This is a genomic window from Pantoea sp. Taur (assembly GCF_009830025.1).
In the GTDB taxonomy this organism is placed as follows: domain Bacteria; phylum Pseudomonadota; class Gammaproteobacteria; order Enterobacterales; family Enterobacteriaceae; genus Pantoea; species Pantoea communis.
This window is the reverse complement of the sequence record NZ_SZZZ01000013.1, coordinates 1-56,760: the sequence shown is the minus strand read 5'-3', so window position 1 is coordinate 56,760 and position 56,760 is coordinate 1. Positions and strand designations below refer to the sequence as shown.

General features: G+C 55.3%; 56 protein-coding genes (1 of these 56 only partly in view). 33 read left to right on the top strand and 23 right to left on the bottom strand.

Annotation, left to right across the window (positions count from 1 at the left end):
• The 4 genes from FD744_RS17220 to FD744_RS17205 form a co-directional block, all read left to right on the top strand.
• A protein-coding gene (locus FD744_RS17220; protein WP_160868819.1) for a PTS galactitol transporter subunit IIC crosses the window boundary here: on the top strand, positions 1–1,268 show its 3' portion. The gene continues 91 nt to the left of window position 1, outside the view; the window shows 1,268 of its 1,359 coding nt (coding positions 92–1,359); the start codon falls outside the window, past its left edge; its stop codon occupies positions 1,266–1,268.
• Positions 1,261–2,790 (top strand): L-fuculokinase, encoded by a 1,530-nt coding sequence (locus FD744_RS17215; RefSeq protein WP_160868818.1) that lies wholly within the window; start codon positions 1,261–1,263, stop codon positions 2,788–2,790. Before FD744_RS17220 ends, FD744_RS17215 begins: the two co-directional genes overlap by 8 nt.
• Complete coding sequence (locus FD744_RS17210) at positions 2,759–3,028, top strand: HPr family phosphocarrier protein (protein ID WP_034823312.1); 270 nt, start codon at positions 2,759–2,761, stop codon at positions 3,026–3,028. Before FD744_RS17215 ends, FD744_RS17210 begins: the two co-directional genes overlap by 32 nt.
• Before the next feature lie 209 nt (positions 3,029–3,237).
• Entirely contained in the window at positions 3,238–4,185 is a 948-nt protein-coding gene (locus FD744_RS17205) for a sensor domain-containing diguanylate cyclase (RefSeq protein ID WP_034823311.1), read from the top strand.
• A 102-nt stretch (positions 4,186–4,287) separates the two neighbouring features.
• Here FD744_RS17205 and FD744_RS17200 read toward each other — a convergent pair whose 3' ends face one another.
• Together FD744_RS17200 and FD744_RS17195 are read right to left on the bottom strand one after the other, a co-directional pair.
• Positions 4,288–6,156 (bottom strand): amidohydrolase, encoded by a 1,869-nt coding sequence (locus tag FD744_RS17200; RefSeq protein WP_373424428.1) that lies wholly within the window; start codon positions 6,154–6,156, stop codon positions 4,288–4,290.
• Between the two features lie 19 nt (positions 6,157–6,175).
• Positions 6,176–6,736: an antibiotic biosynthesis monooxygenase gene (locus FD744_RS17195; protein ID WP_034823309.1), complete on the bottom strand. Its 561-nt coding sequence runs from the start codon at positions 6,734–6,736 to the stop codon at positions 6,176–6,178.
• A gap of 129 nt (positions 6,737–6,865) precedes the next feature.
• Here FD744_RS17195 and FD744_RS17190 point away from each other — a divergent pair, with 129 nt between their 5' ends.
• A complete protein-coding gene (locus tag FD744_RS17190; protein ID WP_160868816.1) occupies positions 6,866–7,774 on the top strand; it encodes a LysR family transcriptional regulator in 909 nt (302 codons plus the stop codon).
• Positions 7,775–7,780: 6 nt separating this feature from the next.
• On the opposite strand, the gene FD744_RS17185 is transcribed toward FD744_RS17190, so the two are convergent.
• Positions 7,781–9,370, bottom strand: a complete 1,590-nt coding sequence (locus tag FD744_RS17185) for an MFS transporter (RefSeq protein WP_160868870.1) — start codon at positions 9,368–9,370, stop codon at positions 7,781–7,783.
• A gap of 217 nt (positions 9,371–9,587) precedes the next feature.
• On the opposite strand from FD744_RS17185, the gene FD744_RS17180 reads away from it, so the two are divergent.
• Positions 9,588–10,412 (top strand): alpha/beta fold hydrolase, encoded by an 825-nt coding sequence (locus FD744_RS17180; RefSeq protein ID WP_160868815.1) that lies wholly within the window; start codon positions 9,588–9,590, stop codon positions 10,410–10,412.
• A 126-nt stretch (positions 10,413–10,538) separates the two neighbouring features.
• Here FD744_RS17180 and treF read toward each other — a convergent pair whose 3' ends face one another.
• On the bottom strand, positions 10,539–12,194 hold the full coding sequence (gene treF / locus FD744_RS17175) for an alpha,alpha-trehalase TreF (protein WP_160868869.1): 1,656 nt from the start codon (positions 12,192–12,194) through the stop codon (positions 10,539–10,541).
• A gap of 317 nt (positions 12,195–12,511) precedes the next feature.
• Positions 12,512–13,366 carry an SDR family oxidoreductase gene (locus tag FD744_RS17170; protein ID WP_160868814.1) on the bottom strand — a complete coding sequence of 285 codons (855 nt, stop codon included), beginning with the start codon at positions 13,364–13,366 and terminating at the stop codon, positions 12,512–12,514.
• Between the two features lie 101 nt (positions 13,367–13,467).
• Between FD744_RS17170 and FD744_RS17165 the strand changes: the two genes are divergently transcribed.
• The 5 genes from FD744_RS17165 to FD744_RS17145 all read left to right on the top strand — a co-directional run bounded on the left by FD744_RS17165 (position 13,468) and on the right by FD744_RS17145 (position 19,058).
• The gene (locus FD744_RS17165) at positions 13,468–13,839 is read left to right on the top strand and encodes a helix-turn-helix domain-containing protein (RefSeq protein WP_034823303.1); all 372 of its coding nucleotides are present in this window, start codon (positions 13,468–13,470) and stop codon (positions 13,837–13,839) included.
• Positions 13,840–14,096: 257 nt separating this feature from the next.
• Entirely contained in the window at positions 14,097–15,449 is a 1,353-nt protein-coding gene (locus FD744_RS17160; RefSeq protein ID WP_153012255.1) for an MFS transporter, read from the top strand.
• Entirely contained in the window at positions 15,449–16,144 is a 696-nt protein-coding gene (locus FD744_RS17155) for a GntR family transcriptional regulator (protein ID WP_058959309.1), read from the top strand. The genes FD744_RS17160 and FD744_RS17155 overlap by 1 nt, the downstream gene beginning before the upstream one ends.
• Positions 16,145–16,155: 11 nt before the next feature.
• Complete coding sequence (locus FD744_RS17150) at positions 16,156–17,931, top strand: alkaline phosphatase family protein (protein ID WP_160868813.1); 1,776 nt, start codon at positions 16,156–16,158, stop codon at positions 17,929–17,931.
• Positions 17,928–19,058: a mandelate racemase/muconate lactonizing enzyme family protein gene (locus FD744_RS17145; protein ID WP_160868812.1), complete on the top strand. Its 1,131-nt coding sequence runs from the start codon at positions 17,928–17,930 to the stop codon at positions 19,056–19,058. The genes FD744_RS17150 and FD744_RS17145 overlap by 4 nt, the downstream gene beginning before the upstream one ends.
• Positions 19,059–19,120: 62 nt before the next feature.
• On the opposite strand, the gene yghX is transcribed toward FD744_RS17145, so the two are convergent.
• Entirely contained in the window at positions 19,121–20,011 is an 891-nt protein-coding gene (gene yghX, locus FD744_RS17140) for a YghX family hydrolase (protein WP_160868811.1), read from the bottom strand.
• Between the two features lie 570 nt (positions 20,012–20,581).
• Between yghX and FD744_RS17135 the strand changes: the two genes are divergently transcribed.
• The 12 genes from FD744_RS17135 (at position 20,582) to FD744_RS17080 (ending at position 30,881) form a co-directional block, all read left to right on the top strand.
• Entirely contained in the window at positions 20,582–21,997 is a 1,416-nt protein-coding gene (locus FD744_RS17135) for a cytochrome ubiquinol oxidase subunit I (RefSeq protein ID WP_160868810.1), read from the top strand.
• A gap of 2 nt (positions 21,998–21,999) precedes the next feature.
• Positions 22,000–23,004, top strand: a complete 1,005-nt coding sequence (gene cydB, locus FD744_RS17130) for a cytochrome d ubiquinol oxidase subunit II (protein WP_058959314.1) — start codon at positions 22,000–22,002, stop codon at positions 23,002–23,004.
• Position 23,005: 1 nt separating this feature from the next.
• Positions 23,006–23,170, top strand: a complete 165-nt coding sequence (locus FD744_RS17125; protein ID WP_064511324.1) for a DUF2474 domain-containing protein — start codon at positions 23,006–23,008, stop codon at positions 23,168–23,170.
• Positions 23,171–23,427: 257 nt separating this feature from the next.
• Positions 23,428–24,294, top strand: coding sequence for a helix-turn-helix domain-containing protein (locus FD744_RS17120; protein WP_045814716.1), 867 nt, complete (start codon positions 23,428–23,430; stop codon positions 24,292–24,294).
• A 184-nt stretch (positions 24,295–24,478) separates the two neighbouring features.
• Positions 24,479–24,688, top strand: a complete 210-nt coding sequence (locus FD744_RS17115) for a hypothetical protein (protein ID WP_034823294.1) — start codon at positions 24,479–24,481, stop codon at positions 24,686–24,688.
• Between the two features lie 323 nt (positions 24,689–25,011).
• The gene (locus FD744_RS17110) at positions 25,012–25,455 is read left to right on the top strand and encodes a heme-binding protein (protein WP_160868809.1); all 444 of its coding nucleotides are present in this window, start codon (positions 25,012–25,014) and stop codon (positions 25,453–25,455) included.
• A 52-nt stretch (positions 25,456–25,507) separates the two neighbouring features.
• Positions 25,508–26,290 (top strand): siderophore-interacting protein, encoded by a 783-nt coding sequence (locus FD744_RS17105; RefSeq protein ID WP_160868808.1) that lies wholly within the window; start codon positions 25,508–25,510, stop codon positions 26,288–26,290.
• Positions 26,291–26,380: 90 nt separating this feature from the next.
• The gene (locus FD744_RS17100) at positions 26,381–26,920 is read left to right on the top strand and encodes a PadR family transcriptional regulator (RefSeq protein WP_160868807.1); all 540 of its coding nucleotides are present in this window, start codon (positions 26,381–26,383) and stop codon (positions 26,918–26,920) included.
• Between the two features lie 208 nt (positions 26,921–27,128).
• Positions 27,129–28,610, top strand: a complete 1,482-nt coding sequence (locus FD744_RS17095) for a UbiD family decarboxylase (RefSeq protein WP_202403557.1) — start codon at positions 27,129–27,131, stop codon at positions 28,608–28,610.
• A gap of 11 nt (positions 28,611–28,621) precedes the next feature.
• Positions 28,622–29,200, top strand: a complete 579-nt coding sequence (locus FD744_RS17090) for a UbiX family flavin prenyltransferase (protein ID WP_072226488.1) — start codon at positions 28,622–28,624, stop codon at positions 29,198–29,200.
• Positions 29,201–29,210: 10 nt separating this feature from the next.
• Positions 29,211–29,933, top strand: coding sequence for a DUF554 domain-containing protein (locus FD744_RS17085; RefSeq protein ID WP_160868805.1), 723 nt, complete (start codon positions 29,211–29,213; stop codon positions 29,931–29,933).
• Positions 29,934–30,002: 69 nt separating this feature from the next.
• The gene (locus FD744_RS17080; RefSeq protein ID WP_160868804.1) at positions 30,003–30,881 is read left to right on the top strand and encodes a LysR family transcriptional regulator; all 879 of its coding nucleotides are present in this window, start codon (positions 30,003–30,005) and stop codon (positions 30,879–30,881) included.
• A 76-nt stretch (positions 30,882–30,957) separates the two neighbouring features.
• Here FD744_RS17080 and FD744_RS17075 read toward each other — a convergent pair whose 3' ends face one another.
• Entirely contained in the window at positions 30,958–31,248 is a 291-nt protein-coding gene (locus FD744_RS17075) for a SelT/SelW/SelH family protein (RefSeq protein WP_100703483.1), read from the bottom strand.
• 230 nt (positions 31,249–31,478) lie between these two features.
• On the opposite strand from FD744_RS17075, the gene FD744_RS17070 reads away from it, so the two are divergent.
• The 5 genes from FD744_RS17070 to FD744_RS17050 are packed head-to-tail and all read left to right on the top strand — an operon-like array spanning position 31,479 to position 37,508.
• On the top strand, positions 31,479–33,848 hold the full coding sequence (locus FD744_RS17070) for a TonB-dependent hemoglobin/transferrin/lactoferrin family receptor (protein ID WP_160868803.1): 2,370 nt from the start codon (positions 31,479–31,481) through the stop codon (positions 33,846–33,848).
• Between the two features lie 50 nt (positions 33,849–33,898).
• Positions 33,899–34,921 carry a hemin-degrading factor gene (locus tag FD744_RS17065; protein ID WP_160868802.1) on the top strand — a complete coding sequence of 341 codons (1,023 nt, stop codon included), beginning with the start codon at positions 33,899–33,901 and terminating at the stop codon, positions 34,919–34,921.
• Positions 34,918–35,742, top strand: a complete 825-nt coding sequence (locus tag FD744_RS17060) for a hemin ABC transporter substrate-binding protein (protein WP_160868801.1) — start codon at positions 34,918–34,920, stop codon at positions 35,740–35,742. The genes FD744_RS17065 and FD744_RS17060 overlap by 4 nt, the downstream gene beginning before the upstream one ends.
• The gene (locus FD744_RS17055; protein ID WP_160868800.1) at positions 35,735–36,736 is read left to right on the top strand and encodes an iron ABC transporter permease; all 1,002 of its coding nucleotides are present in this window, start codon (positions 35,735–35,737) and stop codon (positions 36,734–36,736) included. The genes FD744_RS17060 and FD744_RS17055 overlap by 8 nt, the downstream gene beginning before the upstream one ends.
• Entirely contained in the window at positions 36,729–37,508 is a 780-nt protein-coding gene (locus FD744_RS17050; RefSeq protein WP_058959326.1) for a heme ABC transporter ATP-binding protein, read from the top strand. Before FD744_RS17055 ends, FD744_RS17050 begins: the two co-directional genes overlap by 8 nt.
• Positions 37,509–37,539: 31 nt before the next feature.
• Here the strand turns inward: FD744_RS17050 and FD744_RS17045 are convergent, their stop codons facing one another.
• Positions 37,540–38,523: an MDR family oxidoreductase gene (locus FD744_RS17045; protein ID WP_160868799.1), complete on the bottom strand. Its 984-nt coding sequence runs from the start codon at positions 38,521–38,523 to the stop codon at positions 37,540–37,542.
• 548 nt (positions 38,524–39,071) lie between these two features.
• On the opposite strand from FD744_RS17045, the gene FD744_RS17040 reads away from it, so the two are divergent.
• The gene (locus FD744_RS17040; protein WP_160868798.1) at positions 39,072–41,222 is read left to right on the top strand and encodes an ornithine decarboxylase; all 2,151 of its coding nucleotides are present in this window, start codon (positions 39,072–39,074) and stop codon (positions 41,220–41,222) included.
• A gap of 48 nt (positions 41,223–41,270) precedes the next feature.
• Here the strand turns inward: FD744_RS17040 and FD744_RS17035 are convergent, their stop codons facing one another.
• The 4 genes from FD744_RS17035 to mutY form a co-directional block, all read right to left on the bottom strand.
• Positions 41,271–42,695 (bottom strand): amino acid permease, encoded by a 1,425-nt coding sequence (locus tag FD744_RS17035; RefSeq protein ID WP_160868797.1) that lies wholly within the window; start codon positions 42,693–42,695, stop codon positions 41,271–41,273.
• A gap of 503 nt (positions 42,696–43,198) precedes the next feature.
• Positions 43,199–44,278: a membrane-bound lytic murein transglycosylase MltC gene (gene mltC / locus FD744_RS17030; protein WP_058959330.1), complete on the bottom strand. Its 1,080-nt coding sequence runs from the start codon at positions 44,276–44,278 to the stop codon at positions 43,199–43,201.
• 53 nt (positions 44,279–44,331) lie between these two features.
• Complete coding sequence (locus FD744_RS17025) at positions 44,332–44,604, bottom strand: oxidative damage protection protein (RefSeq protein WP_034823278.1); 273 nt, start codon at positions 44,602–44,604, stop codon at positions 44,332–44,334.
• Positions 44,604–45,689 (bottom strand): A/G-specific adenine glycosylase, encoded by a 1,086-nt coding sequence (mutY, locus tag FD744_RS17020; protein WP_160868796.1) that lies wholly within the window; start codon positions 45,687–45,689, stop codon positions 44,604–44,606. The genes FD744_RS17025 and mutY overlap by 1 nt, the downstream gene beginning before the upstream one ends.
• Before the next feature lie 153 nt (positions 45,690–45,842).
• Between mutY and trmB the strand changes: the two genes are divergently transcribed.
• The 3 genes from trmB to FD744_RS17005 all read left to right on the top strand — a co-directional run bounded on the left by trmB (position 45,843) and on the right by FD744_RS17005 (position 47,866).
• Complete coding sequence (gene trmB / locus FD744_RS17015; protein WP_038644896.1) at positions 45,843–46,562, top strand: tRNA (guanosine(46)-N7)-methyltransferase TrmB; 720 nt, start codon at positions 45,843–45,845, stop codon at positions 46,560–46,562.
• Positions 46,562–46,888, top strand: coding sequence for a YggL family protein (locus FD744_RS17010; protein ID WP_034823275.1), 327 nt, complete (start codon positions 46,562–46,564; stop codon positions 46,886–46,888). Before trmB ends, FD744_RS17010 begins: the two co-directional genes overlap by 1 nt.
• A 258-nt stretch (positions 46,889–47,146) precedes the next feature.
• Entirely contained in the window at positions 47,147–47,866 is a 720-nt protein-coding gene (locus FD744_RS17005) for a DUF2884 domain-containing protein (RefSeq protein ID WP_160868795.1), read from the top strand.
• Positions 47,867–47,918: 52 nt separating this feature from the next.
• Here the strand turns inward: FD744_RS17005 and hemW are convergent, their stop codons facing one another.
• From hemW to FD744_RS16985, 4 genes are read right to left on the bottom strand one after another with little or no spacing between them, the layout of a single operon-like run.
• Positions 47,919–49,049 (bottom strand): radical SAM family heme chaperone HemW, encoded by a 1,131-nt coding sequence (hemW, locus tag FD744_RS17000; RefSeq protein WP_160868794.1) that lies wholly within the window; start codon positions 49,047–49,049, stop codon positions 47,919–47,921.
• Positions 49,042–49,635: an XTP/dITP diphosphatase gene (locus FD744_RS16995; RefSeq protein WP_160833045.1), complete on the bottom strand. Its 594-nt coding sequence runs from the start codon at positions 49,633–49,635 to the stop codon at positions 49,042–49,044. Before FD744_RS16995 ends, hemW begins: the two co-directional genes overlap by 8 nt.
• A 20-nt stretch (positions 49,636–49,655) precedes the next feature.
• Positions 49,656–50,210, bottom strand: coding sequence for a YggT family protein (locus tag FD744_RS16990; protein ID WP_034823271.1), 555 nt, complete (start codon positions 50,208–50,210; stop codon positions 49,656–49,658).
• Positions 50,211–50,222: 12 nt separating this feature from the next.
• Entirely contained in the window at positions 50,223–50,930 is a 708-nt protein-coding gene (locus FD744_RS16985) for a YggS family pyridoxal phosphate-dependent enzyme (protein WP_160868793.1), read from the bottom strand.
• Between the two features lie 16 nt (positions 50,931–50,946).
• Between FD744_RS16985 and FD744_RS16980 the strand changes: the two genes are divergently transcribed.
• The gene (locus FD744_RS16980; RefSeq protein WP_160868792.1) at positions 50,947–51,939 is read left to right on the top strand and encodes a type IV pilus twitching motility protein PilT; all 993 of its coding nucleotides are present in this window, start codon (positions 50,947–50,949) and stop codon (positions 51,937–51,939) included.
• A gap of 419 nt (positions 51,940–52,358) precedes the next feature.
• On the opposite strand, the gene ruvX is transcribed toward FD744_RS16980, so the two are convergent.
• The 7 genes from ruvX to FD744_RS25625 form a co-directional block, all read right to left on the bottom strand.
• Complete coding sequence (gene ruvX / locus FD744_RS16975; RefSeq protein ID WP_034823268.1) at positions 52,359–52,775, bottom strand: Holliday junction resolvase RuvX; 417 nt, start codon at positions 52,773–52,775, stop codon at positions 52,359–52,361.
• Positions 52,775–53,338 (bottom strand): YqgE/AlgH family protein, encoded by a 564-nt coding sequence (locus FD744_RS16970; RefSeq protein ID WP_034823267.1) that lies wholly within the window; start codon positions 53,336–53,338, stop codon positions 52,775–52,777. The genes ruvX and FD744_RS16970 overlap by 1 nt, the downstream gene beginning before the upstream one ends.
• An 82-nt stretch (positions 53,339–53,420) precedes the next feature.
• Positions 53,421–54,365, bottom strand: a complete 945-nt coding sequence (gene gshB / locus FD744_RS16965; RefSeq protein WP_045814700.1) for a glutathione synthase — start codon at positions 54,363–54,365, stop codon at positions 53,421–53,423.
• 92 nt (positions 54,366–54,457) lie between these two features.
• The gene (gene rsmE / locus FD744_RS16960; RefSeq protein WP_160868791.1) at positions 54,458–55,189 is read right to left on the bottom strand and encodes a 16S rRNA (uracil(1498)-N(3))-methyltransferase; all 732 of its coding nucleotides are present in this window, start codon (positions 55,187–55,189) and stop codon (positions 54,458–54,460) included.
• A 74-nt stretch (positions 55,190–55,263) separates the two neighbouring features.
• Entirely contained in the window at positions 55,264–55,971 is a 708-nt protein-coding gene (gene endA, locus FD744_RS16955; protein WP_034823262.1) for a deoxyribonuclease I, read from the bottom strand.
• 76 nt (positions 55,972–56,047) lie between these two features.
• Positions 56,048–56,560 carry a SprT family zinc-dependent metalloprotease gene (locus tag FD744_RS16950; RefSeq protein ID WP_160868790.1) on the bottom strand — a complete coding sequence of 171 codons (513 nt, stop codon included), beginning with the start codon at positions 56,558–56,560 and terminating at the stop codon, positions 56,048–56,050.
• Positions 56,561–56,646: 86 nt separating this feature from the next.
• Positions 56,647–56,760 (bottom strand): hypothetical protein (locus tag FD744_RS25625; RefSeq protein WP_237449408.1); only part of this gene is annotated, 114 nt, incomplete at its 5' end.

Genomic DNA, 56,760 nt, shown 5'->3' with positions numbered 1-56,760 from the left:
TTGCACTGTGCTTTAAGGTCAAACCGGCCAAAGCCTTGCGCTCATCGTTAACCGTAGGCATTGGCTTCGTCGGGATCTACGCCATCTTCGATATTCTCACCAGTAATGTTGGCCCGGCTGCGCAGGCAATGGTAGAACGCACCAATATTAATCTGCCAGTGGTGGATCTCGGCTGGCCGCCGCTCTCTGCTATTACCTGGGGATCGCCGATTGCACCGTTCGTCATTCCGCTGACGATTCTGATCAACGTGGCGATGCTGGCAATGAACCGCACTCGCACCGTCGATGTGGACATGTGGAACTACTGGCACTTCGCGCTGGCCGGTACGCTGGTTTACTACAGCACAGGCAGTTTCTTCTTCGGATTACTGGCCGCTGCCATTGCCGCCATTGTGGTACTGAAGCTTGCAGACTGGTCCGCGCCGATGGTGCAGAAATACTTTGGCCTGGAAGGGATTTCACTGCCGACGCTGTCCGCCGTGGTGTTCTTCCCGGTGGGCTTGCTGGTGGACAAAATCATCGACAAGATTCCGGGTCTCAACCGTATCCACATCGATCCACAAACCGTGCAGAAAAAGCTGGGCATCTTTGGTGAGCCGATGATGGTCGGCACCATTCTGGGCCTGCTGCTGGGGGTTATCGCCGGGTATGACTTCAAGCATATCCTGCTGCTCGGTATCAGCATTGGCGGCGTGATGTTTATTCTGCCGCGCATGGTGCGCATCCTGATGGAAGGCCTGTTGCCGCTGTCGGAAGCGATCAAGAAGTACCTCAACACCAAATACCCAGGCCGTGACGATCTCTATATCGGGCTGGATATCGCGGTGGCAGTGGGCAACCCGGCGATCATCTCTTCCGCGCTGCTGCTGACGCCGATTTCCGTGTTCATCGCCTTTATCCTGCCAGGCAACCAGGTGCTGCCGCTGGGCGATTTGGCGAACCTCGCGGTGATGGCGTCGATGATTGCGCTGGCCAGTCGTGGCAACATCTTCCGCACCGTGCTGGCGGCGATTCCCGTGATCGTGGCCGACCTGTGGATTGCCACCAAAATTGCGCCCTTTATTACCGGAATGGCGAAAGACGTGAACTTCAAGTTTGCCGAAGGCTCTAGCGGCCAGGTCTCCAGCTTCCTTGACGGCGGCAACCCGTTCCGCTTCTGGCTGCTGGAAATCTTCAACGGCAACGTGATAGCGATTGGCCTGGTGCCGGTGGTGGGTCTGGTGCTGTGGGGCATCTTCCGCCTGACACGAGGTGCCGTGTATGCCTGAGAACGCTGCGGCCATCGTCATTGATATCGGTACGACTAACTGTAAAGTCGCCTGTTTTTCTCGTCGGGATGCGTCCCGACTGGATGAGCGTAAGTTCGTCACACCCAAAATCACTTCGCCCACTGGCAACGTCGATTTCGATATCGAAGCGCTGTGGCAGCAGGTGGTGGCGACGATGCGCAGCCTGATCGCGGCAACGGATTGCACGGTGACGCATATCAGTATTGCCAGCTTTGGTGAGTCCGGCGTGTTTCTCGACGAGGCTGGCAATATCCTGACGCCGATGCTGGCCTGGTATGATCGTCGGGGCGAAGAGTATCTCGCCACCTTAACCGAAGCGGACAGCCAGCGGTTGTATCAAATCACGGGTTTGCCGCTGCACAGTAATTATTCAGCCTTCAAGATGCGCTGGCTACTGGATAACTATGCGCTGCGCGGGCGTCACGGTTTGCGCTGGCTGCATGCGCCGGAGGTGCTGTTGTGGCGCTTAACCGGCGCACAGCGCACTGACACCACGCTCGCCAGCCGCACGCTGTGTCTCGATCTCCAGCAGGGAAGCTGGTCGGCGCAGGCCGCCGATATTTTGCAACTGCCGCTGGATGCTTTTGCGCCCCTGCTGGCGCCGGGGGAAGTGGCGGGATGGGTGACACCCGCGTGCCGTGAGGCACTGGGGTTAACCCAGCCGGTGTGCGTCACGCTGGCTGGGCACGATCATATGGTGGGCGCGCGGGCATTACAGCTGCAAACCGGCGAGGTACTGAACTCTACCGGCACCACCGAAGGCATTTTGCTGCTGCAACCACAGCCTTTGCTCAATGAGCAAGCCCGGCGCGACAAACTCGCCAACGGGCGTTATTCGCGGGATAACCATTTCACGCTATTCGCCTCACTGCCGGTGGGGGGCTTTGCGCTGGAGTGGGTGAGCAGCACTTTTCGGCTATCACGCGAGGAGATCGATGCCGCGCTGGTACAAGCCACGCAGCGTTATCTGGCTGATGAGTGGCAGCCGGAAGGATTACCGCTGTTTATCCCGCATTTACGTGGATCCGGCTCGCCTTACAAAAACCGCCATACGCGCGGGTTGATGTACGGTCTGAGCGATACGTTGCCGCACGATGAATTGCTGCTCACTGTGCTACTTGGGTTAACCATGGAGTTTGCCAACTGCTTTACCTGTTTTGCGGTGCCGGCTGGCCCCGCACTGAAAGTGATTGGCCCGGCCACGCGCAATCCGCTGTGGCTTCAGCTCAAGGCTGACAGTCTGGCGCGAACGGTAGAAGCGATTGCCTTTGATGAAGCGGTATCCGTGGGCGCACTGCTGATTGCCTGTGCGGATGTGCCTCCACCTGAGGTGCGTGTGGCGCAGTGCTATCAACCCGACCCACAACGCGGCCACGCGTTGCAGCGTTATCAGCAGCGCTGGCAGGCGTTCTATCAATTTAAATTGCAGCAGGAAGGCGTTATTTCCCCCATTAACCAGGAGAACCGTCATGTTGAGTCAAATCGTTACCGTGAAAAATAGTACTGGCATCCATGCGCGCCCGGCGGCACAGCTGGCCAAGGCGTTAAAAGGCCATGACTGCCGCGTCACGCTGCGCTACGAAGGCAAAGACGTCAATGCCAGCAGTATGATGAACATCATGCGAGCTGGCATCAAAGCGGGTGGCAGTGTGGAAGTGGTATGTGAAGGAGGCGATGAGGCGGGTGTGCTGCATCAGGTTGTCACGATGTTTGATCAGCGCTTTGGCGAATCGGAGTAGATCTACAGGGCGCTGGCCCAGGCGGCTGGCGCGTTTTCCACTGCCTTGCAGGAATAAAGAAAGTTTTGTTAGCTGAAATAACCTCAATGTTTCGCCGTTCCCTCTGAGCTTGATGCAATTTTCCGCTACTGATCGGCTTTTCATTTGTTTTATTTATCAGAAACTTCCTGGCAGGCAGAATAACCCTTATTTCCTCTCCGTCAGCCATCATGTCCGAAGAAGCGCTGCGTCAGCAGATTCAGAACCTGAAAAAGCATAATGCGCGCTTAAAGCGCATAGCGCATGACGCGCGAAACAAGCTGAGTGCGGCGCTGGACGGAACCGGTTTATGTTTGTGGCAGCTGGATATTCCCAGCGGCAAGCTGGTGATTTTCAATCGACGCTGGGGTTCAATGCTGGGATTCCAGCCGAAAGAGACCAAAGCGCAGTTTGAAGTCTGGCGCGAACGCCTGCACCCCGATGACGCCGATGAAGTGCTCAAGGCGTTTTACGATCACATCGAAGGGCGTGCGCCTTACTATGAGGCGCTGCATCGCATGCTGGGTAAGAACGACAAAATTACCTGGGTGCTGGATCGCGGGCGCGTCACCGAGTGGGACGAAGAAGGCAATCCGCTTAAAGTCACCGGCACGCACATCGATATGACCAAAGAGAAGCAGTATGAAGCGCAACTCTCTTCATTGGCGCATCACGATCCGCTGACCGGCCTGACCAACCGCCACGCGCTGCAAACGCATTTCAGCAAAATGAAAGCGCAGGGGCCGCTGTGTGTGGCATTTATCGATCTCGATAACTTTAAGCATGTTAACGACACGCTCGGCCATCGCAGTGGCGATGAAGTGCTGATTCAACTCAGCCAGCGCATTCTTGACCAGGTGCCACCGAACGTGGTGGTGGGCCGTTTAGGTGGTGATGAGTTTGTGCTGCTGATGCCGTTCCTGATCGATTTCCCCAAAGTGCGCATCATGATGCAGGCGGTGCTGGATGCCGCACTGACGCCGTTTGATGTGGATAACGGCCATGCGCAGATTGGTGCTTCCATTGGCGTGGCGACGGTGCAGCCGCACTTTAGTTTTGATGAGGCGCTGACGCGTGCCGATGAAGCGATGTACCAGATTAAGAAGAACGGCAAGCAAGGGTTTGGCCTGGCGGGGTAATCTTTTTTGGTTGCGGAAACAGACCCGCGCCACCGCCAAAGTCTGTGTCCCCATTTGCAGCAAAGCCCTCTCACCAGGAGAGGGCCATAAACCGCCTTTAACTCAAAACGCGAAGCACGAACAGCCCAGCGCACCCCAGAAGGCATGGTTATCCGACACCGGCACCGAAGACTGGCGTGCCACATCGTGTGAGTGGCTGTGTACCCCACAAGGGCCGCTGCACTGGTGCACTTTCGGCATCATCGCCGCACGACCACTGGCTTGCGGTGGCGCGCTACGGTAGTGGCCCGGCACGGTGACCACCGGAGACCACTCTGGCAACACTGGCACCGGTGGCGGTGACAGCGGCGTGAAGCCGCCTGCGGCATACACCACTTCGCCATCGACCAGCGTTAATACCGATTCAATCCCTTTAATCTCCTCTTCCGGCACGCTGAAGAAATCTTTCGACAGCAGCACCAGATCCGCTAACTGACCGACTTTGATTTCCCCTTTGGCATTCTGCTCGCTGGAGAACCAGGCGCTGCCTTTGGTCCACAGCATCAGCGCGGTTTCGCGGTCAATACGGGCATTGTCATCGTACAACTGCATGCCGCCGACGGTGCGGCCAGAAACCAGCCAGTAGAGCGCGGTCCATGGGTTATAGCTGGCGACGCGCGTGGCATCGGTGCCCAAACCGACAGGCACCTCCGCATCCAGCATGCGCGCCACCGGCGGCGTCTGTTTGGCGGCTTCTTTACCGTAGCGATCGACGAAGTACTCCCCCTGGAACGCCATACGATGCTGCACGGCCAGCCCGCCACCCAGCGCTTTAACGCGCTCAATGTTGGCTTCGGTGATGGTCTCGGCGTGGTCAAAGAACCAGTGCAGGCCGTTAAACGGAATATCGCGGTTTACTTTTTCAAACACGTCCAGCATGCGGCTGATCGATTCGTTGTAGGTGGCATGCAGACGGAATGGCCAGCGATGCTCAACCAGATGGCGCACCACGCGCTCCAGCTCATCTTCCATGCCGGGGGCCAGGTCGGGGCGCGGTTCGAGGAAGTCTTCGAAATCGGCCGCCGAGAACACCAGCATCTCGCCCGCTCCATTATGACGCAGGAAATTGGTGCCCTGGCCCGGCTTCAGCATGTCGGTCCACTTCTCGAAATCTTCCAGTTCATGGCCGGGGCGCTGGGTAAACAGGTTGTAGGCAATGCGCACCGTCAGCTGCTTTTTGGCGTGCAGTTCCGAAATCACATCGTAATCATCGGGATAGTTCTGGAAGCCGCCACCCGCATCAATGGCGCTGGTCAGGCCGAGGCGGTTCAGCTCACGCATAAACTGACGTGTGGAGTTAACCTGCTGTTCCAGCGGCAGCTTCGGTCCTTTCGCCAGCGTCGCGTACAGCAGCATGGCGTTAGGGCGCGCAATCAGCATGCCGGTCGGGTTACCGTTGCTGTCACGCTGGATTTCACCGCCCGGTGGGTTCGGCGTGTCTTTGGTGTAACCGACCACGCGCAGCGCAGCGCGGTTCAGCAGGGCACGGTCATACAGGTGCAGGATGAACACTGGCGTATCCGGCGCGGCGGCATTGATCTCATCCAGCGTCGGCATGCGGCGTTCAGCAAACTGGAATTCACTCCAGCCGCCGACGACGCGCACCCACTGCGGTGAAGGGGTGCGCAGCGCCTGTTCACGCAGCATACGCAGCGCATCGGCCAGTGACGGTACGCCTTCCCAGCGCAGTTCAAGGTTGTAGTTAAGGCCACCGCGAATCAGGTGCAGGTGTGAGTCGTTAAGGCCAGGAATACCGGTGTGGCCTTTGGCATCAATAATCTGCGTGTCGTTACCAGCAAAGCGCATCACTTCCGCTTCGCTGCCTACCGCGAGAAACTTGCCGTCTTTGATCGCCACCGCAGTGGCTAACGGGTTGGCGCGATCCACGGTATGGAATTTGCCGTTGGTAAAAATCAGTGAGGCCGTTGTCATCATCTCTTCTCCAGTTAGATTACGCGTTGCGGCCAATAAGCCACTGTTTTAAAACACGGGTAACGATCGGCATCCACAAGAACACCACCAGTGCCACCACGCTGGCATCATTCAGCAAGTGGCCCCACAGCGTGCCGTGCGCGGCGGGCAACACCTGATTCCAGAACCACGGCACCAGGTTGGTAGAGGGGAATATCACCCCCAGCGTCAGTAAGTATTGTTTCCATTTCGCCGGTTTGACCTGGCCTTTTTGCGTCGGGGTAAACCAGAACGCGGCGCCGGGGCGCACCTCAATATGTTCTGGTTGTGCCAGCATCGTTGGCAAGTTCTGGATTAACGTTTTGCGCTGATCCGATTTCAGCCAGGCGTACAGCTCATCCAGTCCGGTAAAACGAATCAGCACGGTGTAAGCATTGTCGCCGTGCACCGGGCGCAGCACGTTGACGCCAAGATGGCCAGGAAAGCTCGCGGCTTGCGGCATGATGGTGTCGAGCCACTGCTCATAATGGGCCTGCTGTTCTGGCAGGATGCTGTGGGTAATCACCAGCGTCACATGGTTGGCTTGTTGTGAGTAATTCATCGTAAGTTCCTGAGTTTCCGCTGGTGAAAGTGCTTGCGTCGTTGAGTAAAAAAATACGAAATGAGAGCGTTTATTGATAACGGATAGATTTTGGGTTGTTGTTCAACAATTTTTGGGGAGGCATGGGGTATGCGTTTAAACCTTGAGGCGCTGCTGATTTTGGATGCGTTGGATCGCCACGGCACCTTTGCCGCTGCGGCTGCGCGCTTGTTTAAAACCGCGTCGGCGTTGAGCTATACCGTGCAGAAGATGGAGAGCGATCTCAAGATCACGCTGTTGGATCGCTCTGGACATCGCGCCACCTTCACCCCGACCGGGCGTTTGATGCTGGAAAAAGGTCGCACCCTGCTGCGCGCGGTGAATGAGTTAGAACAGCAGGCGCGCTATGTTGAGAGTGGCTGGGAAAGCCAGTTGGTGATCAGCGTCGATGCCTCACTGCCGTTTCGCATTCTCACGCCGCTGATTGATCAGTTTTATCAGGAGCACCCGCATACTCAGCTGCAATTCCGTCAGGACGTGCTGGCTGGCTGCTGGGAAGCGCTCAACTATGGCGAAGCGGACATTGTCTTTGGCGCGGTGCAGGAACCCGCCACGCGCAAAGAGATTGTCTGCCAGCCGCTTGGCTGGCTGGATTATGTGTTTGCTGTCGCGCCGGATCATCCCCTCGCTGCAGCACCTGAACCACTGCTGCGCGAGCAAATTCGCCAGTACCGCGCGGTGACGGTCCACGACTCGTCTCGCCATGGTGCGGGCATTGATTTACGCGTGCTGGATGAGCAGAAGACGCTGAGCGTGCATGACTTCCCGGCGAAACTGCAGGCGCAACTGGATGGTCTCGGCTGTGGTTATTTGCCGCTGTACCTGGCAAGACCGCATCTGGAGAGTGGCGCGCTGGTGGCGCGCCAGCTGGATAGCGAATGCCGCCGCGATATGGCGTATCTGGCGTGGAATGAAACCGCGACCGGCAATGCGGCAACCTGGTGGCGTGAGCATCTGCTCACGCTTCCTGGATTGCAGGAGATTTATTCTCCCGCATAAAGGCTGTTATATCGCAATGTGGTGACTGACCTGCGGGGCTTCTTCACCCTGATGATATTGCAAAACTGCCTGCTGAAGTTCGGCATCGGCGTGCGACACACGCTGGTGCTGACGCATATGCTCCTGCCAGGACTCCACCATAAACCACTCCAGCAATGCTGTCGGATCGTCGGTTTGCTCCATGAGTCCCCATGAATAGGCGCCATCACGGCGGCGAGACTGTGCCAGCTTGTGAATCGCCTTTTTGAACGCGGCGCGATCTTCCTGCGGCACGCGGTAGCGAATCTGAATCAACACCGGACCATGACGCACATCGACATCATCGTGCACCACCGGCATGGCCCAATGCTCCGCGGGTTGCAGATCCGCTTCACCCGCAGGCAGTGTCAGACGTTTCAGCAGCACGCCAGTGATCACCAGACCGGCCCCGGCAATCAGCAAAGTGGTGGCCAGCCCCAGTTGCTGCGCGATTAGACCCCACGCCAGACTGCCACCGGCCAATGTGCCGTTAAACACCATCAGATACACCGCCAGACCGCGACCGCGCACCCAATCCGGCAGCACCGCCTGCGCTACGCCGTTCAGCGTGGTCAGCGCAATGATCCAGCCGACGCCCAGCACCAGCATCAACAGCAGCGCCAGCCACTGCGGCGGGCTCATCGCTAATGCCAGCATGACCAGCGCACTCAGCACCGCAGAGAGCAGCAGCAAACCATCGTTACTGAGTTTGCTACGCAGACGCGGCAACAGCAGCGCACCGGCAATCGCACCGCCGCCCACTGCGCCCAGCAGCAAACCATAAAAACCGGCGGTACCGTGCAGCATGGTGCGCGCTACCAGCGGCAGCAGCGCCCAGATGGCACTGGCAAAGGCGAAATACATGGCGGCACGGAACAGCACGCGGTGCAGTTCACGGCTAGCTTTGACATAGCGCAGGCCCGCGCGGAAGGCCCCAAAGAAGTGCTCATTCAGTTCGGTTTTAGCTTTCGCCGGACGTTTCCAGTACAGCAGGGCAGCAATAACGAAAAAATAACTCGCCACATCGGCACCGTAGGCCGCCATGGCGCCTAAACTTGCCAGCAGTAAACCGCCAGTGGCAGGCCCGATGGCGCGGGCAATATTGATGCCGAGCGAGTTAAGCGCTACGGCGTTTTTTAGCTCATGACGCGGCACCAGTTCAGGGACAATCGCCTGCCAGGCCGGGCCAAACAGCGCGGCACCAATGCCACCGACAAAGGTCAGGCCGATCAGCCACTCCACGGTGAGCCAGTGATTGTGCGACAGCACCAGCAGAGTGCCGCTGACGCTGGCCATCAGAATCTGCACCACGATCAGCAGACGGCGGCGATCGACGATATCAGAGAGCACGCCCGCGGGCAGTGCCAACAGGAACACCGGCAGGGTGGCGGCGGTTTGCATCAACGCCACGGCGGTCGGATTATCGGATAAGCCGGTGACTAACCAGGCGCTGGCGACGTCGCGAATAAAGCTGCCGGTATTACCGAGTACCGAGGCGGTCCAGATCAGGGCGAACAGCCCGTAGGCGAAGGGAGAAAAAGCACCGCCGCGTGGCGTCGTTGGGTTTTGCTGGCTCATCATCGTGTTCCTGTAAATGTGCGATGTATGCACCTTACGAATCCCGCCAGATGCTTGATAGCGGAAAAAATCGGCCAACTTGTTCAGGCTTTTTTGACAGCTTTGCAGGGCAAAAATCTTTGAACAAGTTGTCAAAATCTCTGCTTTAGGTTTTTGCAGCAACCGAATGTAGTTTGATTGGCAGACACAACATCACTCACTTAACGGAGCAAAAAACATGAGCACATTCAAAGCAAAAGACGGCGTTAACCTGTATTACAAAGATTGGGGCAAAGGACAGCCCGTGCTGTTCAGCCACGGCTGGCCGCTGGATGCGGATATGTGGGATAGCCAACTGAATTTCCTCGCCGAACGCGGCTATCGCGCGATTGCGTTTGACCGTCGCGGTTTTGGTCGCTCTGAGCAGCCGTGGGAAGGCTACGATTACGATACCTTCGCCGATGATATCCATGCGCTGATTGAGCATCTGCAACTGGACGACATCACGCTGGTGGGCTTCTCAATGGGCGGCGGTGATGTCTCACGTTATATCGGTCGCTACGGTACGGCGAAAGTGAAAGGGCTGGTGCTGCTGGGCGCGGTGACGCCCATCTTCGGCAAAACCGATGACCATCCGGAAGGCGTTGAAAAAGCGGTATTTGATGGCATTAAAGCGGGTCTGCGTAAAGACCGGGCGCAGTTTATCAAAGACTTCGCCACACCGTTTTATGGCGCCAATGCCGGCCAGTCTATTTCAGATGGCGTGATGACGCAGACGCTGAATATCGCGCTGCTGGCCTCACTGAAAGGCACGATCGATTGTGTGACGGCTTTTGCCGAGACCGATTTCCGCGCCGATATCGCCAAAGTGGATGTGCCGACGCTGGTGATCCACGGCAGCAACGACCAGATTGTACCGTTTGAAGCCACCGGTAAGCTGGTACACGAGATGATCGAAGGATCGGAGCTGAAAGTGTATGAGAACGGCCCGCACGGTTTTGCGGTGACGCATCAGGATCAGTTGAACGACGACTTACTGGCGTTCTTGCAGGGAAATAAATAAGCGCAGGTTGCGTATTGGCGCAATTTATCGCGCGAATCCAGGGCTGCATCGCCGCTTACAGATGCGCAATAAGCCGCTGCGATAATGACCACCAAAAAGAAAGGGCGCTGATGCGCCCTTTCTGTTTTAATCCGCCAGCAGATGCCCGTACATCGACATTAGCCTGCGGGTCACACCGTTGGTCCAGCCAAATCCATCCTGCAGTGGATATTCACCGCCGCCACCCGGACGGGCACGATCGCCGCTGATGTCATACTTCTCCACCAGCTTGTGATGCAGCGAATAGAAGTTCTTCACCGTGGTCAGCCAGTTAACGGCAATCTCTGTCGCCAGCGTCTCTTCGCCGTAATGATTCAGACCCACTACCGCCATCCATTGTAATGGTGCCCAGCCGTTGGGTTTATCCCACTGTTCACCGCTCTCTACCATCGATGTCACCAGACCGCCCTGCGTCAGCAGCAACTGGCGCAGCGCCACCGCCTGCAGATGCGCTTGCTCCGGCGTGGCCAGGCCGAGGAACAGCGGCACCACAGCCGCTGCCGTGAAGGCACCAAAGCGTTCGTCGCGCCAGTTGTAATCACGGTACACGCCTGCGGTGTCATCCCACAGGTAACGATGAATTGCCTGCTTACGCGTATCGGCTTTTTTCTGCCACGCCAGCGCCGTTAGCTCTTCACCTTTGGCGTGTGACAGGGTGGAGATCATCAGCTCCAGCTTGTAGAGAAACGCATTCAGGTCCACAGGGATAAACTGCGTAGTGCGAATGCTGGCCAGACGTTGCGGATCGCGCAACCAGCGTGAGGAGTAATCCCAACCCGATGCGGCACCGGCACGCAAATCACGATAGACCTCATTAGCCGGTCGGCTCGATTTGCTGGCAGTTTCCACGTCTTCCATCCACGACTCATCGCGCGGGGTGTCGCGGTCATCCCAGTAGCGGTTGAGCAGCGAGCCATCTGGCATGCGCACCACGTGGCGATAAGCCTGATGTGGCATCAGCTCGCCCGCGCCATCCATCCAGAACTGATACTCTTTCATCAGCTGGTCGAGATAACGCTTGGCACCGCGAATCCCATCCTCTTCAAATAGCTCAACCATCAGGGCAAACACCGGTGGCTGTGAACGGCTGAGATAATAAGTCCGGTTGCCGTTTGGCACGTGGCCGTAGTTATCGATTAGCCATGCGAAGTTATCTGCCATGTCGCGCAGCAAATCGTCACGCCCGGCATCTGCGAGGCCAAGCATGCTGAAATAGGAGTCCCAATAATAGGTCTCACCAAAACGTCCGCCTGGCACCACATAAGGTTTCGGCAGCGGCAGCAGCGATGAATGCGGTAAATGCTGCTGCGGCATTTTAGTTAACACCGGCCACAGCTCGTCAATATGTTCCGTCAGCGATTTATCCGGATTGGAAACATAAAAACTTTCATTCACCTGCGGCAAATAAAAATGGTCGTGCACGAATTTTTCGAGGTCGAATTCGGCCGAGCGACGGGTGCGACGATAGCGGATTAATATATCCAGCGGATCATATTTTGGCGCGCAGTCCGGGAAGGTTTTTCCATCCGGAAATATGCGCGACATCTGCACGTGCTCGAACAGTTCAAGGTAGCGATCGGCAGGGGTAAGCGCATCTGGCGCGGGCAGACCCTGGATCAGCTCCGGTTCCGGCTCGGAATCCTCCATGCCTTCGCGGATAAATTCGTGAGGATCGTATTGATACCCCAGATCAGCATGGGCTTCGTGTTCCCCGAAAGCTTGATGTTGCTGGTTAGTATTAATAGCGGCCTCCTGAAATTGCCTGGTTGCTCAAAGGACAAATTATAGAGCTTTGAATAGCTGAGACAACAATGCGAAATATCTATGAACGTAATAAATCTTGTCGATTGATCCGGCTTTTTAGTGAATTTACAGCGATTACAACAAGCTATATTTCAGGAATTGAAAGCAGTGTTTTAAATGTTGGTTCAAATCAGTGCACAGAATTATCTGTAAATAAGAAAATCGCCATTATTTGGCTTAAATACTGCGTTTGGCTTTGATCATTTGGTGGCATACGAGACGGGAATCAGGCCAGCTCGGGCTGGCCTGAACAGGCATTATTTTGCCAGTGTGGCTTTAATCACCTCGGCATAAGGCGTGGTCGGGCGACCAATCAGTTTGCTCAGCGCTCGGCTGTCATCAAACAGCCCGCCTTGTGCGGCACCGGCATCGGAGTCCGCCAGCAGTTCTGCCAGCGCATCCGGCAAACCGGCGCCTTTCAATGCTGCCTCAAACTCAGCAGGCGGCAGGTTGATGTAATCCACTTGCTCGCCAGACTGTTTAGCGATCTCGGCGCTGAACTCGGCCAGCGTGTAGCTCTCATCGCCAGCGAGTTCATACACTTTACCAGCCTGATCGTCACGGCTGATCACTTCAGCGGCGGCGGCGGCATAATCCACGCGAGCGGCCGATGAGATGCGGCCTTCACCGACCGCGCCAATAAAGGCGTGATGCGCCAGCGCTGGGGCAATGCTGGCGGCATAGTTCTCGGTGTACCAGCCATTACGCAGCAGGGCATAGGGCACGCCTGAGGCCTTAAGCATCGCTTCCGTGGCGCGATGCTCGACGCCCAGACCCAACGTGGTGGTGTCCGCATGCAACAGGCTGGTGTAAGCGATAAACTTCACGCCCGCCGTTTTTGCCGCATCAATCACCGCCTGGTGCTGCGCTTCACGCTGACCCACTTCGCTGGAAGAGATCAGCAGCAGTTTGTCGACGCCGCTGAATGCGCTTTTCAGCGTGTCTGGCTTGCTGTAATCCGCCGCGCGCAACGTCACGCCCAGCGCTTTCAAATCGTCTGCTTTCTCAGGTGAACGCACTGCCGCAATCACTTCGCTGGCAGGGACTTTCTTCAGTAACTCGTTAATCACCAAACGGCCCAGTTGGCCTGTGGCACCGGTAATCGCAATCATGATGTTCTCCTTCAGTTTGAGCTGGAATGAAATCAGCCTAAGGGATAAACTAACTTTTAGTAAGTACTTACAGATTTGTTAGTTTGGAAGAGGCAGCATAAATGTCTGAAAAATTGAGTAATAAATTTATCCGCGGCGAGCTGCTTAACGTCAATTGCCCTTCACGCGACGTGCTCAAGCGCATCACCAGCCGCTGGAGCGTATTGGTATTATTAGCGCTGCGCGAAGAAACGCTGCGTTTTAGCGAACTGCGCCGCAAGATCGGTGGCGTCAGTGAACGCATGCTGGCGCAAACGCTGCGCTATATGGAAGAAGATGGGTTTATCGAACGCATCGCCTATGAAGTGGTGCCACCGCATGTGGAATATCGCCTGACGCCGCTCGGACGTGAAGTTGAAGGGCACGTGATTGGCCTGGCCGACTGGCTGGAAAGCAATGTGCACCGCATTGTGAAGGATGCGCAATCAGCCTGAATCGCGAGGTCGGCGCAGAGTGCCGACCCACTCGTTTTTTACCCTGATCACTTTCACATTTTTTCCTGATCTCCCCCTGAATCTCTCGATCCTTCTCACACTTTATGACCAAAAAACAGCGGTTACCCGTAACCCCGCTGGCGCGCTCTCCAGCCTGTATCTACGTTGTATACAATCCGCATCCAACTTGAATTTGATGCGTTACGGGGCCAAAACACCACGGCCAAAAGGTTAATGCTGTCGTCATGAGGTACGTCATGCCACAGGGACAATCTAAATCGATAACGCTGGATAAGGCGATCAGTGCACGCAGAACGAACGTGCGCTGGCTGGTGGTCGCCGTGCTGTTTTTTGTCACGCTGATTAACTATGCCGACCGCGCCTCGATCTCGCTGGCGGGGCCGGGGATGGCAAAAGATCTCGGACTCAACGCCGTAGACATGGGCGTGATCTTTTCGGCATTCGGCTGGGCCTATGTGCTGTTCCAGTTGCCGGGTGGTTGGCTGCTGGATCGCTACGGCTCGAAACTGATCTACAGCCTGAGTATCTTTTTCTGGTCGCTGTTCACCCTGATGACGGGTCTCGCGGGTTTTGTCACTGGCGCGGCGGCGGTCGTGGTGGTGTTTTGTCTGCGATTTTTAGTCGGTGCGGCGGAGTCACCGTCATTTCCGGCGAACAGTCGCCTGGTGGCGGCCTGGTTCCCGGCTTCTGAGCGCGGCACGGCGGCGGCGATCTTTGCCTCCGCGCAATACGGTGCCACCGTATTTTTTGCCCCGCTGATGGGCTGGCTGGCACATACCTACGGCTGGCACTCGGTGTTTACCGTGCTGGGTTTGATCGGCATCGCCTTCCTGCCGCTATTCCGCAAACTGGTGCACGATCCCTTGTCCCATCCGATGACGAACCAGGCTGAGCTGGATCATATGCAGCAGGGTGGGGCGCTGGTGAATATGGATGGCGATAAGCACAAGCCGCGCCTCAGCTGGCTGAAACAACTACTCAGCAGCCGCATGATGCTGGGCATTTACCTTGCGCAATATTGCTTAAACGCGATTGGCTTCTTTTTCATCACCTGGTTTCCGGTTTACCTGGTGCAGGAAAAGCACATGACCATCATGAAAGCGGGGTTTGTCGCTGCCATTCCGGCAGTATGCGGATTCCTTGGTGGCATTATGGGCGGCTTCCTGTCAGATGTGCTGATTCGTCGCGGGATGTCGCTGTCACTGGCGCGCAAACTGCCGATTGTCTGCGGCATGCTGCTGTGTTGTGTAATGGTGCTGTGTAATTACACCGACTCAGAAACTGCCGTTATCGCGATTATGGCGGCCTCTTTCCTCGGCAAAGGCATAGGCGGCATGGGTTGGACGGTCAACGCTGACACCGCGCCAAAAGAGATCGCAGGTTTATCCGGCAGCGTGCTTAACACCTTCAGCAATGCGTCGAGCATCACCACGCCGATCATCATCGGCTTCATCCTGCAACTCACCGGATCTTTCAACGGCGTGTTGTGGTTCGTGATCGCACATGCGGTGGCAGTGATCCTTTTCTATCTGTTCATGGTCGGCAAGATCAAACGTTTTGAACTGCGGGATGTTGGGGAGGAAGCGTAATGGAGAGTCCTGGTTACAAGCCTTCGCTCAGCGAAATAGCGTATCGGCGTATCAAAGAGATGATTTTGTCACTGACGCTGGCACCGGGTAGCTCATTGACAGAGATGGGATTGATTGACCAGTTGGGCATGAGTCGCACGCCGATACGTGAAGCGCTGTATCGCCTGCAGCAGGAACGCTTTGTGGAGTTGACGCCACGCAAAGGCTGGTTCGTCAGCGAAATCAAATTGCAGGATATTCAACAGCTGTTTGTCATTCGTGAGGCTCTGGAAGGGATTGCCACGCGGCAGGCGACGCAGCGAACGCCTGATCATGAGCTGGCGGTAATGGCGGATAAGCTGGCCGCGCTGGAGCAAGGTCTGCGTGACGATGAACTGAATGCTACCGATGCCGGTGATGAGATCCATACGCTGATCTTTGCGCACGCCGACAATCCTTATATCAGCAGCATCATGACGCTTTATCTGGATCGTCTTCAGCTTTTTCACGTTATCGCGATGAATCTGCCAGGCCGTAAATGGCAATCCTGGCTCGAGCATTGTCAGATTTTAGCGGCCATGCAGTCGCGCGATGCCGATGCGGCCGAACAGGCGATGCGACTACACATCCGCAGTAGCCTGCAAAGTATTCTGGAAGGGCTGATGCAGCAGCCCGGCTTCCCCTCTCCCGGCGTGCGACTCACGCCCTCTCTTTGACAGGAGTTACGATGCGCAAGGCGATTATTTTTGGCGTTGACGGCCTGACCATGCCGCTGCTGCAACGCTATGTGGCACAGGGCGCGCTGCCCCATATTGCCCGTATGCTACAGCAGGGCTCTGCAGCGGAGTTACTGCCCTTTATCTCGGCATGGGGCGATGTGAATTGGGTGACCTTTCTGACCGGGCAGAGTCCCGGCACCAGCTGGATTGGCCAGGGATTGCCGCCCGACAATCAGCAAAGCCACAACTTGCTGGCAACCCTGCAAGAGGCTGGACAGCGTGCGGCACTGGTGCATTTTCCGGAAAGCGTTAAAGCCGATGGCGACCACTTCAGCTTTGCGCCCTATTGGGGACGTGCTCAGCCGTGGCCGGGCGAGATATTCCGGCCAATGGGACACACCACGCGCCTCAGCGAGCGTTTAGGCCAGGGCGGTGCAAAGCAACAAACGCTGGGCTGGCCACCGAAAAGTGCGCTGGCGTATCACAATAAAGGCGCGTGGCAGGCGCTTGAGGTGAGCGAAGAGGGTTATGTCCTGTGGTTACGCGGCGGGCAGGGTGATGAGCTGGCGTTAACGCTGCAGGTTGAGCAGGGACAGCCCTCCCTGCTGCTCGGTGAACAGCGAGTTGTCCTGCCGATCGGACAGTGGTCTGCCTGGCTGTCGCTTGCCGCTTATGACATTCCTGGCAGCGTGCGTTTTTACTGCGGTGAATGCGACACTCAGGGCAATATCGAAATTTTGCAAAGCCAGGTAACGCGTGCCAATGCCCTGAGCAGTGATGCGCGTTATTTACAGCAACAAACGCCTTTCTTCAGCAAATGGGTGGCAAAAGCGGCGCCACATACCCCTTATCTGGCGGCAACCTGGCAGGAGGGCGATGAGCAGTCACAGTGGCTGGTGGATAGCGCGCTGGAATTAACGCAACGCCAGGGGTTTGCATTGTGGGCCACGGTGCACCGAATGGTGGACGAATCGCACCACAACTGCCTTGGGCAGACCGATCCAGACTCTCCGTTCTTTGATGCACAGCAGGCAGAGCAATACGACGCGGTGATGCGTCGCAGTTACCAAATCCTTGATCACAGCATTGGCCGCTTACTGGATGAAACGGACGAGGAAACGCTGGTGATGCTCGCCTCCGATCACGGCGCTGTGCCCAACAGTTATATGTGCGACATCTATCGTTATCTGCAAAAGCAGACACTGGCCGTGCTGGACGCGCAAGGCTTGCCAGATATGGCCCGTTCGCCGCTCTATCTCAAAGCAGAGCGCGGTGGTTTGGAAATCTTCGTGAATCATGACGTCGTTGCACCAGCGCAGGTTGACGATCTCTGTGCGCGAACCCTGCAGGCATTGAGCGGCTGGCAGGTGCAGGAGGGCGATGGCGTGCGTAACGCGGTGAGTATCGCGCTGCGACGTGACGATGCAGTGGCTCTGGGATTCTGGGGCGACTGCGCAGGCGACATTGTCTTTGCCTACAACACCGGTTTCGTCTGGGGCGTTAGCCAGACGGGTGAAGATATTTGTGCTGTAGAGGAGCCAGGCGCAAATCATGGCCCGCAGAAACCCACCGCAGAAACCGCGCTTGGCTCCAACTATGGCGTGATGCTGGCATGGGGCAAAGGCATTCGACAAGGTTACTACCATCCGCGCCAGCAGCGAGGGCCTTACCGCATGACCGATCCGGCGGCAACGCTGGCGCACTGGCTTGGCCTTGACACACGCGATCTCGATGGACGCATCATGAGTGAAATTTTTGACACCCCGCAGGAGCCACAATCATGAAAATCACCGCGGTTAATACGCATCTGCTGAGTGCCAAACTTAGCCAACCGTTCGCCTATTCACGTGCCCGTTATGATACCCGCACCGCGATGCTGGTGGAGATCGTTACCGATCAGGGGCTGGTTGGCTGGGGAGAGTGCTACGGTCCGGCGCGCATCACCAAAGCGGTGGTGGAGGAACTCGGGCAGATGTTGATTGGCGAAGATGCATTGCGCAGCGAGTTTCTCTGGCAGGAACTTTACGCCAGGCTGCGCGACCACGGCCAAAAAGGCGTGGTGATTCAGGGATTGAGCGGCATTGATATCGCGCTGTGGGATCTGCGCGGCAAATATTTTGGCGTCCCGACTTATCAACTGCTGGGTGGCGCCACGCGAACCGAAGTGCAGGCTTACGCCACCGGATTGTATCGGCGTGACAGTGGGGATCCGCTGCACTATTTGTGCGAAGAAGCGGCGGGTTACATAGAGCAGGGATTCCAGGCAATGAAACTCAAAGTGGGATTTGGCGTGCGCGAGGATGCGGCCGTGACGCGGGCCATTCGCGACACCATTGGCGAAGACGCGGCGCTAATGATCGATGCTAATCATGCCTATGATGCGATAGCCGCCATTCGGCTTGGCCGGGAAGTGGAAGAGCTGGATATTGGCTGGTTTGAAGAGCCAGTGCCGCCGGAAGATTTAGCCGGCTACCGTGCAGTGAAAGCCGCGATTGATATCCCGGTAGCCGGTGGCGAGTGCGAATTCACCCGCTATGGTTTCCGCGAAGTGCTGACACAGCAGGCGATGGATATTATCCAACCCGATATTTGTGCGGCCGGTGGTTTATCAGAGTGCAAGAAGATTGCTGATATGGCGCAGGCGTTTGGTGTGCGCGTCAATCCGCATGTCTGGGGCAGCGGCATTGGTATTGCAGCTTCGTTACAATGGATGGCGACAGTGCCCACGCATACGCCCACGTCGTTACAGCCGGTTCAGCCGCTGCTTGAATTCGATCAAACCGAGCATCCGATTCGACAGGCCATCATTGCTGAGCCCATTGTGCAGCAAAAAGGGTGGGTGCAAATCCCGAACGGGCTGGGATTAGGCATTGAAATCAATCGCGATGCATTGCGACATTTCGCACTGTAGCCGTGAGAAGAGGGCGGCCCCAGGGCCGTCCTCGTTGCGCGTCCCGCCGTCGGGTGCTGGCATTATCCGTGCAGGTATTTCTCAAACCACCCCAATGTCCGGCTCCACGCTAACTCTGCTGCCGCTTTGTTATAACGCGGGGTCGAGTCGTTGTGGAAGCCATGATTTACGCCGGGATAGATATAGGCTTCATAGGTTTTATGGTTAGCTTTCAGCGCCTCTTCATACGCTGGCCAGCCTTCGTTGATGCCTTTGTCTAACGCGGCATAGTGCAGCAGCAGCGGGGCGTTAATGCGTGGCACGTCTTCCGCTTTGGGCTGGCGACCATAAAACGGCACTGCACAAGCCAGTTCGGGGAAGGCCACTGCAGCAGCATTCGCCACACCGCCGCCATAACAGAAGCCAGTGATCCCCACTTTGCCAGTGCCTTCCTCGTGGTGCATCAGGAAATCGACGGCAGCAAAAAAGTCGTTCATCAACTTAGTGGGATCGACTTTGGCCTGCATTGCACGACCCTCTTCATCATTACCCGGATAACCGCCCATTGAGCTCAGGCCATCCGGTGCCAGCGCGATATATCCGGCTTTGGCCACGCGACGTGCGACATCTTCAATGTACGGATTCAGTCCGCGATTCTCATGCACCACCACCACCGCGCCCACTTTGCCGGTTGCCTTGGCTGGACGCACCAAATAGCCGCGCACCTCGCCATGGCCTTGCGGAGAGGGATAGTGGATGTATTCGGGTTTGATCTCGGGGTCGGTGAATTCAACTTGCTGCGCCAGTGCATAGTTGGGGCTCATGGCGGTAAGCAGGGTGGCACCGGTCATACCGGCGATGGTGAATTTGGCGGCCAGGGTGATGAACTCACGTTTACTGATCCTGCCGTGCGCGTAATAGTCATATAACTCAAGCAGTTCCTGGGGAAAATCCTGTGCGGTAAGACGGGTCATAACCTCTCCTTCGCTGATTAACCGATGGCTTTGCTGCTCTAAAAAAGCACAGCGGGTTAATGCTTGCAAACGCTATGCCGCAAAGCGTTAAGAGTGAAGAGAGCGCGATGCGCTGAGTGCAGGTCTGAAAAATATATCGTTTGGTATTAAAAACAGGCCATTTTAATTAACAATCGGGATAACACCATATTGTCTGGAATTATTGACACGCCATTTAGCGAGAAAGTTAATTAACCTTTCTGTTGTCTGCATATAATAATAATAATCAAATGAAGTGCTTACCTGTTAACGCTGAAGTTCTGCCTTATGGATCAATAACAATATCGTCACAATAAGTGAGGATTGTTAACCTTTGGGCTGTCATATCAATCAATTAGTCTCTGATCGAGACAATGATCGCCATCAAAAAACACTGTTATAGTTTTACAGACTTCCTCTGTTTATTTTCGTTCTGGCGTCTTCCCTTTACATTAGAGCGACCTTTCATTCGATAAGACGAAATAACTCCCCGCACGCTGTTGTTCATTATAAGTAAAAATTCCAGTGCACTTTGTGGCAATGAGGTAAGCAATGTTTGGATTAGATGCCTTTCACCTGGCAAGGATACAGTTCGCCTTTACTGTCTCCTTCCATATTATTTTTCCAGCCATCACCATCGGCCTCGCCAGTTTCCTGGCTGTGCTCGAAGGGATGTGGCTGAAAACCCGCAACGAGACCTATCGCGATCTCTATCATTTTTGGTCCAAAGCCTTCGCCGTAAACTTCGGTATGGGCGTGGTCTCCGGACTGGTAATGGCCTACCAGTTCGGTACTAACTGGAGTGGTTTCTCGCAGTTTGCCGGCAGTATCACCGGGCCATTACTGACCTATGAAGTGTTAACCGCCTTCTTCCTGGAAGCGGGTTTCCTCGGTGTGATGCTGTTTGGCTGGAACCGCGTCGGCCCCGGTCTGCACTTCTTCGCAACCTGCATGGTGGCATTAGGCACCATTTTCTCGACTTTCTGGATTCTGGCCAGTAACAGCTGGATGCACACCCCACAGGGTTACATCATCGAAAACGGCGTCGTGGTGCCGCAGGACTGGCTCAAGATCATTTTTAACCCCTCATTCCCGTTCCGATTGCTACATATGTCCACCGCGGCTTTCCTCGCCAGTGCCTTCTTTGTCGGCGCTTCTGCGGCCTGGCATCTGCTGCGCGGCAATGACAACCCAGCCGTGCGCAAGATGTTTTCGATGGCGCTGTGGATGGCACTGATCGTCTCACCGATTCAGGCGTTTCTCGGCGATGCGCATGGCCTGAACACGCTGGAATATCAGCCAGCCAAAATCGCGGCGATAGAAGGGCACTGGGAAAACAAGCCGGGTGAGGCCACGCCACTGATTCTGTTCGGTGTGCCGGATATGGAACAGGAGCGCACCAAATATGCGCTGGAGATTCCCTATCTCGGTAGCCTGATTCTGACGCACAGCCTTCAGAAGCAGATCCCGGCACTGAAAACCTTCCCGAAAGAGGATCGCCCAAACTCCACCGTGATTTTCTGGTCGTTCCGCGTGATGGTAGCGCTCGGTTTGTTGATGATCGGTATGGGAGTGATCAGCCTGTGGCTGCGGATGAAGAAGCGCCTGTATCAGTCGCGGCCGTTTTTGTGGTTCTGCTTGCTGATGGGGCCATCGGGACTGATCGCCATTCTGGCGGGATGGATCACCACCGAAATGGGTCGCCAGCCGTGGGTAGTATATGGCGTGCAGCGCACCATTGATGCGGTCTCCGCCCATGGCAATCTGCATATGAGCATCAGTCTGATGGCGTTCATCGTGGTCTACTGCTCGGTGTTTGGTGTCGGCTATCACTACATGATGCGCCTGATTAAACAAGGTCCAGTGACCGGTGAAGGTAGAGAAGTGGCGCACGGTGGCCCGGGCGAGCAACACACTCCGGCTCGTCCGCTGTCAGCGGCCAATACCCATAAACGTGGGGAGCAATAATTATGATCGACTTTTCTATCATCTGGTTCGCCATCATCGTGTTTGGCACCCTGATGTATATCGTGATGGATGGCTTCGATTTGGGTATTGGACTGTTGCTGCCATTCAACAAAGATCCGATCGAGCGCGACATGATGGTCAACACTGTGGCGCCAGTGTGGGATGGTAATGAAACCTGGCTAGTGCTAGGGGGCGCAGCGCTGTATGGCGCATTCCCGCTGGCCTATTCGGTGCTGCTGGATGCGCTATCGATCCCGTTAACCGCGATGCTCATCGGTTTGATTTTTCGCGGCGTGGCGTTTGAGTTCCGCTTTAAAGCTACTGAAGAGCATCGTCCGTTTTGGGATAAATCGTTCATCGCCGGATCGCTGCTGGCGACCTTTAGTCAGGGCGTGGCCGTGGGCGCCATTCTTAATGGGTTCCCGGTATCTGGCCGTGAATATGTCGGTTCAGCAATGAGTTGGCTGGCGCCGTTCCCGCTGTTCTGCGGTATCGGCTTAGTGATTGCTTATGCACTGCTGGGCTGCACCTGGCTGATTATGAAAACCGAGCACGACCTGCACCGCAAAATGTCAGCGCTGGCCACGCCACTTACCCTGACGCTGCTGCTGGTGGTCGGCATTATCAGTGTCTGGACGCCGCTCACCCACGCGGATATCGCGCAACGCTGGTTCTCACGTCCCAACCTGTTCTGGTTCCTGCCGGTTCCGCTACTGGTGGTGCTGTGCTCGTGGGGGATTGTGCGCGCCATCAAGCGTGAGGCGCATTACTCACCGTTTCTTTTGACGCTGGCGCTGATTTTCCTCGGTTTCTCCGGTCTGGGTATCAGTATCTGGCCAAACATCGTACCGCCGTCGATCACTATCTGGCAGGCCGCATCTCCGGCCAGTAGCCAGGCGTTTATGTTGGTGGGCGCTTTACTGATTATTCCGGTGATTCTGGGTTACACCTTCTGGAGTTACTACGTGTTCCGCGGAAAAATCAAAGCCGATGAGGGGTACCATTGATATGCCAATCCAGGTCAGCAAGATGAAAGACAGGGTAACGCCGTCGCCATGGTGGAAGCGGGTGATGTGGCTGGTCATTATTTATGGCGCAAGCGTGCTGGCACTGGGGGTGGTGGCATCACTGTTTCGTATGATGATGAACGCGGCAGGCATGCATACGCACTGAGTCTTCACAGAGACCGGTTTCGCAACAGTGTGCACCCCGTTACAAAAATTGCGTGAAGGTCGCTGGTAATAGCGACCTTATTCACATTATCGCAGTACAAAAATTGACCCTAAAACGTTAGTAACCTAAGCAATTAATGCTTTTTCCCGCCTCGCTGCCTTTACTCTTCCTTACGTAAGTAATACGTTTTTGTTATATTTATGTGACTAATCGCGCAAATTCATTACCTTCACACTTATCACTCGATTGAAAAAATCATGCTCAGCCTGAATCTTAAAAAACAGTACATCAACGATCTGGTGGACTGGATAGAGGCGAATCTGACCGATGAGCTCAATATCGATCTGATTACCCTGAAATCTGGTTACTCCAAGTGGCACATGCAGCGCATGTTCAAAGAGATGACCGGCCAAACGCTGGCCTCGTATACGCGCAAGCGTCGCCTGACCATGTCAGCGATGGCGCTGCGTTTGACCAGCATGCCGCTGATCGATATTGCCGTGCGCTTTGGCTTCGATAACCAGCAGAATTTCACGAGGGTATTCAAAAGCCACTTCTCCATGACGCCCGGCGCCTATCGTCGCATCCCGGACATGCTGATGAAGGATTTCCACAGTCGTATTTCCACGCAGCGTTCGTGGGTCAACGCGCGTCTGGCCGAGAAGCCGGAGTTGCAGCTATGTGGTGAAGTGATTGAGTGGGAATGCCGCTTTGGCGAGTACATCGATCATCATAATCAGGTGGTCGCGCAGCATACCCGCGATTTTGTCCGCTTTGCCGGTAAACATGTCAGCCGTGGCTGGCTGGGCTTCCAGTTCAGTCCGGGTGTGAATTCTGCCGATCAACAGCACATTAGTCTGTTCCAGGCACTGGAAAGTCAGTATGCCGATGTGCTGCCGCGCAACGTGCAGAACTGGACCGGTGAGAGTGGTTTGTATGCCGAGATTGACTGGCACGGCGCACCGGAAGAGATCAACGCGTTTACCGCCGAAATTTACTACAACCACTTGCCTGCACTGGGCGTGGCACGTCGGGCAGGTAAAGATTTACTGAAGCTGGATCTGAAATACAGCACGCCCGATTTGCTACAGGGCACTTTCTACATTCCGGTCTCCACCTGCTAATGCATAAATCGTGCGGTTATCTGTGACTAACCGCACGATTTTATAAAATATTCGCCGTAACTGGCGTAAAATCCTTCATTGAAACCTGATTGGCCGCGTAAAACACCAGCCGCCACACATCAGGCTGGATAATCACCTGCATTCCTGGTCCGCTCTGGACCGTCAAAGTGAAAAAGAAAAAATTATGCGACTTTTACCGTTGTTCCTCATGACAGCGCTTGTGGCGTTTTCCTCGCTGGCAAGTGCACAGATGGCTGAGCCTTTCTCTCCGCCGGGCGGCCTGCATCCTCATCAGACTCACTGCCAGCAGCATGAAATTGTGGGTGATAACCCGCTGCCGCAGCACAGCCAGGATGACAATAGCTTCGTCAACTGCAGTAATCATCAGGCCTGATTTCACCTCCGTTTTACCGCGCTTTACTCCGTTAATATCGATGACACGCCGCACGTTTGTTGCGGCGCGATCGTTGCTTGCTGTTGTTCGCTAGTCGAACTTAATTCCCTGTGCGGGAGAACTCGCTGCGGTGCTCTCCTGAAACCCCTTAAGCGTTAATACCTGCCAAGTCACACCGAAAATTCTGCAACTTTTCCCAATAGCATTTTTCGGCATTGCAACGAAGATATATCATAGCTATTCTGCCTGGCGTCAGATGAGAATGATTTTCGATAACGTTTGATTCATGCGCGGACTTCTGACGTCCGGTACGGGGCAAAATTATGGATAAACAATCAGCATCGGCCAGCAGTGCGCTGGCAAACCCTTGTCACACCATCTCTTTGGCAGCTGCTCGCGTGGTGATTAACGCCGCATTTGAGGCCGCAGCAGAATTCGGCTGGCATATCAGTGTGGCCGTGGTGGATCGTGCGGGCGAGTTAGTGAGCCTGGATCGCAGCGACAAGGCGATTGGCATCAGCCCGACGGTGGCGCTGGGCAAAGCGCGCACGGCAGCACTGCTGCGTGCACCGTCAAAAGAATTTGAGACCTTCATCAACGCTGGCAGCCCGAGTTTTCTGGCCACGCCCGGCGTCACCCCGCTGGAAGGCGGTATTCCTTTATGGCTTAACGGCGAAGTGATTGGCGCGGTTGGCGTGAGCGGGGCGCACGGCGCTAACGACTCACAGGTCGCGGAAATGGCCGCCGAAGCACTGGCAATCCTTTAAATACACCGATTGGCAGGGACGTCAGCATGATGCATCTGCCTGGAGAGAACACTTGCAAAAAAACACTAACGATCGCGCACCGAAGCGCGTACGCAACGAATTACGTTTCCGTCATATCACCGTGGCGAGCAAAACCTTAATCGCCGGTGAATTCTGGCGCATCGAGTTTACCGGCAGCGATCTGGCGGGCTTCAATTCGCCATCGTTCGACGATCACATCAAAGTGTTCTTCCCGGACAACGCTGGCAGTGCTTTGGCCTTGCCGCAAATGACCGAAGAAGGGATCGTCTGGCCTGGTGGCGTACGTCCGGCTGCGCGTGACTACACGCCGCTGGCGTTTAACGGTACGGATTCCCTGACGCTCGATTTCTATATTCACGATGGCGGCGTGGCCAGCAGCTGGGCGAATGAGGCAAAGCCAGGCGATCAAATCGCTATGGGCGGCCCGCGTGGATCCTGTGTGGTGCCCGTGGATTATGGCTGCCAGATTTACGTGTGCGATGAGACCGGTCTGCCAGCCTTCAAGCGTCGCTACGCTGAGATGCAGGCGCAGCAGATCCATCTGCTGGCCTACGCCGATGAAACCACCGGACGCGATTATCTCGGCGATCTGCCAAATGTGCAGGTGACCTGGCTCGGCAGTGGCAGCATGCAGGTAGATAACCTCGGCCCGCTGATTGCGCAGCTGGATCAGATCTCACTGCCCACAGAAGAGTATTTCATCTGGCTGACCGGTGAAGGTGAAGCGGTAAAACTGCTGAGCGACTACTTCACGCAACGCCGTGGTGCGCACACTGATTTCGTACGTGCGGTGGCCTACTGGCATCAGAAATAACTGACTTCGCCGCGCCCGCTGCCGCCTGTGTTGAATTTTGCCAGGCGGCAGACTACTATCAACCTCCCTTAATTGACCTCAGGGAAGGCAATGAAACAGCAGCGGGATTTTCCATGGCAGTCCGATAATGCACAACGTGCAATCTGTGCAGGTGCGCGTAAAAAGCGCCGGGAAAGGATGCTGGATGCCAGTGATATCCGCCTGTTGATGATGCATTTCCTCGCCAACGGTTCTGCGCATGGCTATGAGCTGATCAAGTCAGTGGAAGAGCTGTCCAAAGGGGAATACTCCCCCAGCCCTGGCATCATCTATCCTAACCTCACTTTGCTCGAAGAGATGGATGCAATCCGCGTAGTGGATGCGCATGCGTCGCGTAAAGCCTACGCACTCAATGAAGGTGGTCGCGCATTATTAGCCGAGAACGGCGAGAATATTGCCAATATTATTGAGCGACTGACTTCGCTGGCGATTCTGGTGAATAATCGCAGTATTCCGGAAGTCGAGCAGGCGATTCATCATATTCGACACACGCTGAATCATCGCTTATCCCAGGAAGATATTTCGCCTGAGTCGCTCGAAATTGTGATTAATGCACTGAACGAAGCGACAGAAAAAATCTCGAAAAGTTAACAGGTTAAGGGCGCGTCTTATCGCGCCTTTTTTATTGCCTGTGGTATTAACCTTTCTGCTACGAAATTCATAAAATAAAAACATCCCAACATCCTTTATTACAGGCATACCAAAAAGGTTTAGCCTGTGAATATAAACGGTAGTTTTTAACTTTTTTATTTGGCGCTACTTTTTCTTCATCGCAGTTAACGCGTTTATGGAGAGAAGTATGTCTGAAAATAAAACCCCAGCCGTGCACGATCTGCGCTCGGCCATCGCGCTACTCACCAGCCTGAAAGGCGAGTTTGTCAGCACCAATACTGAAGTCGATCCACACGCCGAACTGTCTGGTGTTTATCGCTATGTCGGCGCAGGTGGCACCTGTGAACGTCCAACCCGCAAAGGTCCGGCGATGATGTTCAATAAGGTCAAAGGCTTCCCTGATGTGCGCGTGGTCACCGGTTTGATGTCGACTCGTGAGCGCGTTGGCCATCTTCTCAACTGCCCGCCTGAAAAGCTAGGCTTCCTGCTGAAAGATTCCGTCCACCACGCGATTGCTCCGGTGGTGACCAGCACCAAACCGCTGTGCCAGGAAGTGGTGCACTATGCGGAAGATCCGGCTTTCGATCTACGCACGCTGTTGCCTGCACCTACCAACACTGAAGAAGATGCTGGTCCCTATTTCACCATGGGCATGTGCTACGCCTCGGATCCGGAAACCCACGAGTCGGATATCACTATCCATCGCCTGTGCATTCAGAGCCGTGATGAGCTTTCGATGTGGCTGACGCCGGGTCGTCACATCGACGCCTTCCGTGAAAAAGCCGAAAAGGCCGGACAGCCGCTGCCTATCTCGATCAGTATTGGTGTCGATCCGGCGATTGAGATCGCCGCCTGCTTTGAACCACCGACCACGCCGCTGGGCTACAACGAACTCAGCATTGCCGGTGCGCTGCGCGGCTATCCGGTGCAGTTAACGCCGTGCGTGAGCATCAATGAAAAAGCCATCGCCCATGCTGAAATCGTGATTGAAGGCGAACTGCTGCCTAACGTGCGCGTGCGTGAAGATCAGAACACTAATACGGGTAAAGCGATGCCAGAGTTTCCGGGATACACCGGCGAAGCCAAGGATGCGCTGCCGGTGATCAAGGTGAAAGCCGTCACCCATCGTAAACACCCGATTCTGCAAACCACTTTAGGCCCGAGTGGCGAGCACGTCAGCATGGCGGGTATTCCCACTGAAGCCAGCATTCTGGATATGCTGGATCGTGCGATGCCGGGTCGCGTGTTGAACGTCAATGCGCACACCTCTGGCGGCGGAAAATTACTGGCCGTCATCCAGTTCAAAAAAGCCTCCGCAGTGGATGAAGGACGCCAGCGCCAGGCGGCACTGATCGCCTTCGCCGCCTTCTCTGAACTTAAACACGTGATCCTGGTGGATGACGATGTGGATGTGTTCGACACCGACGACATTCTGTGGGCGATGCAAACCCGCTATCAGGGCGATGTCGATCACCTCACCATTCCTGGTGTGCGCTGCCATCCGCTCGATCCTTCACAGGTGCCGGAATACAGCGCAAGCATTAGCCAACAGGGCGTGACCTGCAAAACCATCTTTGATTGCACCGTGCCGTGGCACATGAAGGCGCACTTTGAACGCTCGAAGTTCAAAGAGGTGGATGTGAAACGTTTTCTTCCTGATTTTGAGTAAGTGAGGTAGCAGTGAGCAGAAGGCGCATTATCGTCGGCATTAGCGGCGCGTCGGGTTTTCAGTACGGCATGAAGGCGCTGCAGTTGCTGCGCGATCAGGATGTGGAAGTGCATCTGGTGGTGACCAAAGGCGCAGAAGTGACGCGTTCGATGGAAACCCAATGGCAACGACAGGATGTGGTGGATCTGGCCGATGAGGTGCACAGCATCAGCAATCTCGGCGCGTCGATTTCCAGCGGATCGTTTAAAACCCTCGGCATGCTGGTGGCGCCCTGCTCAATGAACTCACTGGCATCGATTGCCCATGGGCTGACCAGCAATCTGCTGACGCGAGCAGCGGATGTGATCCTGAAAGAGCGTCGCCGGTTGGTGCTGATGGTACGAGAAACGCCGCTCAATCTGGCGCACATCCGCAATATGCAATCAGTCACGGAAATGGGAGGGATTATTTATCCTCCGGTTCCGGCTTTTTATCAGCAGCCGCAGTCCGTGGATGAGATGGTCCATCACAGCGTGGCGCGTGCCCTCGATCTGTTCGATCTCGATGTGGGCAACCTCAAACGCTGGGGTGAAAAACATAACGATAAGTAAGGAGTAAATTATGGTAGTGGGACCCTTTGTCAACGGCAGCGCGGTGCTGATTGGCGGGCTGGTGGGCGCCTTTCTTGGCACCAGAGTGCCAGAGAGGCTGCGCATCGCGTTGCCCATGACGTTCGGCCTGTCGTCGATGGGCCTCGGCATTGTTTTGATCGGCAAGATCCACAGTTTGCCGGCGGTAATTCTGGCGCTGATCCTCGGTGCGGCGCTGGGTGAATTCGCCTATCTGGAGCAGAAGATAGGTCGACTGGGAAATCTGGCGAAAGGGCTGGTGAGCCGTTTTCAAAGCAAGCCAGCAGAAGGTGGATTGAGTGGTGAAGCGTTCACTGAAAAGTATGTGGCGATCATGGTGCTGTTCTGCGCCAGCGGCACCGGCATTATTGGTGCCATGACCGAAGGCATGACCCACGATGCCAATATTCTGCTGGTGAAATCCATCATGGATATCTTTACGGCGGCGATATTTGCCACGCTGCTCGGTTATGCGGTGGTGGTGATTGCCATTCCACAGTTGATCGTGCAACTGGTGCTGGCCTCGGCGGCGGTACTGATTATGCCGCACACCACGGCACCGATGATGAGTGATTTCACTGCAGCCGGTGGGTTTGTGATGCTGGCGGCGGGCTTTCGTATCGCCGGGATCAAATCCTTCCCGGTGGCGAATATGTTACCGGCGCTGGTGCTGGTGATGCCGATCAGCCACCTATGGAGTATCTATATCCACTAAGCTTGCGCTCAGCGCGGTTGGATCGATTTCGGCCATGGTAAAATAGCGCGAACAGGGCGCGGAGGGATTATGGATCTGAAACGATTGCATTATTTTTGCACGATAGCGGAACAGGGCTCGATCAGTAAAGCCGCGAAGCTATTGAACATCGCACAACCGCCGTTGGGAAAACGTCTGCAAGAGTTAGAACAGGAGATTGGCTCACCGCTCTTTACGCGCACGCCACGTGCCATGGTGTTAACCGAAGCGGGCAGTTTTCTCTATCGTCGTGCCTGCGATATTCTCAGCCAGGTGAACAGTTTAAAGCGGCAGACGGTCACCATTGCTACCCACAAACAGCGCCGCGTCACCATCGGTATTTCCTACCTGTATCTGCGTTATTTCACCCCGATCCTGATGGATTATTACCAGAACCGGCCCGACTGGGATATCAACGTGGTGGTATCCGATTCCAGCCATCTTGAAGCGATGCTGGTCGATCAGCGTGTCGATATTGCACTGATGCAGGTGCCACACGATCGCCAGGCGTGGTTTGTGCGCGAACTGGAACCGATTGATACTATCGCCGTGGTTTCCACGCATTACAGCGCGATTCTGGCGGGAAAAACCCTCAACTTTACCGATCTCAACGGGATTCCGTTAATTTTGCTACATCGCATTGGTGGTGAAGGCACTTATGAAGTGCTGCGTAACACCCTGTTTAGCAACTTAAGCCACATCAATATCAGCATCAAAGTGTCAGAACCGCGTCTGGTGCTGGAGATGATGGAGCAGGGCTTTGAGGGCGCGGCTTTTCTACCGCGCTCTGAGTTCGTGCCGAGTCAGCACGGCAAATATCTGGCGTGCCCGCTGGCCGAACCGTTTGCCATTTATCATCCTGCCATCGTCACGCTAAGCACCGCGCAGGATCGCCTGCTGTGGCCGCTAGAACAAGAGGCTGAGGGTTGAGCAGTCGGGCACTATGTCTGGCGATTCTGTCATGTTCGATGCGACTTAAGGGCATGCGCATTGCTCCGCTCGGGGATTAACCCGGCTTCTTCTTATCCACGTGCCCTAACTCGCGATCCGGCCAGCAGAAATCACGCACGCGCTGTTTCAGCGCGGCCGCATCCGGGAATCCGCCTTCCTGTTTACGCTCCCAAATCACCGTGCCATCAATCGAGATTTCAAACACGCCACCCGTGCCAGGCTTCAGCGTCACCGCGCTCAAATCTTCGGCAAAAGTGTGCAGCAGTTCCTGCGCCATCCACGCCGAACGCAGCAGCCAGTTGCATTGAGTGCAGTAGTAAATCGTCACAGCCGGTTTTTGCGACATCAGGCGCCTCTTCTTAATTATTGATTATAAACAAGTTAACAAAATGTGCGGTCTAAGATACATCTTAGTGTAAAGTTTATTGATAATGATTACCAATTGCATTACATTCCTGACGAAATTATTTATTACATAAAATAAGTCCACACATTTTACGGTTTATTAACGCATATCGCGTTTTTTTGGCGGCAATCCAGTGAGCGAATACTAACAATTAACCAGGTATTTCGCGCATGTCTTCACTCTTTCAGGGAATGACCCAGCAACGTCTGTTTAAAGTTGCGATTTTGTCTTCCGCTATTCACGCCGCTTGCAGCTATGCAGCCAGCGACAACACGACACTTGCTTTATCTTCTGACAAATCCACCAGTGCAGAGCCGGTTATGACGGTAACTGCGCCGAAGCTGGAGAAACAAGCCGGTAGCAAAAGCACCATTACCGCCGCCGATATGCAGCGTGATGGCGGCAATGATTTCGGTACCATCATGCGCTACGAACCAGGCGTGACGGCAACTGGTGCAAGCGGCGGCTCTTCTGCAGGTAAAAGTGGTTTTGATCGCGCGGGCTACACCGGCTACAACATCCGTGGTCTGGAAAGTAACCGCGTCGATATCAACGTTGACGGTGTTTCTCTGCCGGATGCCACTGGCCGTAGCTACGTCAGCCGCGCCGGTTTGGATACCTTTGGTATTGGCCGCGATTACATCGACCCATACATGTTTGGTCGCGTGGATATTGATAAAGGCGCGACTTCTGTCTCTCAGGCCAACACCGCGATTGGTGGTGCGGTATCGTTCCGCAACAAGACGCCAGACGACTACTTACATCCCGGTAAAACCACCTACTTTGGCTACCAGAGCGACTTCGATTCCTCAAACCGCAGCTGGCACAACGGCATCACTGCCGCAGCAGGCGATCAGGAACTGCGCGGTATCTTTGTTTACAGCCGTCGCGATGGTCAGGAAACGCAAAACAATGATGCGAGCCGTGGCGCCTATCCTGCCAACTGGCACTCGGACGCACTGCTGGGCAGCGTGGTGTGGGAGCCGAATGACGCGCACAAAATCACCGGTACCGCCGATTTCTACCATAAAACCAATCACACCCATTACGACAGCTGGGATACTTCAGGCAATACCGTTTACGGTACCGCACAGCAGCAGAGCGATACCCGTCGCTTCGGCCTGAGCCTGGCGGACGAGTACACGCCTTACAACGATTTTATCGACAGTCTGAACACGCGTGTCTACTGGCAGCACACCGAAGCGCATGACAACACCTATATGCCTTCAAGTGCGTCAGCCTATGAAACGGTTTACTCGGACTACAACACTGACAGCTACGGCTTTGAAACCAACCTGGCTAAAACGCTGGGTCGTCATGAGCTGACTGCCGGTTTAAATGGACGTCTGGAAAAAACCGAGCGCCCATTCCGCCAGTCACCGACGCCTAGTACCTTCAGTGTAATCATGCAGCCTGAAGCAGACAGCCGCAGCTACACGCTGGGCGGCTTTGTGCAGGATAAGATCAACTTCGACCTGGATGGCCACAACTTTGCGGTGGTGCCGGGCGTACGTGTGGCTTACCAAAATACCAAGCCTGATAACCTCAGCAGCCTGACCAGCGGCAGCACCGTTCTAACCGAATCAGAAGTTGAAACGCTTTACGGCTCAGGCAATAGCGATACGCAGGTTCTGCCATCACTGGCATTCCAGTATGAGCTCACGCCAACACTGATGACCTATCTGCAATACAAGCGCGGCGCACAATTCCCGAACGCCAGCCAGCTGTATGGTTCATGGAACCTCGGTTCCAGCTATGCGGGTAGTCAGCAATATGCGCTGATTGGTAACCCGGATTTGAAAACCGAAACCAGCAACAACTTCGAATGGGGTCTGAAAGGACAGCCGACCGAAGGCGTGGTGATGAACACAGCGGTTTACTACAACGCCTACAAAAACTTCATCGCTTATAACCGTTACACCCGTGCCGGTAACCCGGAGAAATTCACTAACGTTCCGAGCAACATTTACACCACTTATCAGGCAGAGAACCGCGATAAAGCCTATATCTATGGTGCAGAGTTGAGTGGAAAAGTGAATTTCGGCACCTGGTATCAAGATGTGCAGGGCCTGAGCGCACGCTTCGCCTTTAGCTATAACGAAGGTAAATCAAAGTCGAGCTATCTCGGCGATCGTTACGTCGATCTGGAAAGCGTACCGCCAATGAAAGCGGTGCTGGGTCTGGGTTGGGATGCGCCGCAGAACGAGTACGGTGCTGCTGTGACGGCTACCTTCGTGAAGGGCAAAAAAGCCACGGCGACCAACCGCCAGAGCTATACCAATACCGGTTCTGCACTGACCGATTCCACCACCGATTACGAGCGCGTGCCGGGTTACGGTATGGTCGATCTGACGGCTTATTGGCAGGTGGCGAAGAACGTCAAGCTGAGCGGTGGCGTGTATAACCTGACAGATCGTAAATATTGGGATTACCTGAGCAGCCGCGAAATGACCAGCGATACCGCACAGGATCGCAACGATATCGCACTGGCAACTCAGCCAGGCCGCACCTTCCAACTCGGTGTGAACGTCGACTTCTAATCATTTTTTCGCCCTGCGTTCGCGCAGGGCCTTTTCATGGAGCAAGAGCAATGAACCCACGTTACGATCACTATCTGGCGCTGAAGGGCGAACATCCGAAGAAGTATGCCCGCGATCTGGCCGCTCTGATGGGCATTGGCGAAGCACAGCTGTGTGAAGCGCGCGTCGGCCAGGATGCGCAAGCGTTAAAAGCAGATTTCCCGGCGTTGCTAAAGGCACTGGAAGCCGTTGGCGAAACCAAAAGCATCACCCGCAACGAATATGCGGTGCATGAGCAGGTCGGCAAATATGAAAACCTGCACCTCGGCGAACATGCCGGGCTGATCCTTAACCCGCGTGCGCTCGATCAGCGTCTCTTCCCGGCACAGTGGCACAGCGCCTTCTTCCTGCGTGAGCAAACGGCACGCGGCGAGCGTCAAAGTATTCAGATCTTTGATCGCCACGCGGATGCGGTACTGAAAATCTACACCACTGACAATACCGAGATGGCGGCATGGGATGCGCTGATCGCCGAATTTACCGTTGAAGCCGCTGCGGCACTCGATCCACAACCTGCCGCCGCACCAGAACACAGCCGCGCCATTGATGCCGATAAAGTGGAAGCCGAATGGCGCGCCATCACCGATGTACATCAGTTCTTTGGCTTACTGAAGCGCCACAATATTTCACGCCAGCAGGCGTTTCACGCAGTGCCGGACGATCTGGCTCGTCAGGTCAGCAACGATTCGCTGGCTCAACTGCTGGAGCAGGCGCAGCAGGATGGCAACGAAATCATGATCTTTATCGGCAACCGTGGCTGCACGCAAATCTTCACCGGTGCGGTGGAGAAACTGATGCCGATGGACAATTGGGTCAACATCTTCAACCCAACCTTCACGCTGCACCTGATGGCGGACCACATTGCCGAGAGCTGGGTGACGCGCAAACCGAGTGGCGATGGCTTTGTCACCAGCCTCGAACTCTTTGCTGCCGATGGCACGCAGATCGCGCAGCTCTATGGACAGCGTAGCGAAGGCACGCCAGAGCAGGCGCGCTGGCGTGAGCAAGTCACCGCGTTGGGAGCGACAGCATGAAACGTCTGACCCTATTACTGCTGGGCGCGCTGGCGCTGCCGGCATTTGCTGCTGAACGGGTGATCTCTATTGGCGGTGACGTGACGCAAATCATCTATGCCTTAGATGCACAGGCCGATCTGGTGGCGCGCGACAGCACCAGCCAGCATCCGGCGCAGGCTAACAAGTTGCCGGACATCGGCTATATGCGCCAGCTTAATGCCGAGGGCATTCTGGCGATGAAGCCTACGCTGGTGCTGACCAGCGAGTTGGCGAAACCGTCGCTGGTGTTGCAGCAGGTCGAGAGCGCTGGCGTGAAAGTGGTGGATGTCACCGGCAAAACCAGCCTCGACGCCATCCCGGAAAAGATCGCCACCATCGGTAAAGCATTGCATCGTGATGCCGAAGCGAAGGCGCTGATTGAGAAAGTGAACAAGCAGCGCGCGCAGATTCCCCAGCAGCCGCTGCCAGTCAAAGTGCTGTTTGTGATGGCGCACGGTGGCATGCGCACTCAGGCGGCAGGTAACCAAACCGGCGCTGATGCTGCAATCCGCAGTGCCGGTCTGGTCAACGCCATGGCGGCAATCCCGCATTATCAGCAGCTGTCACAGGAAGGTGTGGTTGCTGCCGCGCCGGATCTGGTGGTGGTCGGTGAAGATGGCCTGCGCACGCTGGGCGGCGAAGAGAAAATCTGGTCGCTGCCGGGTCTGTCACTGACGCCAGCGGGTCAGCATCACGCCTTGCTGGTGGTCGATGAGATGGCCATGCTGGGCTTTGGTCTTGATACGCCGGAGACCATCGTGAAGCTGCGTAAAGCCGCCGAAGCGGTAAAACATGACTAACACCGCCGTGATGCGCTGGCTGTTATTGATGGGCATCAGCATGGTGGTTTGCATGTTGATGGCTGCCAATTTTGGTGCCATGCCGCTGTCGATGCGCACGCTGTTCCACGCGCCGCTCAGCGATATGTCGTGGCAAATCTGGCTGAACATCCGCCTGCCGCGCATATTGCTGGCGGTGCTGCTCGGGATGGCATTGGCAGTCTCTGGCGCGGTGATGCAGGGCCTGTTCCGCAATCCGCTGGCCGATCCGGGATTGCTTGGGATCAGCAGTGGAGCGGGGCTAGCAGTAGCGGTTTCGATTGTGGTGCCGCTTAGCTTGCCGCCGCTGCTGGCGCTGTGGCTGCCATCAATTGCTGCTTTTATCGGTAGCCTGGTCGTCACGCTGCTGATTTTTAGTTTCAGTCGGCTGGCGCTGGGGAATTTGTCGCGCCTGCTGCTGATCGGCATCGCCATCAACGCCCTGTGCGGCGCGGCGGTGGGCGTGCTCTCCTGGCTCAGTAATGACCAGCAGTTACGTCAGCTGGCGCTGTGGGGTATGGGCAGTTTGAGCGCTGCACAATGGCCGAGTCTGGCGGTGTGTGCTGTACTGATTCTTCCTGCGTTGATTGCCATCCAGACCCGTGCGCGCCGTCTTAACCTGCTGCAACTCGGTGAAGAAGACGCGCATTACATGGGGATTGATGTGAAGCGCACCCAGCGTGAGTTACTGGTGCTGAGTGCGCTGCTGGTGGGCACGGCGGTGTCGGTGAGCGGGATTATCGGCTTTGTCGGATTGGTGGTGCCGCACGTGATGCGTTTCTGTGTCGGGAGTGATCATCGCTGGATGTTGCCGGGTTCGGCGCTGGCGGGAGCCATCTTGCTATTGCTGGCGGATACGCTGGCGCGCACGGTGGTGATCCCGGCGGAAATGCCGGTGGGATTGATCACCAGCCTGATCGGTGGACCATGGTTTCTCTGGCTGATTCTGCGTCAGAAAAGGGGGATGAATGAGTGATTCAATGCAGGCTCGCGGCCTGCGCTTTAGTCATGGCACGCGTGCGCTGATTGATGATGTCTCTATTACCTTGCAGCCTGGTGAGATGATTTCCTTAATCGGCCCCAACGGCGCAGGCAAGTCCACGCTGTTGCGCCTGTTAACTGGGTTTCTGGCGCCTGAAGCGGGGGAGTGCTGGCTCGGCGATCGCCCGTTAAACGATTGGCCGCGTGAACCGCTGGCGCAACGTCGTGCGGTGATGCGCCAGCAAAACAGCGTGACTTTTCCGCTGCCTGCTGAAGAGGTGGTGGCGATGGGCCGTGCGCCCTGGCCTGCCAGCAAATCCAAAGCGGTGATCGAGGAAGTGATGCAGATCACCGGCAGTCTTGAACTGGCGAAACGCGATTATCGTTCGCTTTCTGGCGGGGAACAGCAGCGTGTGCAGCTGGCGCGAGTGCTGGCACAGTTATGGCACGATGATGGCCCGCGTGGCTGGCTGTTTCTCGATGAGCCGACTTCCGCACTCGACCTGTATTGGCAGCAGTACAGTTTGCGATTGCTGCATAAGCTGACGCGCAACGGTCGCTTTAGCGTCTGCACCGTGCTGCACGATCTCAATCTGGCGTCGCTGTGGTCCGATCGCATTCTGCTGTTGCATCAGGGCAAGCTGGTGGCGCAGGGTTCACCGCAAGAAGTGATGACGGAAACTACGCTGACGCGCTGGTATCAGGCTGAGCTGCACGTGGTGATGCCGCAAGAGCAGGGCAGGCCGCAAATTCAGCTTCGGGCGTAGAAGTGGGGCGCCATTGATGGCGCCCAAAAAGTTACCGGCAATCGACAATCAGACGGCCACGGACTTCGCCCGCCAGCAAGGCTTCAGCACCTTCACGTGCTTCACTCAGTGGAATCACTTTGGTCAACTGCTCCAGCAGTGCGCCATCCACCAGTTCAGCCAGACGCTGCCACGCTTGCTCACGCAACGGCTTAGCGCACATCACGCTATCCACTCCGGCTAACACCACGCCGCGCAGAATAAACGGTGCCACGCTGGTGGGGAGATCCAGACCTTGCGCCATGCCGCAGGCTGCCACCACACCATCGCGCTTGATGCCCGCCAGCACGTTGGCCAGCGTATGGCTGCCGACGCTATCAATCGCCGCAGCCCAGCGCTCTTTCGCCAGGGGTTTACTGGGCGCACTCAGTTCAGCGCGATCGATAATCGAGGAGGCGCCGAGGGTGTTGATCAGGTAATCGCTATCACTGGCGCGTCCGCTGGAGGCCACCACGTCATACCCTAAACGGGCCAGCAAACTGACGCTGAAGCTGCCGACGCCGCCGCTGGCACCTGTTACCAGCACCGGGCCCTGCTGCGGCGTGATGCCCTGTTTTTCCAGTGCCAGCACGCACAGCATCGCGGTGAAGCCGGCGGTGCCAATCGCCATGGTCTGCAACGGGCTTAAAGCCGCAGGCACTTTCACCAGCCAGTCACCAGAAACGCTGGCCTTCTGCGCCAGTCCGCCCCAGTGCTTTTCACCCACACCCCAACCGGTGAGCAGTGCCACATCGTCCTGCTGCCACTCTGGATGGCGGCTGCTGATCACCCGACCGACAAAATCGATGCCCGGTACCATCGGGAATTGGCGCACAATCGGCCCTTTATTGCAGATGGCGAGCGCGTCTTTGTAGTTGAGGGTGGAGTAGCTGACTTCGAGGGCGACATCCTGATCGGGCAACTGTTGTTCTGACAGATCCTGCAGGGAAGTGCGGTATCCCTGCTCATCATTTTCAATGACTAATGCCTTAAACATGCAGCCTCCGGCTGATTGAGGAAAGTGCGGGCCATATTACTCCTCTGGAAACAGGGAGCAACATGAAGACGGACACGCCTTGCATAAATTCGCATAACATAAAGATATTTAAGCGTTTTTACCATGGGTTTATTTGATATTCACTTATTAATCAGATGGTTGCTGAATGTTGCTTATGCGTATCAATCTCGTTGCAACGGGTTGTTCCAGTAAAAAAAAGATGCCATCATTGCGCCGCAGTTTTCCACTGATTCCATCCACCCTGAGGACGCCGCCATGCTCGGTACAATGCGCTTTTGCACTTGTCTCCGTTCGCTTTACGATAAGCGGCCCTCCGTCATCTGTTGTTCGCAATTCTCGCTCACCATGCGGTGAGGCCAGCTTAACGCGCTATGCTGTTGGACATGACTAAAGACAGACGCGATCTGACTTTACTGATGTCTATCGGTTGCGGCGGTTGATCCGCCCGAAGACGTTATTCGCCGGGGAATTTTCCTCATTGCTGTGCCACTGGCACCCACTCATCCTTCATTACGGGGATTTGTGTTATGAATCCATTGAAAATTGCTGCCAGCGTTGCGGTAGCGCCAAGCCTGAGCCTGAACACCGCGCGTGATGTGGTGACACTCGACAATACTGATTTTACCGATGTGGCGGCGGTGGTCGTCTCACTGGCGGATACACGCAGTGGCGTGTTAACGCTGTTGCGCCAGACCGGTTTTAATCTGCCGGTGTTTGTCGCCAACGCGTTCGATGAAGAAGTGCTGAAGCTGCCGGGCGTGACCGGGGAAATCAACGGTGCACCGGAAGAGTGGGAAGCGCTGGAAGAAGCCGCGCAGGCGTATGAGTCTGACCTGCTGCCGCCGTTCTTCGATACCCTGACGCGCTATGTTGATATGCAGAACAGCACCTTTGCCTGTCCGGGCCATCAGGGCGGGGCGTTTTTCCGTAAGCATCCGGCCGGGCGTCAGTTCTATGAATTCTATGGCGAGAACGTGTTTCGTTCCGACATGTGCAACGCCGACGTCAAGTTGGGCGACCTGCTGATCCATGAAGGTTCGGCCAAGCATGCACAGAAGTACGCAGCGAAAGTGTTTAACGCCGATAAAACCTATTTCGTGCTGAACGGCACCTCCAGCGCCAACAAAGTGGTGACCAACGCCATGCTGACGCGCGGCGATCTGGTGCTGTTTGACCGCAACAACCATAAATCTAACCATCACGGTGCGCTGATTCAGGCGGGCGCTACGCCGGTGTATCTGGAAGCGGCACGTAATCCGTTCGGCTTTATCGGCGGCATTGATGCGCACTGCTTTGATGAAGCCTACCTGCGCGAACAGGTGCAGAAAGTCGCGCCGCATCGCGCCAAAGATCAGCGTCCGTTCCGTCTGGCGATCATCCAACTTGGCACCTACGATGGCACCGTCTACAACGCGCGTCAGGTGGTGGATCGCATCGGCCATCTGTGCGACTACATTCTGTTTGACTCGGCGTGGCTGGGCTACGAGCAATTTATCCCGTTAATGGAAGGCTGCTCGCCACTGACGCTGGAGCTGAACGAGAATGATCCCGGCATTTTCGTCACTCAGTCGGTGCACAAACAGCTGGCGGGCTTCTCGCAGACCTCGCAGATTCACAAGAAAGACAACCACATCCGTGGCCAGAAGCGCTTCTGTCCACATAAGCGTCTCAACAACGCTTTTATGCTGCACGCCTCAACCAGCCCGTTCTATCCGCTGTTTGCCGCGCTGGATATCAATGCGCGCATGCACAAAGGTGAAGCCGGACGCAGCATGTGGCACGAATGCGTCACCATCGGCATTGATGCACGTAAAGCGATTCTGGAACGCTGCGAGATGATTCAGCCGTTCCTGCCGGAGAAAGTGCACGGCAAGCTGTGGCAGTCGGCGGAAACCGAGGTTATCGCCGCCGATCCGGCTTACTTCAGCCTGGCGCCAGGCGAGAAATGGCACGGCTTTGAGGGTTACGCCAGCGAGCAGTATCTGGTCGATCCCTGCAAGCTGCTGCTGACCACGCCAGGCATTGATGCCGCCAGCGGTGAATACACCAGCTTCGGTATTCCGGCGACTATTCTGGCGAACTACCTGCGCGAGAACGGTATCGTGCCGGAGAAGTGCGATCTCAACTCCATCCTTTTCCTGCTGACGCCAGCGGAGAACCCGGAGAAGATGGCGCATCTGGTGGCGATGCTGGAGCAGTTTGAACACCATGTGAAAGAGGATGCGCTGCTGGCTGAAGTGCTGCCGAGCGTCTATCGCAAAAACATCGAGCGCTATAAAGGCTACACGCTGCGCCGCCTGTGTCAGGAGATGCACGATCTCTACGTCAGCTACGATGTGAAAGATCTGCAGAAAGCGATGTTCCGCGAATCCTGCTTCCCGAAAGTCGAAGTGAATCCACAGGATGCGCATCAGGCTTACATCCGTGGTGAGGTGGAACTGGTGGCGATTGCGCAAGCTGAAGGGCGCATTGCTGCCGAAGGCGCATTGCCGTATCCACCGGGCGTGCTGTGTGTGGTGCCAGGCGAAGTGTGGGGTGGCGCGGTGCAGCGTTACTTCCTCGCGCTGGAAGAGGGCATCAACTTGTTGCCTGGCTTCTCACCGGAGCTGCAAGGGGTTTACACCGAGGAAGATGACAGCGGACGTAAACACTTAGTGGCGAATATGATGGTGCGCTAGCCTGCCTGACGGCGTGCGGTGTAATCACCGCACGCCGTTAGCACATTATCAGTGACGAACCACCTGAATTTTCTCTTTAGCCAGCCTTCCTGTGCGGTATGTCCCCTGCTTGCGGCGTTTACCGGTAATGTAAACACCGATGCACAGCACCATAAACGTCACCATCAGCGTCATTAAGCTCTCGTAGCGATACTGCGGCAGATAGAACATATAGCCCAGCACACTGACAATCATCAAAATACTCAGCCAGGTCAGCCACGGGAACAACCACATTTTAAAATCAGGCGTGATGCCCTGTTTTTCCATCGCTGTGCGCATTCTTAGCTGTGAAACGGCAATCACCAGATAGACAATCAGCGCAATCGCGCCAGTGGTGGAGATCAGAAAGGCAAACACCTCGCCCGGAAAAGCGTAGTTGGCAATACAGGCGACAAAGCCCGCCAGCGTGGAACCCAATACCGCCACACGTGGCACGCCACCGTTGGATACCGTGGCACAAGAGGCCGGGGCATTACCGCGTTTACCCAGAGAATAGAGCATACGGGAAGCGGTATATAACCCGGAATTCATGCAGCTGCACACGGCAATCAGCACCACCAAATCCACCACCAGTTTGGCACCGGGGAAATTCAGTGTGGATAACACATATTGGAAAGTGCCCTGGGCTAACAGCTGCGGATCATTCCATGCCACCAGCGACACCACGAGGAAAATAGACAGCAAATAAAATAAGGCGATGCGGTAAACCACCAGATTAATCGCACGGCTGATTTTTTTACCGGGGTCCTTTGATTCCACCGCAGCAATGGTGACCACCTCCGCGCCAAAGAATGAAAAGATGGTGAGCAAAATACCGGTTAATACCGCGCCAAAACCGTGCGGCATAAAGCCAATGCTGTTATATAAATGTGCCACACCACTGACATTTGCCAGCGGCCAGTATCCGGAAATCGCCACAATCCCGATGCCAATAAATCCAATAATCGCTACCACTTTGATGATGGCGAACCAGAACTCAAAGGCGCCAAAGTTTTTAACGCTAAAAAGGTTAGTGACAGTGAGCAACAGGATAATCGCAGTGGTAAATTGCCACGAGGCAATGGAAGGGAAATAAGCATGCAGAATATCGGCACCGGCAATCGCCTCAACCGGAATCAGTAACACCCAAAACCACCAGTATAACCAGCCGATAGTGAAACCGGCCCATGGACCAATGGCTTTCGCCGCGTAGGTGGAAAAGGATCCCGAATCAGGTTGCAGCACGGCCATTTCTCCCAGCATGCGCATCACCAGCAGTACCAGCACACCGGTCATCGCGTAGGAGAGCAACACGGCCGGGCCCGCCGTGGCGATGGCATTCGCGGAGCCGACAAATAACCCGGCACCAATAATGCCAGCAATGGAGATCATACCAACCTGTCGATCAGAAAGGCCGTCGCCTAACGAGTCCTGTTTTGCGGGTGAATGGCTCATACATTTCCTCTTAGCAATTCAGGCATGACATTGGATATCCCACGGGATGCAAGCATCCGTGTTGATGAAATAATGTTGATATGCCCGATACGATGTTATTTTCCGCGATGAAGTGTGATCTTCATCGATATTTTAATTATTTAAATCAATGCCAGAAATTATTTATAGAGCGATATAGGCCGTTGTTAATTTATCTGTGGAGACGTGAAATAATCATTGCACCTTATTCAAAAAAGGGTCAATCAGGGCGGGAATGTGAGATGGGAAGAAAACGAAAGAATATAGAATATAAATGTTAGGCAGGTCGTGCGTGTGGTTGTAAAAACAACACGTTGCGATGGACGAAGTTTCACCATATTGATTTCTTATTTTTGTGAGGTCAGGCGAAATTTATCGACGGGATATATCCCTGCGAGGGTAATTAAAAAAGAGGCAGTCAGAGTCAATCTTTTTCTCTCTGTCTGCCCCTAAAATAACTAATGCATTAACTCATCAGTTGATGATTAATACCGATGATAACTACGCTGTGCCTGATTCACCTTGTACAGATAGCGACGTGATTCGCCCGATGGATGACTGGTGGTCAGCGTTTGATACACATCATTAGGCGACATATCGTTAATCTTGGCGAAGGCACGATCTTTATCGCTGGAGAACACGCGCAGTACGCTACCCGCGCCGCCGTTGTAGGCGGTAATTACCGCGTAGCGGCGTGACACTGGATCCTGAATCCCGCCTAAATAACTTTTCTGCAACAGCGACAGATAGGCCGTTCCCGCATCAATGTTATTGGCCGGATCGAGCAGATAGCTGCGGCTCGGTTTACCCCACTTGCCCTTCATGCGGAACACGTCCACGCCAGCGGTGTGCTGAACCACCTGCATCAAGCCCAGCGCATCGGAGTTGCTGACCGCATAGGGGTTGAAGCTCGATTCCGTCTGCATAATCGCCAGAATCAGGGATGCATCAACGCCGTACTCTTCAGCGGCTTTACGCACCAGCGGCAGATATTTGTGCGCACGTTTGTCGAGGTGGTTTGGCACCATCGGAATGGTTACCGACCAGATGACATGCAGGCCAGAAGTGCGTTTTTGTAGTTTGTTCTGAATCAGATAATCGGCGAAATTGGCCGCGCGTCCCTGCCAGCGAATCGGCTGACCGGTGTTATCCAGCACCTGGCCGTAAAGCAGCGGCTCTTTACTGATCTGAATATCATTGGCATCGGAGTAGAGATCGACATTACCCGGATCGTCACCAATCAACAGCGTGGTGATGATCGCCTGGCGCAGGCTGGCCATCGGATCGGTGCCAGCAATGGTCTCAATGGTGATGCTACCGCTGTCGAAGTTGATGTGACTGCGGGTGTAATAGCTGTCGCTATATTTGACGTAATCCTTCGGTCCAGCGATCAGAACCTCATTGATACCCCAAATATTTTCAATGTTGGCGGCGAACTGCCCCATCAGGATGTCGAAACCGTTGGTGTCCTTAACCCACTCTTCGTGATACTGCGATTTTTTTTGTCCGGAGCAGGAAACCAAAAGTGGAGCAATCACTAACAGCGCTATCAGTTTTTTATTCATTGTAAATGCGTGCCTGATTCAAAAAGAGGGCCTCAAAGGGAGGCCCTGAACGATTATTTTTCTGGCGGGGTGAAACCTTCGATGTGCACATCTTTGCCTTCGAACAGGAAATTGATCATCTCCTTTTCCAGCACTTTGCGATCTTCCGGGTTCATCATGTTGAGCTTTTTCTCGTTGATCAACATGGTCTGCTTGGACATCCACTGCTGCCAGGCTTCTTTGGAAATCTCATTGTAGATGCGCTTACCGATCTCGCCTGGATAGAGCTGGAAATCCTGCCCTTCAGCGTCGCGTTGCAGAAACGTACAAAAAATGGTGCGGCTCATTACTCTTCCTCTTGGATCACGCGCGTGTGCAGTGCCAGTTGCTGGGGATGGCGCAATTCGTGCAGTAAACGCTCTACGGGCGCTGCCAAACCCACTGACGGTGGTTGCGCTAAGTTATACCAGAGACCGCTCGCTTCATCCATCAGCGACCCGGCAGAAGGCCACGCCAGCCACATAGGCACAATGTCTAAGTGGAAATGGCTGAAGGTATGACGAAAAGCCGTCAGCTGCTGTGGTTTGGCGTGAATGCCGCGCTCGGCCAGCCAGTCAGTTAGCGCTTGCTCACTGGTGAACTGTGGAAAGCAGAACAACCCGCCCCATAAGCCCACCGGTGGACGTTGCTCCAGGAACACGTCATCGCCGTGCTGAATCATCAGAAACCAGCCGGTGCGCTCTGGAATCGTTACTTTGGGTTTCTTACCCGGATATTCGGCCCAACTATTGTTGGCATACGCGACGCAACCGTTGCTGATCGGGCAAATCTCACACTTAGGACGTGAGCGAGTACACACTAACGCACCGAGGTCCATCATCGCCTGATTAAACTGGCTTACGCCTTCGGCAGGTGTCACTTCTTCGCTAATCTGCCATAAACGTTTCTCAACGTCTTTTTTGCCCGGCCAACCACCGACAGCATAACACCGGGCCAGCACGCGCTTGACGTTGCCATCCAGAATCGGGAAATGCAGGCCGAGCGATAAGGACAGCACTGCACCCGCGGTGGAGCGTCCAACGCCGGGCAGTGCGGCCACGTCATCGAAATTGCGCGGGAACTCGCCACTGTGCTTATCCACCACCTGCTTCGCCGCTTTATGCAGGTTACGCGCACGGGCGTAATAGCCGAGGCCGGTCCAAAGATGCAGTACTTCGTCCAGCGGTGCAGCGGCCAGATCGGCAATCGTCGGGAAGCGCGCCATAAAGCGTTCAAAGTAAGGGATAACGGTGGCAACTTGCGTCTGCTGCAGCATCACTTCAGAGAGCCACACTTTATAAGGTGTCTTCTCCTGCTGCCACGGCAGGGTTTTGCGGCCGAAGCGCTGATACCACTCCAGCACCAGTTGCGCGAACTGCGGCGCTTGCATCATTTGAGGAAATATTCCGTGTTTGCTCTACAATCAGGCAGGAATTCCAGCACAGAGACATCGGGGTGTAAACCGGAAGATTGCAAAGGCTTGCTTCTGCTATCTAACTTTGCATAATGCCCGTTTCCCAGAAAAGGCTAACCAGCAGGCTTCAACATGATTAATGACGTCATCACCCCGGAATTTGATGAGAACGGGCGGCCATTACGCCGTATCCGCAGTTTTGTGCGCCGCCAGGGGCGCTTAACGAAAGGACAGCAGCTCGCGCTCGATAATTACTGGCCGGAGATGGGCGTCGAGTTCCAGCAGGAACCGCTGGATTTGGCAGCACTGTTTGGCCGTGAAGCGCCAGTGGTGCTGGAAATCGGTTTTGGCATGGGCGCCTCACTGGTGACCATGGCGCAAAATAATCCTCACCAGAACTTCCTCGGTCTTGAAGTGCATGCGCCGGGCGTGGGAGCCTGTCTGGCTTCTGCCAAAGAAGCTGGCGTGGAAAACCTGCGTGTGATGTGTCACGACGCAGTAGAAGTGCTGCAGCAGATGATTCCGGATAACTCACTGCGCATGGTTCAGCTGTTCTTCCCGGATCCATGGCATAAAGCGCGCCACAATAAACGTCGCATTGTGCAGGTACCTTTTGCCGAGCTGGTGATGCGTAAGCTGAAGCTGGGCGGCGTGTTCCATATGGCCACCGACTGGGAAGATTACGCGACACACATGCTGGAAATCATGAGCAGCGTGGATGGGTATAAAAACCTGTCAGAAGCTAACGATTACGTGCCGCGTCCGGAAACGCGTCCGTTAACGAAATTTGAGCAGCGCGGGCAGCGACTGGGCCATGGCGTTTGGGATCTGATGTTTGAGAGGATTAAATAATGGCCGTACAGCGTAGCCGTCGTTTACGTAAAAAACTGCATATCGATGAGTTTCAGGAGTTAGGTTTCTCTGTGGCCTGGCGTTTTGCCGAAGGCACCACCGAGGAGCAAATTGATGCCACGCTGGATCAGTTTATTACTGAAGTGATTGATCCCAATGGCCTGGCGTATGACGGCAGCGGTTATCTGGTGTGGGAAGGTCTGGTTTGCCTGCAGGAAACCGGTAAGTGCACCGATGAGCACCGTGAGCTGGTGCGCAAATGGCTGGAGAAACGCGAGCTGTCAGATGTTCAGGTGACTGAACTCTTTGACGTCTGGTGGGACTAAGTACTCTACTGGCCTGAGATATCGCTTCAGGCTAGCTCACTTGCGCTTTTGGCGCCGGCCAGTGCTCGCACAAGTTGCATTAGCGACTTGAACGCCCAAAGGGCGGCCCCGAAAGGGGCGAGCAACGCGAGTCATCCTCACGTACTTTAGTACGCTCCGGTTGCTGTGCGTTGGCCGTCACCAAATTCGCTGCGCCGCTTACGCCTGACTTGTACTAACTGCAAAGGCGTGGGCGGCTTTTCATTTTAGGGAGATTTCATGGTTCGTAAGGCGCTTCTTACCGCACTGCTGCTGGCCGCAGCGACACAGGCGCAGGCTGATTATCAGTGCAGCGTTAATCCTCAGGATGATGTGATCATCAAACCGCAGAGCGTGCAGGTGGTCGGCACCAACGGTAATCTTGAAATCTCACCGCAGGGCGATGTGACCTTTAACGGGCAGAAAGCCAACGTGGATAACGCCACGCGACAGAAAGCCATCGACTATCAGAATGCGTTACGCCGTGATCTGCCGTGGGTAGATAACGGGGCCTCGATGCGTCTGGAACGCAGCCGTGTGGCGCTGGATAAAGTGATTGTGGAAAAGCTCGGTGCCAACAGCAACGTGCGCAATCGCCTGACCAAGCTGGATGGACAGCTGAAGCAGCAGATGAACCGTATCATTGAGCATCGCCCGGATGGTTTGACCTTCCACCATCAGGCGATTGACCAGGTGCGCGCTGAAGGCGAAAAGCTGGTGCAGAGCACGCTGGGCGGCATTATGCAGGACAGCCTGAACGAGATGGGCAGCAGCCAGGCCGCCAGCGGCAGTAATCCACTGCAGGCGATCATGGGCAACCTCGGCGGTCTGCAGCAGGCGGTTCAGGCAGAATGGAATAAGCAGGAACAGGACTTCCAGAACTTCGGTCATGAGGTGTGTAATCGCGTGACGGATCTGGAAGGGCAGCGCAAAGCGTTAGTGCAGGGCGTTAAAGGTTAAAAAAAACCAGCGGGACGAAGTAGCGTGCCGCTGGGTTATATGACTGTTTGGCCTACATAAACAGTTCAAGCAGCGAATTCAGGAACAACTTCCCTTTTTCGGTTATCTGCCACTGCTCTGCGGTTTCCACCACGTAACCTGCCTCGATCGCTGCGTCCATCTGTGCACGAATCACTTGTTCATCCAGCCCGGTATAGCGGCTGAAATCTGCACGCGGTGCGGCTTCCAGCAGACGGAAGCGGTTCATAAAGAACTCAAACGGCTTGTCTTCGTTCTCCACATCGTGCTGCTTGTCGAGGTAATTACCTTGCATAAAGCCGCGCGGATGACGGGTTTTCACCGTACGCACAATTCTGCCATCCGGCTGCGTCAGCTTGCCGTGCGCACCACAGCCGATACCGAGGTAATCACCGAAGCGCCAGTAGTTGAGGTTGTGCTCGCAGCGATAACCCGGCTTGGCATAGGCTGAAGTCTCGTACTGCTGATAACCAGCGGCACTCAGCAACTCATGGCCTTGTTCGTAGATGTCCCACAGCCCATCGTCATCCGGCAACACCGGCGGACGCGAGCTGAACATCGTGTTCGGCTCGATGGTCAGCTGATACCACGACAGGTGCGGCGGATTCAGCGCAATCGCCTGACGCAAATCGTCCAGTGCCTCTTCCAGTGACTGATCGGGCAAGCCGTGCATCAAATCGAGGTTAAAGCTGCGCAGACCAAGACCGGCGGCGAGATGGGCGGCACGTACCGCTTCATCAGGGCCGTGAATGCGCCCTAAGCGCTCCAGCTTCTGCGGGCTAAAACTCTGCACGCCAATCGAAATACGGTTAATACCGGCTTTCTGGTAGCCGCTGAAGCGATCCGCTTCCACGGTGCCCGGGTTGGCTTCCATTGTGACCTCTGCATCGGCCGCCAGCGGCAGGCGCGCACGCACGCCATCCATCAACATTTGCATGGCGTTGCTGCTGAGCAGACTCGGTGTGCCGCCGCCAATGAAGATGGTGCGTACTTCACGGCCAGCGGTTAGCGGCAGGTCCTGTTCAAGATCGCTGAGCAGGTGCTGCACATACTCGATGTGCGGCACCTCGCCTTTTAACGCGTGGGAGTTGAAATCACAGTACGGACACTTCTGCACACACCACGGAATGTGGATGTACAGGCTTAACGGAGGTAACTCAGGCATTGCGCATCGCATCCAGTAACAGCGTCAATGCTTTGCCACGGTGAGAAACAGCACGCTTTTCATCTTTACTCAGCTCTGCTGCGGTTTTGCCCAGTTCAGGAACATAGAAAATCGGGTCGTAACCAAAGCCGCCTTCACCTGCGGCTGCACGGGTGATTTCACCCGCCCAGCTGCCGTGGAACACCAGCGGTGTTGGATCTTCAGCATGGCGCACATAAACCAGCACGCAATGGAACTGCGCCTGACGCTCGCCCTCCGGCACGTTTTCCAGCGCCACCAGCAGCTTATCGAGATTTTGCTGATCGCTGGCGTCTTCTCCGGCATAGCGCGCAGAGTAGATGCCTGGCGCGCCGCCGAGCGCATCCACAGCCAGACCAGAGTCATCGGCAATCGCTGGCAAGCCGGTGATCTGCGCCGCATGACGCGCCTTAAGAATGGCATTTTCAATAAAGGTCAGACCGGTTTCTTCCGCTGACTCAACGCCCAGCTCGGTTTGTGCCACGATATCGAGGCCGAAGGCCGCTAACAGATCGGCCAGTTCACGAACTTTGCCCGGATTACCGGTGGCGAGTACAACTTTTTGCATAACAGTTCCAGATTAACGAATTACAGCAAATACCAGAGACCTGGGAACAGGTCCATGCCGAGGAAATTCAGCGCGTACAGCACCAGAATCACAATCATGGCAGAGAAATCGATGCCGCCCATCGCAGGCAGAATACGGCGAATCGGTGCCATCAGCGGTTCAGTCAGCTGAATCAACACGTAATCAATCGGGCCACGTCCCTGGCTGATCCAGCTCATCAGTGAACGAATGATAATCACCCAGAACACCAGATAACCGGCGGATTTCACCAGCGATAACAGGCCGACTAACAGATTGGTGGGATCCACTGAGAAAACGCCAACCTGAATTAACAGTAGCACCGGATATTTCAGGGTGGTCAGTACAAAGGCCAGCACAAGCGAGGCTGTGTCAATCGGGCCTATCGCTGGCAGCACGCGGCGCAGCGGCTTGATAATTGGCTGTGTAATCTTCACCACGAACTGTGACAGCGGGTTATAGAAATCACAGCGTGACCACTGCATCCAGATGCGCAGCAGCAATACCATCACGTACAGGTCGATCAGCGTTTTGACTAAAAACGTCATTGTTAACATGAGGTTCCTCAATTATTGTTGTGAAGGTCGCGCATAATCCCGCGCGCCAAATACGGCGGTGCCAATGCGCACCATGGTGCTGCCTGCGGCGATTGCCGCATCCATGTCGTCGCTCATTCCCAGAGAAAGCGTATCGATGTCAGGGTAATCCTGTTTTAGAGCGTTAAACGCGTCAGCCATCTGCTGACATACCGCGAACTGTCGATCGTAATCTGACTCCGGCGCCGGGATCGCCATCAGTCCGCGCAAGCGCAAACGTGGCAATGCGGCTATCTGCGCCGCCAGCGCCGGAATGGCCTCCAGCATGATGCCAGATTTGCTGTTCTCGTCACTGATATTTACCTGAATTAACACGTTAAGCGGCGGTAACGCTTCCGGACGCTGATCGTTCAGACGTTGTGCAATGCGTTCACGATCCACGGTGTGACACCAGGCAAAATTCTCCGCCACCAGGCGGCTTTTGTTGGATTGCAGCGGCCCGATAAAGTGCCACTGCAGATCAGGATGTGCGGCCAGCTCAGCCACCTTTTCAACCCCTTCCTGTACGTAATTTTCACCGAATGCCTGCTGACCCGCAGCAATCGCTTCTGCGACTGCGCTCGCAGGTTTGGTTTTGCTCACTGCAAGCAGGGTAATTTCTTCTGGCGCGCGGCCGCAGCGTGCAGCGGCAGTGGCGATACGCTCACGCACTTGCTGTAGGTTGTGCTCAATGGAAGTCATAGTCAGGAGAAGTTAAATGGATTTGGATGAAGTTGTGGCCCTTAGTGTAAAGCATAACGCCGCCGATCTGCACCTTTGCAGCGGACATTTACCGCACTGGCGACGGCTGGGGGTGCTGGAGCCGATCCCACAACAAACCGCATTGGATGGCGACTGGCTGGAAACCTTTTTGCAACAGTGGCTCAGCGGCGTACAGCAGGATGAGCTGGAAGCGAGCGGGCACGTTGATTTTGCCATCACCCTGAAAAGCGGCGTGCGCTTGCGTGCCAACCTGTTTATGCAGCGCCACGGTTTATCGCTGGCGCTGCGCTTGATTGACAGCCAGGCGCCCAACATCAACCCATTGCAACTGCCTGACGTGGTAACGCAGTTGTTGCAGCTGGAAGAGGGGCTGATCTTAATCACGGGTGCCACCGGCAGCGGTAAATCCACCACGCTGGCTGCGATGGTGGACAGCCTCAATCGCGAACAGGCACGCCACATTATTACGCTGGAAGATCCGATTGAATTTTTGCATCACAGCCAGCGCTCGTTGATACAGCAGCGGGAAGTGGGCGCACACACGGTGTCATTCCAGCAAGGATTGAAAGCGGCGCTGCGCGAAGACCCGGATGTGATTCTGTTGGGTGAGCTACGTGACAGCGAGACCATTCGGCTGGCGCTGACGGCGGCAGAGACCGGGCATCTTGTACTGGCAACGTTGCACACGCGAGGTGCCACGCAAGCGGTGGATCGGCTGGTGGATGTGTTTCCTGCCGAGGAAAAAAACCTGGTGCGCACCCAGTTGGCGGGCAGTTTGAAAGCGGTGCTGGCGCAGCGTTTGGTGCCGGCAAAAAACGGCGGGCGAATTGGCTTGTTCGAGGTGTTGGTGGCCACGCCTGCGGTGACCAATTTAATCCGCGAGGGCAAGATGCATCAACTGCCTGGCGTGCTGCAAACCGGTGCGCAGTCAGGGATGCAGACGTTCGCGCAGAGCGAACAGGCGCGACAACAGGCGGGATTGATTTGAGAATTTGCGAGTCGATTCAAAAGGGCGGGCATGATTTGCGTGCCTGCGAGTTGCTACTAAAGGGCGGGGCATGATTTGAATGCTTGCAAGTCGATACAAGGGAGTGGGCATGATTTGAATGCTTGCAAGTCGATACAAGGGAGTGGGCATGATTTGAATGCTTGCAAGTCGATACAAGGGAGTGGGCATGATTTGAGTGCCTGCGAGTTGATACAAAGAGGCGGGGATGATTTTAATGCCTGCGAGTCGTTACAAAAGGGCGGGCATGATTTGCGCGACTGCGAGTCAATACAAGTGGCAGAATTGATTGGCGTGTTTGCAGGTTGCCGTAAATGGCGGGAGCACAATAGCCGAGCGAATAACAAGCAAGCTGTTGCCGCAATTTGTCAGGTGCGCATTCACGCGCACCTGGATTTCAATCAGTGCGTATCGAACCAATCTTCCAGAATGATCACTGCCGATTGCGAATCGACCTGACCTTTTTGCAATGCACGGAAGCCACCGCGTTCGAACAGGTCGGCGCGCGCTTCCACGGTGCTTAACCGCTCGTCCTGCAGCTCAACGCGCACGCCGAATCGGCCATGAATGCGATTGGCGAACTTACGGGCGCGATCGGTTAACGGCTGCTCGGTGCCGTCCATGTTCAACGGCAAGCCCACCACCACGTAATCAGGCTGCCACTCTTTCAGTAGCTTCTCGATCAGCTTCCAGTCTGGCGTGCCATCTTGCGCTTTAAGCGCGGTGAGTGCGCGTGCGGTGCCGGTCAACTGTTGACCGACCGCCACACCGATGCTTTTGGTGCCGAAATCGAAGCCCAGCAAGGTTTCACTGGCCATCAGGCGTGCCCTGCATCGCTGGTCATATTATGAATATCAATGCCCATGCTGCGTGCGGCTTCGCGCCAGCGCTCGGCGATTGGGGTCTGGAACAGAATATTGCTGTTCGCGGGTGTGGTCAGCCAGGCATTTTCCAGCAGCTCGTTCTCCAGCTGATCTTTTTCCCAGGCGCAATAACCTAAAGCCACCAGCACGTTATCGGGCTGTTCTGAGGTGCCGATCGCTTCCAGCACATCCCGTGAAGTGGTGATCACGGTGTTATCAGAGATACGGATGCTGGAAGAGTAAATTTTCTGGGCAGAGTGCAGGATAAAGCCGCGATCTTCCGCCAGCGGGCCGCCAGCGAACACCGGCTTATCCAGCTTAATGGCAGGATCACGTTCTGATGGGCTGATTTTAAGTTTCTTCAGAATGCCTTCGACCGTCAGGTTTTCCATCGGCTTATTCACGATCAAGCCCATGGCGCCATCTTCATTGTGCTCGCAGATATACACCACCGAGCGTTTGAACAGCGGGTCCTGCAGCGACGGCATCGCAATCAAAAAATGGTGCTGTAAATTCATTCTCACTCGTATACCAAAAATAACCGGCGCGGCCGCAGCCACGTCGGTTTTGGGTTCTCACGGCGCTTACACGCCGTTGACATCAGCCCAGGCGTTTCTCAATGGCATCCATCAGCATGCCGGTGATCGAGATCGGGAATGCAGCCTCGATTTCACGCACGCAGGTTGGGCTGGTTACGTTAACTTCGGTGAGTTTATCACCAATGATGTCCAGACCGACAAAAATCAGCCCTTTGGCTTTCAGCGTTGGACCCACGCGACGGGCGATTTCCCAATCGCTGTCGCTCAACGGGCGTGCTTCACCGCGGCCACCGGCAGCCAGGTTACCACGAGTTTCGCCACCCTGTGGGATGCGCGCCAGGCAATACGGCACCGGCTCGCCATCCACTACCAGCACGCGCTTATCGCCGTCTTTGATCGCCGGCAGATAGTTTTGCGCCATGCAGAAGTTCTGGCCGTGATTGGTCAGGGTTTCGGTGATGACGCCAAAGTTCGGGTCGTCCTGCTTCACGCGGAAGATCGAGGCACCGCCCATGCCGTCCAGCGGCTTGAGAATCACATCACCGTGCTCCTGCCAGAAGGCACGCAGCTGCTCTTTATTGCGGGTCACCAGCGTGTCTGGCGTCAGGTCGGCGAACCACGCGGTGTAAAGTTTCTCGTTACAGTCACGCAGGCTCTGCGGTTTGTTGACGATCAGCGTACCTTGCTCTTCCGCGCGCTCCAGCAGGTAGGTGGCATAGATGAATTCGGTATCGAACGGCGGATCTTTACGCATCAGCACCACGTTGAGATCGGCCAGCGGGATTACCTGCTCACTGCCGAACTCGTACCATTTGTCATAGTTTTGCTCCACGCTCAGCAGGCGCGTGCGGGCGTAGGTGACGCCGCCGCGCAGGGAGAGATCGCCCATCTCCATGTAATGAATTTCGTAACCACGGCGCTGTGCTTCCAGCAACATGGCGAAGCTGGTGTCTTTTTTAATGTTGATGGACGAAATTGGGTCCATAACGATGCCAAGCTTAATCATTATTCTCTCCTCAAAGGGGGATTTTCTTGCCCCGTTCCGTGACAGCGCTGCGGCTTTTCACGTGCGTAGTTTTAAAACCCTAAAAGTATCCCTTAACCCAGGTCACCAAACCTCACCTGAAGTGCCGTAATGGCCGTCAGTGCGGTAGTTTCTGTACGCAGCACGCGTGGGCCCAACAAAATATCGGTGAAACCTTGCTGCGCGGTCATGGCAATTTCGTCTGCGGATAAGCCGCCTTCCGGACCAATCAGCAGGCGTACACGTTCAACCGGCTGCGGCAGAGTGTTAATACTGTGGCTGGCACGCGGATGCAGATTGAGCTTTAAACCGCTTTCCTGCTCGGCACACCAGGCTTCCAGCGTCATCGCTTCACGGATTTCCGGCACACGATTACGGCCGCACTGTTCACAGGCGGCAATCGCAATTTTTTGCCATTGCTGAATCTTCTTCGCCAGTCGTTCAGCATCCAGCTTTACGCCGCAGCGCTCCGAAAACAAGGGTGTAATTACGTTCACGCCGAGTTCGATCGATTTCTGGATGGTGAATTCCATCTTTTCGCCGCGCGACATCACCTGCCCAAGATGGAGATGGAGCGGAGATTCACGGTCATCAGGCTGACTGGCAAGGACCCTTACTTTTACACGCTTTTTATCAGCCTGGGTGATTTCGGCGTTAAAAGTCAGATTACTGCCATCAAACAGCTCAATTTGTTGACCGGCGGTCATGCGCAGCACGCGCCCGACGTGGTTAGCGGCATCTTCGTCGAGGAAGACTTCACAGTTAACTTCAAGAGGTTCGGGATGATAAATGCGAGGTATGCGCATGCGGTTCCTGCCAGCGTTATGCCGTGTCTTCGGACACGGCCCAATCGGAAAAAAGCTAGTGTAGGGTAGCGCTTTTAGCGCTGGCAAGCCTGTTGTACATAGGGATTGTGATTTCCCTGCACCTGCGCGATGCGGTTGTCGCGTTCACACTCCCATTGGCTTACCGGATATTGCTTGTTCCAGGCGGTGAACAGCTGGGTCTGCTGGCGTGACAGACGCAACTGATACTGGTCACGCATGTAGAAGTAAGTGCGGGCGATGGCACCGCGTGCACGCTCGGGTGGCTGCGCCAGCTTCTGCTTGAAATCGACTTTCATTGCGCACTGACCATATTGCGCGTCGCCGCCGTTCCACTGACTGTACTGGAAGTTATTGCGATCGCCATTCACTTCACCAATCGCCGGCTGCAGATTGTGCAGGTCGCTTTCAATGCGGCGGTAATCGGCATCTTTACTGCAGTTTTTACGGCCGCCATTTTGCCAGCACTGGCGCTGATGGCCGAACTCCCATGCGGGCATCACATGTTCCCACTCAATACGTTCAGCGCGGTTGGCATTTTTACGCACGCTGTAGCCACAGCTGCTGAGGTCAGGGACGCCTTTCTTGCCGTGCCAGCTGATTTTACAGCCGCAGTAAAATTCTGCCGGGGCATCGGCATTGATCTGCGCGGCGACCACTTTGGCCTGCTGGAAGTTGTTTTGATTGTAGTGGGTGATGCTGAGGCTGAAGGCGCTAATGGGGGCAACTAATAAGGAGAGTAACAACAGCGTTTTGCGAGACATATTCCAAAAATTACCTGATGCGTAAAAAGGCGGCAGGGTAACAGAATGGCGCAGGGTGGGAAATCAGATAAACGGATTAAGCTGCTGAAAATTCACCAGGTTGCAGCAAGGTGCCGCAATGCACGCAGCGATATTCACTCTCGCCGCGCTGCACGCGATTGTGGCGGCGCACGGTGAGCTGATGCTGCTGACAGCGGCAGCGATAGGGGAAGGTATTGCTGCGCACCGAAGCGATTTCGAACTGATGGGTACGACGCGCGGGAACGCCGAGCACGCTCTCCATCATCCACTTCCACTCTTTGCCGTGCGGCGGCACGCGGCCAAAGGTTTTCCATACCAGCAGGTGCGCCAGTTCGTGCGGCACCACCTCATCCACAAATGCCTGCTGATTCTCCAGCAATAGTACCGGGTTGATGCGAATCTCCCATTTCTCCAGCCAGGCCGTACCGGCAGCGGTGCCGCGCTGCTGATACACCAGCTTCGGCTCGTCATAGTGACGCTCCAGCTTTTCATTGGCGAGTTGCAAATGGTGACGCAACGAGTGCATCACGGCTTGTTGCAGGGCAATGGGAAGGCGAGGTGTTTTCATGTCGGGCAGGATAACCTGGTACGCACAAATGCGCACCTGACGAAACGCACAAAAAAAGGGCCGCCAATCGGCATAATGCCAGTCAGTTAAGCCTGACTGGCATTTTTTCTTCTGGCTGTCGGATATTTATAGGGTCTCTCTTTCACCACCCTTGGGAACGAGCGCTCCCGTCGTCCCGGTAGTCTGACCATCTCTGCTAT

Excerpts from the sequence above, each read along its gene's own strand:
- FD744_RS17045 (WP_160868799.1), bottom strand. The coding sequence starts at position 38,523 with ATGTTTAAGGCATTAGTCATTGAAAATGATGAGCAGGGATACCGCACT.
- trmB (WP_038644896.1), top strand. The coding sequence starts at position 45,843 with ATGATTAATGACGTCATCACCCCGGAATTTGATGAGAACGGGCGGCCA.
- FD744_RS17200 (WP_373424428.1), bottom strand. The coding sequence starts at position 6,156 with ATGACAACGGCCTCACTGATTTTTACCAACGGCAAATTCCATACCGTG.
- FD744_RS17035 (WP_160868797.1), bottom strand. The coding sequence starts at position 42,695 with ATGAGCCATTCACCCGCAAAACAGGACTCGTTAGGCGACGGCCTTTCT.
- FD744_RS17155 (WP_058959309.1), top strand. The coding sequence starts at position 15,449 with ATGGAGAGTCCTGGTTACAAGCCTTCGCTCAGCGAAATAGCGTATCGG.
- FD744_RS17205 (WP_034823311.1), top strand. The coding sequence starts at position 3,238 with ATGTCCGAAGAAGCGCTGCGTCAGCAGATTCAGAACCTGAAAAAGCAT.
- FD744_RS17095 (WP_202403557.1), top strand. The coding sequence starts at position 27,129 with ATGTCTGAAAATAAAACCCCAGCCGTGCACGATCTGCGCTCGGCCATC.
- cydB (WP_058959314.1), top strand. The coding sequence starts at position 22,000 with ATGATCGACTTTTCTATCATCTGGTTCGCCATCATCGTGTTTGGCACC.
- FD744_RS17210 (WP_034823312.1), top strand. The coding sequence starts at position 2,759 with ATGTTGAGTCAAATCGTTACCGTGAAAAATAGTACTGGCATCCATGCG.
- FD744_RS16970 (WP_034823267.1), bottom strand. The coding sequence starts at position 53,338 with ATGAATTTACAGCACCATTTTTTGATTGCGATGCCGTCGCTGCAGGAC.
- FD744_RS17165 (WP_034823303.1), top strand. The coding sequence starts at position 13,468 with ATGTCTGAAAAATTGAGTAATAAATTTATCCGCGGCGAGCTGCTTAAC.
- rsmE (WP_160868791.1), bottom strand. The coding sequence starts at position 55,189 with ATGCGCATACCTCGCATTTATCATCCCGAACCTCTTGAAGTTAACTGT.
- FD744_RS17170 (WP_160868814.1), bottom strand. The coding sequence starts at position 13,366 with ATGATTGCGATTACCGGTGCCACAGGCCAACTGGGCCGTTTGGTGATT.
- FD744_RS17145 (WP_160868812.1), top strand. The coding sequence starts at position 17,928 with ATGAAAATCACCGCGGTTAATACGCATCTGCTGAGTGCCAAACTTAGC.
- FD744_RS17195 (WP_034823309.1), bottom strand. The coding sequence starts at position 6,736 with ATGAATTACTCACAACAAGCCAACCATGTGACGCTGGTGATTACCCAC.
- FD744_RS17180 (WP_160868815.1), top strand. The coding sequence starts at position 9,588 with ATGAGCACATTCAAAGCAAAAGACGGCGTTAACCTGTATTACAAAGAT.
- mltC (WP_058959330.1), bottom strand. The coding sequence starts at position 44,278 with ATGAATAAAAAACTGATAGCGCTGTTAGTGATTGCTCCACTTTTGGTT.
- FD744_RS17100 (WP_160868807.1), top strand. The coding sequence starts at position 26,381 with ATGAAACAGCAGCGGGATTTTCCATGGCAGTCCGATAATGCACAACGT.
- FD744_RS17065 (WP_160868802.1), top strand. The coding sequence starts at position 33,899 with ATGAACCCACGTTACGATCACTATCTGGCGCTGAAGGGCGAACATCCG.
- gshB (WP_045814700.1), bottom strand. The coding sequence starts at position 54,365 with ATGATTAAGCTTGGCATCGTTATGGACCCAATTTCGTCCATCAACATT.
- FD744_RS17005 (WP_160868795.1), top strand. The coding sequence starts at position 47,147 with ATGGTTCGTAAGGCGCTTCTTACCGCACTGCTGCTGGCCGCAGCGACA.
- FD744_RS17135 (WP_160868810.1), top strand. The coding sequence starts at position 20,582 with ATGTTTGGATTAGATGCCTTTCACCTGGCAAGGATACAGTTCGCCTTT.
- ruvX (WP_034823268.1), bottom strand. The coding sequence starts at position 52,775 with ATGGCCAGTGAAACCTTGCTGGGCTTCGATTTCGGCACCAAAAGCATC.
- FD744_RS17125 (WP_064511324.1), top strand. The coding sequence starts at position 23,006 with ATGCCAATCCAGGTCAGCAAGATGAAAGACAGGGTAACGCCGTCGCCA.
- FD744_RS17060 (WP_160868801.1), top strand. The coding sequence starts at position 34,918 with ATGAAACGTCTGACCCTATTACTGCTGGGCGCGCTGGCGCTGCCGGCA.
- FD744_RS17115 (WP_034823294.1), top strand. The coding sequence starts at position 24,479 with ATGCGACTTTTACCGTTGTTCCTCATGACAGCGCTTGTGGCGTTTTCC.
- yghX (WP_160868811.1), bottom strand. The coding sequence starts at position 20,011 with ATGACCCGTCTTACCGCACAGGATTTTCCCCAGGAACTGCTTGAGTTA.
- FD744_RS17185 (WP_160868870.1), bottom strand. The coding sequence starts at position 9,370 with ATGAGCCAGCAAAACCCAACGACGCCACGCGGCGGTGCTTTTTCTCCC.
- FD744_RS16990 (WP_034823271.1), bottom strand. The coding sequence starts at position 50,210 with ATGTTAACAATGACGTTTTTAGTCAAAACGCTGATCGACCTGTACGTG.
- FD744_RS16950 (WP_160868790.1), bottom strand. The coding sequence starts at position 56,560 with ATGAAAACACCTCGCCTTCCCATTGCCCTGCAACAAGCCGTGATGCAC.
- FD744_RS17080 (WP_160868804.1), top strand. The coding sequence starts at position 30,003 with ATGGATCTGAAACGATTGCATTATTTTTGCACGATAGCGGAACAGGGC.
- FD744_RS17160 (WP_153012255.1), top strand. The coding sequence starts at position 14,097 with ATGCCACAGGGACAATCTAAATCGATAACGCTGGATAAGGCGATCAGT.
- hemW (WP_160868794.1), bottom strand. The coding sequence starts at position 49,049 with ATGCCTGAGTTACCTCCGTTAAGCCTGTACATCCACATTCCGTGGTGT.
- FD744_RS17070 (WP_160868803.1), top strand. The coding sequence starts at position 31,479 with ATGTCTTCACTCTTTCAGGGAATGACCCAGCAACGTCTGTTTAAAGTT.
- FD744_RS16980 (WP_160868792.1), top strand. The coding sequence starts at position 50,947 with ATGGATTTGGATGAAGTTGTGGCCCTTAGTGTAAAGCATAACGCCGCC.
- FD744_RS17075 (WP_100703483.1), bottom strand. The coding sequence starts at position 31,248 with ATGTCGCAAAAACCGGCTGTGACGATTTACTACTGCACTCAATGCAAC.
- FD744_RS17150 (WP_160868813.1), top strand. The coding sequence starts at position 16,156 with ATGCGCAAGGCGATTATTTTTGGCGTTGACGGCCTGACCATGCCGCTG.
- FD744_RS17025 (WP_034823278.1), bottom strand. The coding sequence starts at position 44,604 with ATGAGCCGCACCATTTTTTGTACGTTTCTGCAACGCGACGCTGAAGGG.
- endA (WP_034823262.1), bottom strand. The coding sequence starts at position 55,971 with ATGTCTCGCAAAACGCTGTTGTTACTCTCCTTATTAGTTGCCCCCATT.
- FD744_RS17040 (WP_160868798.1), top strand. The coding sequence starts at position 39,072 with ATGAATCCATTGAAAATTGCTGCCAGCGTTGCGGTAGCGCCAAGCCTG.
- mutY (WP_160868796.1), bottom strand. The coding sequence starts at position 45,689 with ATGATGCAAGCGCCGCAGTTCGCGCAACTGGTGCTGGAGTGGTATCAG.
- FD744_RS17190 (WP_160868816.1), top strand. The coding sequence starts at position 6,866 with ATGCGTTTAAACCTTGAGGCGCTGCTGATTTTGGATGCGTTGGATCGC.
- FD744_RS17085 (WP_160868805.1), top strand. The coding sequence starts at position 29,211 with ATGGTAGTGGGACCCTTTGTCAACGGCAGCGCGGTGCTGATTGGCGGG.
- FD744_RS17110 (WP_160868809.1), top strand. The coding sequence starts at position 25,012 with ATGGATAAACAATCAGCATCGGCCAGCAGTGCGCTGGCAAACCCTTGT.
- FD744_RS17050 (WP_058959326.1), top strand. The coding sequence starts at position 36,729 with ATGAGTGATTCAATGCAGGCTCGCGGCCTGCGCTTTAGTCATGGCACG.
- FD744_RS16985 (WP_160868793.1), bottom strand. The coding sequence starts at position 50,930 with ATGACTTCCATTGAGCACAACCTACAGCAAGTGCGTGAGCGTATCGCC.
- FD744_RS17010 (WP_034823275.1), top strand. The coding sequence starts at position 46,562 with ATGGCCGTACAGCGTAGCCGTCGTTTACGTAAAAAACTGCATATCGAT.
- FD744_RS17215 (WP_160868818.1), top strand. The coding sequence starts at position 1,261 with ATGCCTGAGAACGCTGCGGCCATCGTCATTGATATCGGTACGACTAAC.
- FD744_RS16995 (WP_160833045.1), bottom strand. The coding sequence starts at position 49,635 with ATGCAAAAAGTTGTACTCGCCACCGGTAATCCGGGCAAAGTTCGTGAA.
- FD744_RS17120 (WP_045814716.1), top strand. The coding sequence starts at position 23,428 with ATGCTCAGCCTGAATCTTAAAAAACAGTACATCAACGATCTGGTGGAC.
- FD744_RS17055 (WP_160868800.1), top strand. The coding sequence starts at position 35,735 with ATGACTAACACCGCCGTGATGCGCTGGCTGTTATTGATGGGCATCAGC.